The following is a 57,671-nucleotide window of genomic DNA, read 5'->3' on the forward strand; positions in this document are numbered from 1 at the left end:
CGGAACGAGCTCGTCGCTGAGCAGGGCCTCGCGCTCCACCAGCTCGCCCAGATCTACCACTACGACTTCAAGTTCTACGGGCTCGCGCTCGAGTACTACCAGCAGGCCCGCGCCACACTCAACCAGGTCCCCGTCTGGCCGTCGCTCCTCGAGCGCGTCGACGAGGACACGGCCAAGGCGCAGGCCGAGCTCCAGGAACTCGACATCGCCAAGATCCTCGGTCCCATCCCGATCAACAAGCTCCGCCAGGAGTACCTCACGAGCCTCGTCAACGGGTTCGTCGGGATCCCGGGCATCGACAACCGGAGCCAGCTCGGCGAGCGGATCGGGCTCACGCGTCAGGCCATCCACCGCAACATCAACTCGTAAGTCGCGACGCGGGGCGGTGAGCGTGGAGACCCACCCCCAGCGGTGCCGGGACTCCGTTCCCGTCGCCGCCCCCCCCGGTTTCCGGCGGTTGACCCCGCCTGCGCCCGCCTCGGTCGGTCCACCGAGGCGGGCGCTCTGTTTTCACGCGACGTTGGCGCAAGCTCCGGAAGCTGGGGGCGCCCGCCTCTAGGGCTCGGTTGGCGGGTTTCAAGGTGAATCGGTGCCATGGGACGCACATGTTCCGTCGTCCAGATGTGGGACGGCGCCGGATCGGGCCGTAGGCCGGAGCTGGGGTACAGCGGCGCGCCTTGCTCCCGTGATCGGGCCGCCGGTATCTTCGCCCCTCAGACGCCACCGACGCCTATTTAGAGTTCGTGCTACGCCCGCGCAGGCATTGCCTGCGCGTCCTCCGGCTCCCCCCGCCTCCGGCCGTACGCACGCACCCTATGTCGCGTCTTGCACTCGTCGTTCTCGTTCTCGCCGCCCTCGTCGGGACGGCCTCGGCCCAGCAGCCCGTCCGCTACGGTCAGACGGACCCGCAGCAACCGGTCGTCCGCGTGGTCGAGACGACGCCGAGCGCCACGACGATCGAGGTGTCCGTCGACTGGCGAACGTCGCTGACGGACGCGGTGGAGCGGAGCGGGGGAGAGGTCCAGAAGCTCGTGGCGATGGCCGTCGGCGGCCAACCGCTCGTGTCGCACGAGGTGGTGCTCGGGGCGGCCGTCCCGCCGGCGGTGTCGATCGTGTCGTTCGAGGGCGACGAGGTGGTGCTCCCCGGCGGCCTCGACCTCGAAGGCTTCGAGGGCCGAGCGGCGGAGGTGCTGTCGGTGGGCGAGCGGCGGCGGGAACTGGTCGGGAGCCTGACGTTCCGGCTTCTTCGCGTCGAGGGCGACCGGCTGATCCGGGCCCGCCGTGTCGTGGTCAGCGTGGCCCGCCCGCCGGTGGCCGCCCGGCTCGCGGCGGCCGGCGACGACAACCCGCACCTCGCCGTCGACCGGAGCGCGCTCGCCGACGGGCGTTGGGTGAAGGTGCCGATCCCCGAGAGCGGCGTTTACCGGATCGATCAGGCGTTCCTCCGCGACTCGCTGGGCGTCGAGGAAACCATCCCGCTCTCGTCCATCGCCGTCTACGGGACGGGCGGGCGGATCCTGCCGGCGGTCAACTCGACGCCGCGTCCGGCGGACCTCGTCCCGGTCCCGTCGTTCGTGTCGGGCGACGTGCTCCTGTTCTACGCCGAGGGGCCGCAGTGGTGGGACTGGGACCCGAGCGCGTTCGGCGGCGGGACCTGGGCCCACGACATCAGCCCGTTCTCGCGGGCCAGCTACTACTTCCTCCGCCTCGACGCCTCGTCGCCCGCCCGCGTCAGCGGCGGCGGGTTCCCCGGCTGGGCCGACGCGAGCCCCGTGGGCCGCATCGAAGACCGGCGGTTCGATGAGGTCGACCTCGCCAACATCGAGCGCGACGACAGCGGCTCCGGCCTCGACTGGTTCGGCCCGCTCCTCGACCAGGGCGGGAGCAGCCTGACCCGCCTCGACGTCACGCCGGCCGGGGCCGACGCGAACTCTCCGGTCTCGTACCGCGCCCGCGTCGCGGCCCGCGCGAGCCCGTCGATCACGCTCCAGATGCTCAAGAACGGGCAGGTGCTCGACTCGGCCCGCCCGGCCCTCGTCTCGCCGTCGTCGAACGGCAACCTCGCCAACGACGCGACGCTGACGGCCGAGACGACACTTGGGGGCGGACTCGCCGTGTCGTTCCGCGTCTCCGGCGGGCGCTCGGGTGCCGAGGCGTGGCTGGACTGGGTCGAGGCCGTGACGCTCCGTCCGGCCGTCGCCGGCTCCGACCGGTACCTCGCGTTCCCGACGCCGGGCGGGCAGACGGGCCGCTTCGAGTTCGCGATCACCGGCTTCTCGTCGGAGCCCCAGGTGTGGGACGTGACGGAGCCCGGTGCGATCCGCCGGCTTGGCGTCCAGGCCTCCGGGAACCAGTACCGCGTCCAGGTCGAGGTGTCCGACTCCCTCCGGCCGCGCGAGATCGTGGCGTTCGACCCGTCGGGCCCGTCGATCAAGACCCCGCTCGGCGTGGCCGAGGCGGGCCGGGACCGGCTGATGCCGGCCGCGCAGTTCGTCCCGAACCAGAACCTCCACGGCGTGGCCGGCTTCCCCAACTACGTCGTCGTGGTCCACCCCAACTTCCGGGCCGCCGCCGACCGGCTCGCGGCGCACCGCCAGGCCGACGGGCTGACGCCGCTCGTGGTGACGACGGACCAGGTGTTCAACGAGTTCGCGGGCGGGACCGGCGACATGCGCGCGGTCCGCGACTTCATGAAGTTCCTCTACGACCGCGCGCCGTCGGACCAGATGCCGCGGTACCTGCTCCTGTTCGGCGACGGCCACTTCAACTACCGTCGGATCGGGAACCAGGCCGCGAGCAACGACGAGCCACCGGGGCTGAGCTACGTCCCGCCGTTCGAGACCGACAACATGGTGAGCCGGACGGCCTCGTACACCACTGACGACTACTTCGGCCTCCTCGGCGACAACGAGGGCGAGTTCGAGTACTTCGACTCGACGACCCAGCGCGTCGACCTGGGCGTCGGGCGCCTCCCGGTCCGGACGGCCGCCGAGGCGGGGACGGTCGTCGACAAGATCATGCGCTACGAGAGCCCGGCGACGCGCGGCGAGTGGCGGACGCGGTTCACGTTCGTCGCCGACGACCAGTACCCGAACTCCTGGGACGACGACCTCCACGTGCTCAACGCCGACGAGACGGCGAAGTTGGCCGAGGCCGTCGATTCGAGCGTGACGCTCCGCAAGATCTACGGGCCGGCGTACCCGAGCGTGATCACGGCGCGCGGGCGCGTCCGCCCGCAGCTCACGGCCGACGTCCGCGAGTCGATCGAAGAGGGCACGCTCGTGTGGAACTACAGCGGCCACGGCGGCCCGAGCGGCCTCGGCGACGAGGACTACATGACGCCGGAGATCGTGGCCTCGCTCGACAACGCGGACCGGTTGCCCGTCTTCGTCACCGCGACGTGCTCGTTCGGCAAGTTCGACATCGCGCACGAGCAGAGCCTCGCCGAGCAGATCCTGCTCCGGTCCGGCGGCGGGGGCGTGGCGATGCTCACGACGGTCCGCCTCGTCTACACCTCGAGCAACCCCGACGCGGCGCTCAACTTCGGCCTCAACCTCGTGCTGACCGAGGAGATGCTCCGGCGCGACGCGGAGGGCCGGCCGTCGCGGCTCGGCGACGCGCTCTACCGGACGAAGAACACGGTCATTGGGGCGAGCAACAACAACCGGAAGTTCAACCTCCTCGGCGACCCGGCCATGCGGCTCGGGCTGCCGGAGCGTCCGATCACGGTGTCGGTGCCCGACCGGTTCGAGGCGTTCTCCGAGGCGACGATCACCGGCCAGGTCCTCGGCCTCGACGGCCAGCCCGACCCGGCGTACCGTGGCGAGGTCTCGGTCTCGGTCTACGACGCCGAGCGGATGGTGGAGCTCCCGCCCGACGCGTGCTGCAACACCGACGACGACGGCGACGGCCTCGGCGACTACACGTCGCGCGTCGACCAGATCTACTCCGGGCGCGCCTCGGTGACCGGCGGGACGTTCTCGACGACGTTCCTCGTGCCGCAGGACGTCTCTTATTCCGGCCTCCCTGCCCGCGTCGTCGTCTACGCCCTCGGCGAGGACGGCTCCGACGGGGACGGCCAGTCCACCGAGGCGATCGTGGCCACGACGGCCTCCGCTCGGCCCGACGACGGCGCCGGCCCCCAGATCTCGCTCTTCCTCAACGACTCAACGTTCGTCGACGGCGGCCCGACGGGGCCGCAGGGCGTGCTCGTGGCGCGACTCCAGGACGCGAGCGGCATCAACACCGTCGGCGCGGGCGTCGGGCACGAGCTCTTGGTGACGCTCGACGGAGACGCCCAGCGCGCGGTCGACGTCGGGCGCTTTTACCAGGGCGACCTCGACACGTACCGCTCGGGCACCGTCCGCGTCCCGCTCGCGTCGCTGAACGGGGGCGAGGCGCTGGCGCCCGGCGAACACACTGCGACCCTCACGGCGTTCGACGCCCTCAACAACGCGTCGACCGCGACGGTCCGCTTCGTGGTGGTGGACGAGGGGCTGATCGTGCGGAGCGTCCTCCCGTACCCCAACCCGACGGCCGGGCCGTCGCGGTTCTTCGTCGAGCACAACCAGCCCGTCGGGACGCCCGCCCGGCTCCAGCTCCGGATCTACACGCTCGCCGGGCGGCCCGTCCGCACCATCGACGGCACCGAGGCGTTGCCTGGGGGGTTCCTCTCCGACCGGACCGTCCAGATCCCCTGGGACGGCCTCGACGACGACGCCGACCGGCTCGGCTCCGGCGTCTACCTCGTCCGCCTCCGCGTCGAGACCGACGACCCCGCTGGCGGGACCCGCGTCGCCGAGCGCGTCGAACGACTGGCCGTCATCCGCTAGCTTCGCTCGGCGCGCCGCGCTGGGCCCCTCCCACAGACTTCCCTTCCCCCCGACCATGACTCGCACCCTCCTTCTCGCCGCCCTCGCGCTCGTCGCGTGGCCGGCCGCGGCCCAGCAAGCGCCCGAGGAGATCGTCCTCACGACGGCCGTCCCGTTCCTCCAGATCGAGCCCGACAGCCGGGCCTCCGGCATGGGCATGGCCGGCGTCGCCGTCGCCGACAACGCCTACGCGCCGTTCTGGAACCCGGCGGGCCTCGCCGGCCAGCAGGGCACGGAGGTCTCGTTTACGCACGCCCCGTGGCTCCCGGCCCTCGGCGCGAACCTCAGCTACGAGCACCTCTCGGCCAAGCACGGCCTCGGGAGCCTCGGGACCGTCGGCGGCCACCTCACCTACTTCGACCTCGGTACGCAGACGGCGACCGACGAGACCGGCTTCGAACTCGGCACGTTCTCGTCGTACGAGTTCGCGCTCGGCCTGAGCTACGGCTACCCGATCACCGAGAACCTGTCCGTCGGCACCGGCGCGCGGTTCATCTACTCGAACCTGACGGGCGGCACGCGGATCAACAACACGACGCCGACCTCGGCCGGGACGTCGTTCGGCGTCGACCTCGGCGTCAAGTACACCGGGCCGGAGCTCGGGCTGGGCAAGTCGTCGCGGCCGACGGTCGCGTTCAACCTCGCCAACATGGGCCCGGGCATCTCCTACGTCGAGTCGACCCCCGGCGACACGGTCCTCACGGGGCAGCCCGACGCGATCCCGACGACGCTCCGGTTCGGCGCGGCGCTCAACACCCAGCTCGACGACTTCAACCGGATCACGGTCGCCCTCGACCTCAACAAGATCATCGTCAACCGCGACGCGGCGACGGGCGAGTACGACCCGTTCTACGAGGCGCTTTTCACGTCGTGGGAGTCGCGGCTCGTCAAGACGAGCACGATCGCCGGCGAGACGTGCACGACGCTGGGTGAGGACGACGACCCGGACAACGACTGCCGCGAGGTCAGCGGGCTCCGCTCGCTCACGCTCGGGACCGGCCTCGAGTACTGGTACAACGACCTGTTCGCGATGCGCGCCGGCTACTTCTACGAGGACCCGGCCAACGGCAACCGCCAGTTCCTGACGTTCGGCACGGGCCTCCGGTACAGCCTCGTCGGCGTCGACATCTCGTACATCTACGCGCTCCAGGAGAACTCGCCGCTGGCCGACCAGCTCCGGTTCTCGCTCCTGCTCAACATCCCGCGCTAGCCGTCGCCGATCCGCCCGGGTGCCCCCGCCTCGACGCCGAGGTGGGGGCACTCGTCGTTTGTGCCCATGACCGAGATCCAGGCCGTCGGGACGTTCGCGGGGCTGCTGCTGGGGGCGGTCGCGGTGGGGGAGGGGCTCCGCGTGATCGGCTGGGGCGGCGAGGCGACGCGCCGGGTGGTCCACGTCCTCGTCGGCCTCGCGACGGCGGCGGCGCCGGTGTGGTTCGACCGGCCGCGTGGCATCGCGCTCTTGGCCGTGGTGTTCGTCGTGGCGAACGGGGTCGCCTTGGGGCGGGGGTGGCTCCCGGGCGTGCACTCGGTGTCGCGGAGGTCGTGGGGGACCGTCACTTTCCCGCTCGCGCTCCTCGTGGCGCTCGCGTTGTGCTGGACGCCGGGTGGCGAGCGCGTCGTCGTGCTCCAGGCCGCGTTCCTCGTCCTCGCGCTCGCCGATCCGGCCGCGGCCCTGATCGGCTCGCGGTCGCGCCGAGGCGGGCGGTACCGGGTGGGCGGCGGAGAGAAGTCGGTGGTGGGCTCGCTCGCGTTTGCCGTTATTGCATTCGTCACACTCGTCGGGGCACTCGCGTGGGAAGGAGGTCGGCCACTCGACCGGACCCTGATCGGCGGAGCGGCCGTGGTCGCTGGGCTGGCGACGGTCGCCGAGGCTCTCGGCACGCGGGGGTGGGACAACCTGTGGATCGTGCTGGCCGTCGTCGTCGGAGGGACGTGGTGGGTGGAGTCGCCTGACTCCGTCCGCCTCGGGCTCCTCGCGGTGGTGGGCGCGGCGGCGTTCGCGGGCGGGGCGGTCCGGGCGGGCGCGCTCGGCGTCTCGGGCGGGCTGGCCGCGTCGCTGTTCGCGTGGGGCCTCGTCGTGCTGGGCGGCGTGGCCTGGGCCGTCCCGGCGCTCGCCTTCTTCGTGCTGTCGAGCGGATGGTCGGCGGTGGGGCGGCGGCGGAAGGCGCCGGCCGAGGCGCTGGCGGAGAAGGGGAGCCGGCGGGACGCGGGGCAGGTGATGGCGAACGGAGGCGTCGCCCTCGGCCTGTTGGCGGCGAGCGTGTTCTCGGCCTCCGACGTGTTGCATCCGGCGTTCGTCGCGGCCTTCGCGGCGGCGGCGGCCGACACATGGGGGACGGAAGTGGGCACGCTCGTCGGCGGGCCGACGCGGCGGCTCGGGGTGGGCCACCCGGTGCCGCCCGGGACCTCCGGAGGGATGTCGGTGGCGGGCACGCTCGGTGCGGTCGCCGGGGCCGCCTCGGTGGTCGTCCCGGCGGTCTGGCTGTCGCCGTCGCTCGGCGTGGCCGCGGGAGGCGCGCTGATCGGAGTGGGCGTCGCCGGTTCCGTCCTCGACACGCTCCTCGGGGCGACCGTCCAGGCGCGCTACCGGCTCCCGGACGGGACGCTCACGGAGCGCACCGAGGCGGACGGGCGCGCGCTCCCGCGGGCGGCCGGCGTGCGTGGGGTCGGCAACGACGCCGTCAACTGGGCGTGCACGGCGTCGGGGGCGCTGAGCGGGGCGCTCGTGGGCCTCGGCCTCGGGTAGAGCCGTGTGCCCTGACACATGTGACGCACGGATGCCGGCCCGCGGCCGTTGGGGAGGCGTCGGGCGCCGGCCGTAGCTTGGCCGCTCCACTCTACACACGCGCATGGCCTGGTACCGGAAGCTCCACTGGCAGATCATTCTCGGCCTCTTGCTGGGCCTCGCCTTCGGCGTGCTGGCGGCCATCGGTGGGTGGGGCCCCTTCGTGTCGAACTGGATCGCGCCGTTCGGGACCATCTTTATCACGGCGCTCAAGCTGATCGCCGTCCCGCTCGTCCTCGCCAGCCTGATCACCGGCGTCGCCAGCCTCGCCGACCTCCGCAAGCTGTCGCGGATCGGCGGCAAGACGATCGGGATCTACGTCATGACGACGGCCATCGCCGTGACGGTCGGGGTGCTCCTGGCCGACCTCGTCCGGCCCGGGGACGCGTTCTCGCCGGAGCTCCGCGACGGCCTCGTGGAAGCGTTCGGCGAGGACGCCGGGGCCCGGACCGTCGACGCCGAGGCGATCGCGAACCGGGGCCCGCTCCAGTTCCTCGTCGACGCCGTCAGCGAGAACGCCTTCCAGTCGTTTTCCGACAACGGGAGCATGCTCCAGGTCGTCGTGATCGCCATCCTGTTCGGGATCGGGCTCGTGCAGGTGCCGAAGGAAAAGGCCGAGCCGGTCCTGGCCTTTTTCGAGGGCCTCAACGACGTCGTGATCCGGCTCGTCGACATCGTGATGCTGCTCGCGCCGATCGGCGTGTTCGCGCTCCTGGCCGACACGATCGTCGCGACGGCCGGCGACGACCCGACGCGGATCCTCGGCCTGCTCGACGGGCTCAGCCGGTACATGGCCGTCGTCCTGGCCGGTCTCGCGATCCACACCGTCGTGGTCTACCCGACGCTCCTGAAGCTGTTCACCCCGATGGGTCTGAAGGACTTTTTCCAGGGGATCGGGCCGGCGCAGCTCGTCGCGTTTTCGACGTCGTCGTCGGGCGCCACGCTGCCCGTCACGATGGAGCGGTGCGAGGAGAAGCTCGGCGTGAGCGAGGAGGTCTCGTCGTTCGTGCTCCCGCTGGGCGCGACGATCAACATGGACGGGACGGCGCTGTACCAGGCCGTCGCCACGTTGTTCATCGCGCAGGCGTTCGGGCTCGACCTCGGGCTCGGCGCGCAGCTCACGATCGTGCTCACGGCCGTGCTCGCCTCGATCGGGACGGCGGCGGTGCCGGGCGCCGGCATCATCATGCTCGTCATCATCCTCGAGGCCGTCGGCGTGCCGGCTGCCGGCATCGCCCTGATCCTCGGCGTCGACCGGATCCTCGACATGTGCCGGACGGTGACGAACGTGACGGGCGACGCGACGGTCGCGACGGTCGTCGCCGCCAGCGAGGGCCAACTCGGGCCCGTCAACCTCTCCGAAGACTCCGACCGCGTCGTGGTCGCCGCATGATCCGTCCCCTCCTCGTCCTCGCGTTCGCCGCCGCCTCGGTGTCGGCCCAGCCCACGCCCGGCGGCGGCGCCGACGCCCCCGCCCTCAGCCCGGCCGCCCAGCAGGCGCTCGGCCTGTCGGACGCGGGCGCCGCGCTCTACGCCCGCGCCTACGCCGACGCCCTCGCGTTCCGGCTCGACGACGCCCGCGCCGGCTTCCGCCGCCTCGGCGCGTCCGAGCCCGAGTCCGCCGCCGCCGCCTACGGGCTGGAGAGCGTCGCGCTCTGGGAGGCGCTCGTGACCGAGGAGGACGCGGTGTTCGACCGGTTCTACGCGCTCAACGACTCGCTGACGGCCCGGGCCGAGGCGCTCGGCGACGCGCCCGGCGCTCGCCTCGCGGTCGCCGCGGCCAAGCTCCACCGCGCGCTCGCGTTCGGCCGCCAGGAGCGGTACACGCGCGCCGGCAACTCCTTTCGCGAGGCCTGCGGCCAGTTCCGCGACCTCACCGAGGCCGACGCGCTCTACGGGCAGGGCGTCTGCGAGGTCGCGGCCGGGTCCGTCCCGCGGACGTATCGCTGGTTGGCCCGCCTCTTCGGGTTCACGGGGAGCGTGTCGGGCGGGCTCGACAAGCTCGATCGCGCCGCCCGCGCCGACGCGATGCTCGCCGTCGACGCGACGGTCGCCCTGGCCATCTCCGACGCCACGCTCAACGAGCGCCGCGCCGGCTCCGTCGACCGCCTCGTCGCCCTGGCCGACGCCTGGCCCGAGTCGCCGGTCCTCGCCTACCTCGCGGGGTATCACCTCCTCCTCGACCGCCGCGCCGACGAGGCCGAGGCGGTCCTCCGCCGGGCCGAGTCGTCGCTCCAGGGCGAGGGCGTGACGCCCGTCCCGTTCCTCGACGCCCACCTCGGGACGGCGCTGTTCCGTCAGCGCGAGTTCGAGGCCGCCGCGCCCATCCTCGAGCGCTACGCGCGGACGTTCCGGGGCCGCGCCCTCGTGGCGCAGTCGACGCTCTATGCCGGGATCGCGTACGAGATGACCGGCGACCGACGCCGGGCCGAGGCGCTGTACCGCCGCGTCCGCGCCGGGCGCGACTACGACGTGGACCTCTGGGCCGAGCGCGACGCCGAGAGCCGGCTGGACGCGCCGATGACGGACGCCCAGCGTGCGCTCGTGGTCGGCGGCGCGGCGTTCGACGCGGGCGACTACGAGGAGGCCGTCCGCGTCCTCCAGCCCATCGTCACCGACAGCAGCCTGCCCGAGGCGGACCGGGCCGAGGCCGCCTACCGTACGGGCCGCGCCCGCCAGGCCCAGGAGGACTGGGACGAGGCGCTCCGCCACTTCCGCCTCGCGGCCGACAGCCCCGGCGACCCGCTCGCCCGGTGGGGCCCGTGGTCGGTTTACCACATGGGCGAGGTCTTCGAGGCCACGGGCGACCTCGACGAGGCCGAGCGCCACTACGAGCGCGTGCTCGAGAACGAGACGGAGTTCGACTACAACAAGTCGCTCGAGCAGCGGACGCGCGCCGCCCTGGAGCGGATCGGGCGCTAGCCCGGCGACCCTCCCATCCCACCATGCCCCGACTCTTCGTCGCCGTCCTCGCCGCCGTCCTGGCCGTGCCCGCCTCGGTGGGGCAGGAGGCCCACTTCCAGACGGTCTGCACGCTGTACGATCATGACGGCGAGGCCGTCAGCGGCCCGCTTCAGGAGATCCAGTTGTCCGAGGCCGCGCTCGAGGGGGAGGCGACGCGGGTCGTGACCGAGAGCGCGACGGCGACGTTCGTCGTCGACTACTCGTCGAGCTTTACGGCGCAGGCGCGGGCGGCCTTCCAGCGCGCCGTCGACATCTGGGCCGACCACCTCACGTCGTCCGTCCCGATCCGCGTCAAGGCCGACTTCGCGCCGCTCGGGACGAACACGCTCGGGAGCGCCGGGCCGAACGTGACGGCCAACTTCCTGAATCGGCCGCGGGCCAACACGTGGTACCCGTTCGCGCTCGCCGACGCCCTGGCGGGGCGGGACCTCAGCCCCGACCCCGGCAACGATTTCTATTACGACATCGTCGCCCAGTTCAGCAGCACGAACAACAGCTTCTACTTCGGGCTCGACGGCAACCCGCCGTCCAATCAGTTTGACTTCGTGACGATCGTCCTCCACGAGCTCGGCCACGGCCTCGGTTTCGTCGGCTCCGGCAAGGTGGACAACGGGGCGGGTGCGGACGAGTGCACGGGGTCTGCCGGCCAGGGATGCTGGGGCTTCTTCGACGGCGAGTTCTTCCAGTTCCCGTTCATCTTCGACCGGTTCCTCGACGACACGAACGGCGTCTCGATGCTGAACCAGGCGACGTACGGGAACCCCTCCAACGCGCTCGGCAACCTGCTTCAGAGCCGGGAGCTGTTCATGGACTCGCCGGAAGTGGTCCGCCTGTACGGCGAGCCCGCCCCCGTCTGGGCGCCGACCCCGTTCAACGAGGGCTCGTCGTTCTCGCACTGGGACGAGGTCGTCGTAACGGGCACGTCGGCCGCGCTGATGACCCCGCAGGTCGCCCGAGGCGAGGCGTACCAGGACCCCGGCGACATCACCTGCGCGTTCATGAGCGACATTGGCTGGCCGCTCGGCTCGGGCTGCCAGTTCCTGACCGTCGCGGACGAGGCTGCCCCAGAGACGGCGTCGTTCCGCATCGAGTTGGCCGGTCCCAACCCGTTCCGCCAGTCGACCGCCGTTCGCGTCATTCGCCCCTCGGCGGGGCCGTTGCGCGTCGTCGTGCTGGACGCTCTCGGCCGCGAGGTCGCCCGCCTCGCCGACGGCGCCGAGGCGGGCGAGGTCACGGTCCCGTTCGTCCCGGCCGGGCTCGCCTCGGGCGTCTATCGGGTCGTCGCCGAGTCGGAGGGCCAGCGGGCCAGCCAGAGCGTGACGGTCGTCCGATGAGGCGGTTCGTTGCGGTCCTCGCCGCGGGCCTGTTCGTCGCGTCGGCGTCGGCGCAGGTGGAGGTGCTCCGGGCCACGGACCACTGCGTGCTGCCGGTCACGGCGTTCGAGGCCCCCGCGAGCGCCGCGCGGACCGCGTTCCCGTCGGCGCCCGACTGCGTCCCGGCGACGGAAGGCGCCGTGTTCGACGTGACCTACGACGGCTTCCCACCCGGCGCCGAGGCCGCGTTCCAGGCCGCCGTCGACACGTGGTCGTGCCGCGTCCGGTCCGACCAGCCCATCCGCGTCCTCGCCACGTGGGACCAACTGGCGCCGTCGACGCTCGGCTCCGCCGGCCCCTTCCTCTACCGCAACTTCGACGGCGCGCCGACGCGGGACGTCTGGTACGCCTCGGCCCTCGCCGACGCGCTCACCGGCCGGGACCTCGGCGCGGACCGGCCCGACATCGAAGCCTTCTTCAACAGCGACTTCGACGACTGGCACTTCGGGCCGGGGCCGCCGCCGCCCGGCGACTACGACCTCTACACGGTCGTGCTCCACGAACTCGCCCACGGCCTCGGCTTCATCGGGGCGATGACGGTCGAAGGGAGCGTCGGCCGGATCGGGGACGACCCGAGCGGCCCGTTCAGCTACGACCTCCACACGCAGACCGCGACGGGCGCGCCGCTCCTCGACTCGGACCGGTTCCCCGACGGCTCCGTCCGCCTTGGGGCCGCGCTGCAGGGGGAGGTGCGATTCGTCGGCCGCGCCACGGACCAGGTGGCCGGAACTTCGGTCCCGCTCTACAGCCCGCCCCAGTGGGTCCAGGGCGGATCGTACTCGCACCTCTCTGAGGACGTCTACCGCGTCAACACCGCGGACGGACTGATGACGCCGTTCATCGCTCGGGGCGAGACGATCGCGGAACCGGGCGACGTCGTGTGCGCGGTGATCGCGGACGTCGGCTGGTCGCTCGCGGGCGATTGCGCCGCGCGCGTCGGGTCCCTTCCGGCGTTCGACCCCACCCTCACGCTCGAACGGCTCGGGCCGAACCCGACGCCGGGCCGGACGACGATCCGCATCTCGAGCGAGGAGGCGGTATCGATCGAGGTCCGGCTCCTCGACGTGCTCGGCCGGCGTGTAGCCGAATACGGGACGTTCGTGCTGGTCGGCGGCACCGCACGCGATGTCGTGGTTGATGGGGCGCGGATGGGGGGCGGGGTGTATTTCCTTTCGGTCCGAGGGGGGCCCGAGCCGGCCCTCCTCCCGTTGACGGTCGTGCGCTGAGCAGACGCTGGCGGGGGCTCCGTCGGCCTCGGGGGAGCCGTCGGAAGGCGGACTCAAGAGCGCCGATTCCGCTCAGGGTGCTGGACGGAAGACGCCTGATCGGGTGCTACGTTGCGGTCGCTCGGCCGCCCCTTCACACCGCCGAGGACACGCCATGCAGACGACGGGGGACCCGGTGGCTCAGGCCTGTGCGGTCGTCGAGGCCTTCCTCCGCGCCGGGGCGGAGCCCGATCCCACCGCGTTGGAGGCGGCCCTGGACTACGTCGCCGACGACTTCTCGGGTGTCGGGACGGGGACGGGGGACCGCTACGACGGCCGCTCGGCACTGTCCGACGCGCTCCGTCGCGAGCGAGAGCGGAACCCCTCCACAGGCACCGCCGACATCACCTGGCTGCGAGGCCGCGCCTTCCACGCCGGAGCGGTGCTGCTCGAGGGGGTGGTGGGGTTCTCGATCGACGTCCGTGGCGCGACTCACGTGATCGAGCCGCGATGTACGGCGGTGGTCGAGCGGAGGGGGGAGCGGTGGCTCGTCACGCACTTCCACTTTTCCCTAGCGAACGGGGCGCAGGACGACGACGAGACCCTCCTGGACGCTCTTGGGAAGCGGAATCGCGAGCTCGAGGTGGAGGTCGCTCGGCGGACGGTCCAGCTCGGACAGGCGCTCGCCGACCTCCACTCCGCGCAGGCCCGTCTGGTGCACCAACAGACGATGGCCAGTCTCGGCGCGCTCACCGCCGGGATCGCCCACGAGATCAAGAACCCCCTCAACTTCATCAACAACTTCGCGGCCCTCTCGCGTGAGCTCGCGGGCGACCTCCGTCGGGCGCTGGCCGACGGGGACGTGGCCGAGGTGGACGCGCTCCTCGGGGACCTCGCGGCGAACGCGGAGAAGATCGAGGGGCACGGCGCCCGCGCCGACGCCATCGTCCGAGCGATGATGGACCACGGGCGTGGGGGATCCGGCGATCGCGCGCGGGCCGACCTCAACGCGATCGTTTCCGAGTACGCCCGGCTCGCGGATCAGGAAGGCCGACAGCGGTCGGGGCTGGCCTTTCCCGTCACGGTCCGCCTCGACCCGGCGGTGGGAGAGGTCGAGGTGGTCGCGTCCGACATCGGGCGAGTCGTCGTGGGGCTCGTGAGGAACGCGCTAGACGCCCTACGCGAGACGGCGCGCGCACCCACCGAGGCGGACGCCCCTGGAGTGACGGTCTCGACTCGGCGGACGGATCTCGGCGTCGAGATCGAAGTCGTCGACCGTGGGAGCGGGATGGAGCCCACCGTCCGTGCCCGTGCCTTTCAGCCCTTCTACACGACGAAGCCGCCGGGGGAAGGGACGGGGCTTGGGCTGTCGCTCGCGCACGACATCGTGGTCAAGGGCCACGGGGGTACGATTCACCTGGAGAGCGAGAGGGGGTGGGGTACCTCCGTCATCGTCTCGCTCCCCGGCTGAATGAGGGAATGGCGCGGCCCCACGCCGGTCCCCGCATGAAACCGGTTGGACGAGTGCGCTCCGCCGGCCGGCGACAGCGGCGGCACGTCGCGCGGAGGCGTGAGCTCGGACAAAGTCCCGATCCGCAGTCCGCCTCGAGCGGAGGTCGGGGGCGGGCGGGTCGTCGGGCCGTTCAGGAGCGCGGACGACGTACGCGAATTCCCGCGTCGTGGTGGTGGACACGAGTAGGGAGCCAGGAGTGAAAAGGGCGGCTGGGCAGACCAGGCGGCGTGTCCAAACCTACTTCCGTGCCATGCGCTCCATGTGTGACCCCTGTGCCAGGTAGCGGGACCTGTATCGACTTGCCGCGGGGACGACCTGTAGACCACCACATGGGCTTCGTCCGTGTCGGCCAGCCCAGCCCCCTCTGGGGAGCTAGAGGGTTCCCCACTTGTCAGACCATCACCTCTAGAGCGCGGCGATCCAGACGGGTCGCCCATCCTCGAACTGGGCTCTACGCCGTCTCGGCTTGCGTTCAGCCCTCACGAGCGGGTCGGGTGTGTGACGACTTCGCGGCCGGTCGGCCGTTGCGGACAGTTGGGCACCTGGCTTGGCCGACCGGTCTCGATCTCCCCCCCGACTGATGCACGCAGACGTCCCCTGGCCCCCGACCGCTTCGACTGCCGCCTCGGCTGCCGCCGCGATTACCGACGTGTACCCGGCCTCCGGCCGCCCCCCTGCGCCAGTCCCGCTCCTGTCCCCAGAGGGCATGGTGGGAGTCACGCCCGACGGCTTGGCGTTCCGAGTCGGCCTCGGTCCCGACGCGTTCCGGCTCGTACGGTGGTCGGCCGTCCGGCACGTCCTGCCTCCCGTGGGGGACGTGCTGACCGTCTACATCGCTCGCGTCGGGCCGGTCCACTTGCCGCGGCTTCTTGAGCCGGTCATCCGGCTCTACCGCGGAGCATCGTACGGCTGAGGCCGGATCGAAGGGGAACGTCCCTCACGAGTCACGTCGCCGGATCGCACCGGCGCGTCCATCGGCCGCCGGATATCCTGGCAGAAGGATCGGCGCGGTCTCTAGCGCGATCTCGGAGCCGGAGGGGTCGTCGAAGAGGTCAGCCGCGTGCCGAGTGAGACCCCGGTCATCGGGCCATCTCCCCGTGTGAATGACGACGCTCCACGCCATGGGCTGCGGTGTGTAGCGAGACCAGGGCGTCGAGCGGTCGGCCAGCCGCGAGGAGCGATCGGTATTCGTAGACAGCCTGCCTGACGGCCGCGGCTGCGCCTTTCCGACCCTCCAACTCGAGCGTGTCGGCGAACGCGAGCGCTCTTACGGAGAGAGGTGTGGAGGGGTCGGTGTCGAACATGGCCATGGGGGAACGTTAGCACCTATGAAGCCCTTATATCCAGTGTTTGTTAAAGAATGATGCGGCCCCGTGCTGGATGGGTTCAGGCTCCTGGTTTGCTAGGGCACGGGTGCTCCATCTCGTCGTGGACCCTCCCGTGGATCCCCCGCCCACGATCGGGCGAGGCGGGTTCCGCTTGCCCGGAGGCGCCACGTCCGATGCGCCGTGAACGTCGCAGCCAGCTCGAGGTCGGTCCTCGATCGCACGCTCGGCCTCGGTGGGCTGGCAGGGGGGAGACGTCGCCGAATGAGCGGCTCGGCGGTCAAGGGGCGTGGGGGGAGCGAATAGAACGCGATGGGGCCAACGATACCTGGAGGAACGCCGCCGACCTCAGCGCCAGGCGCGAGGGTCTCCTCTCCATCCGCGCCGTCCTCCAGCGGGCCGGTCTCAACGAGTCGTCACCCCAACGAGCGAGGGGCGTTCAACCGCCGCTGGCCACTGAGCGGTGTGGGCGAGCACGAGGATACGCCGCGGCGCCACCGGGACCGAGGGCGCTCGCTCCAGCTGTCGGCTTGCAACGCCGGGTTCGGGCGCTTCGTGGCGCCGGCCCTATCGGTACACGTCTCGCCGGTTCCCCACTTTGACCACCTCGACGACGAGCACGTCGTCGGCGACCGTGTAGACGATCCGGTATTCGCCCTGCCGGACCCGGTACGCGCCCCGGCCCGTGAGCTTGGTGCAACCGGGCGGACGCGGGTCGTCGGCGAGCGCGCCGATCCGGTCCACCACGCTCTGGCGGTCCTTCATGCGACCGATGGCTCGGATCTCCTTGGCCGCGCTCCGCTTCACCTCGATCCGGTACCGCCCCGGCATCAGATGGCGCCCTCCGCCTTGAGGTCTCGGACGAACGACTCGAACGAGACGGTCGGCTCGTCGGCCCGGTCGCGGAGCGCGGCGAGGTCGTCGGCGTCCTCAGCCAGGAGCACGCGGACGGCCTCGTTGACCACGTCGGAAACGGACCGGTCGGTCTCGGCCGCCTTGAGGCGGAGCGCCTTATGGAGGGCGGAGTCGAAGTAGACGGTCGCGCGCTTCGGGCTGGCAGCAGGCATGGTTGTGACTATGACGTTGTAGCGTCAAGACGTTCCAGCGTAGCACCGGGTTTCGAGAAGCGCGCGAATGATTGATTGGCCGCTTAGCCGCGACGGGCGGCGCTGGCGGCAAGAACGAGCGCAAGGATACGCCGACGCCCGAACGAGCTGAGAACGCTTGCGCCCGGCGTCGGCCTACAGCGGCTGGTTACGCCGCGCGATGAGACCAGCGCCACTTCAAGAGCGGCAACGAGAGAGCCGCACCGGCCAGTCCCGTCACCACGTCCCACAGGTCTGCGGTTTGCCGCGGCATCGCGAGATGGGCCACTTCGGCCAGAGACACGAGGGCACCGGCGAGAACGACCGACGCGACGGGCGGCGTCGCGGCGGCGAGCGCCTGCCACGCCGCGAGCGTCCCACCAGCGAAGAAGCTGGGGGCCACGCCGAGCGTCCAGTGTCCACGGATGCCCGCTTCGGACGCCCACGAACGGAGCGGCCCGACCGCCGCGATCCACAGTACGAACGCGGCGACGACGAACGCGAGCAGCCAGCGGTCGGGATGCCGAAGCCTCGCTACAACGTCGTCGAGCACAGCAGATCGGGAGCGCGGTGTAACGAGGGGCCGCTTAGCCGCCGGAGGCGATGGCACGGCGGGTGGACGAGCGAAAGTAGGCGCCTTCGCCCGGACGAGCCAGGAACGCTGAGGCCCCCGGTCGGCCTACAGCGGCGGGTTGGGCCGCCCGGGCTCAGCGCGGGTACACCATCTGGTTCCGCTCTGCATGGACCACGAACACCTCGTCTTCGAGTCGGCTCACCCACCGCTCCTCGCGCCCCTCCGGGACCCCGAAGACGACGAGGTCCTGACCCCGGTACACGTTGACGACGTCGAGCCCGCCTTGGGCCGCGATGAGCGCCCGGACGTGCTCCTCGTCCGCCGCACGCCGGACTACGACCTCGACCCCGTCCCCCCGCCACACCCGCGCCGTGTCGACGAGCGGGTCGGCGGACAGCGCGGCGAGGTAGTCCTCGGGGGCGCCGGAGCGGACGACGGTCTGGACGAGGTACACCGGGGGGAGCGCGACCTGCTCGACCTCGATGCTGTGCTCGCGGGCGTACGCCTCAAGAAAGGCCGGCTCGACGTATCGGACCGAGGCAACGACCTCTCCGGGGATGAACGGGTCGTCGGACTCGAAGGCGTCGCACCCAGCGAGGAGCGCCGGAGCGAGTAGGAGTGCGAGAGCGGGGACGGAGCGCACGGTGATCGGGCAGAGGTGAGCCGCAACGGTAGGTCGGACGACGAACCTTGTAAAGTGCCAAGCAGAGCGCCCAACGTGAGGCGGCCCAACAGCTGGCCGCTTAGCCGCCGGGGCTGGCGGCGCGGCGGGTGGACGAGCGAAGGTAGGCGCCGGCGCTCGGACGAGACGGGGACGCTGAAGCCCCCGGTCGGCCTACAGCGGCGGGTTCTGCCGCCCGCTTCCGTCGTGTCCTTCACTCGCTCCTGGACAGCTCGAACCGCTGGCGGTAGCAGACCCACCTCTCCTCGTGCTCCCCGTAGCGGACCACCACTTTCCCTCGGCTGAAGAGCTGCTCGCTGAGGAACGACTCTGGCCCGGTGGGAATGAGGGTGTACGTGACCACGATGTGCCGGAAAGAGGAATCCCCTCCTGGGATGACGGCTCGGGCATCGACTCGACCGCCCACCACGCGGTAGTTCCCTCGTGAGACGATCGGGCCGTAGTCGTCCCGGGATGTGAGCGAAGTCCGCATGTCCTCGACGGACCGCGCCACGAAGAAGTCTCCGTCGGTAGAGAAGGCCATCGCACGGCCGTTTAGGGTTCCCTCCCCGTCCGTAACGCGGGGGTCCGTCCGGCCGCATGACTCGTTCCCACCGACCGCGACGTAGACGCCAACGTTCGAGAACGGGAGGGCAGACGCCACGGAGGGTTCGGCGTGGAGCCGCCCGCTCGTACCCCGCCAAGCGCACCCGGCAGTGATAGCCGTCAGGAGGACAAAAACAGAGAGCGCGGGGCGGTTCAACGGACGGGACGCGAGGGACTCGCTCCAGCATAGGTCGGTGCGGGAGCGGCCCTCTGGTGCAACCGAACTACAGGCGCCGGGGCGGCAGAACGATTGGCGATTCAGCCGCCTGAGGCGGCGCGACGGTGATCCGAAGCTAGGAGCGGCGCCGACGCCAGCAACGGCCGAGAGCGCTGACGCCCCCGGTCGGCCTACAGCGGCGGGTTCTGCGTCCCCGTCATCGAGGCGGAGTCCGGTGCTCCTCGTCTGCGGCGTACTGGGAAACGCCGACCGCCACGAGACCGCCGTCTCTGAACCACAACGCAACTCGCGCGACCCGGGACGTGTCGTCCACCGCCAACTCCGATTCGTAAAGACCGTCGCTCCACCCTGCGCCAAGCGGCCAGTCCCGGCAGCGGTACGACTCCGGGAATGCGTTTCGAAACTCAGAGAGCGGGGTGCCTGCCCCGAACCGGCCCCGGTCGGTCAGGAGCACGTTGTCGCCCAACTCGAACTGCTTCGGGTAGGCGAGCGAGTCGCCGAGCGTGTTGAAGGTGACGGGGCCGCTCGGATGCCGCGGGTAAGCGATGACGCCGAGGTCGTCAGACCAGGGGAACTCACTGCGGACGGTGTCCGGCGTGCCGAGCGCGGAGCGGACAGCCTCCGGGGACGACCAGAACGGCAGCGCTCCGATCCGCCAGTCGTCGGTCTGCACGACGGAGTACCAATCGCCCCCGCTCTGAAACGCCTCCTCGCAAGCCGCTCGGCGGTCCGCATCGGACGTGGCGCAACCCGCCAGAAGCAGACAGATCAGAGCGGCGGTTTGCTTCAAGGCAGGGGACGCAGAACGAGTGGGCGTTCAGCGGCCGGCGGCCGCTGGCGGGGTGGACGAAGCTACGGGGGGGACGGCGTTGAATCGGTCGATGAAGCTGACGCCGCCGGTCCGCCTGCAACGCCGGGTTCTACTGCCAGCTACCCGCAAGCGCTGACGATGAGGCCGAGGCCGAAGAACCCCGCGATCAGAGCCATCATGCTCAACGAGTAGCGTCCCCAGTTGTCGTCGGCCCCGTATCTCCGAGTGCGGATTTGGCGAACCAAGTGGACCCCTCCCACTGACAGGAGTACGAGGCCGAGTGTGACTTTGAGAGCGACCTCCCAGGCCGGCATGGCAGTAGAACGAGTGGGCGTTCAGCGGCCGGCGGCCGCTGGCGGTGTGGCCGAAGCTACGCGGCCGATGGCGCCGCGACGGTCGAGGCGACTGATGCCGCCGGTCCGCCTGCAACGCCGGGTTCTGCCGCCATGGCTACGGGCCTGTCTCTCTTGACCGGTGCCGGATAAGCTTTACGGCGTCGTACGCTGCAAAGCCTGACCAAGCGACGGCTGTGTAAGTGAAGTAGAGACTTCCCGCGTACGCAGCAATCCCCCAGAGTCCAGCAACACTGACGGCGTGGACGGCCAAGTTCCACCAACTGTCCTCCTCGATTCGGAATCTGGACTTCGCTGTCGGCGGCTCAGTCATGTAGATGAGATCACGAGGCGGCAGAACAAATTGCGGCTCACCGGCGCGTCCGCGTCCGGTGCAGACGCGGGTTCTGTGGCCGAGGGCACCTACACCACCGGTAGCGGAGGGCCGAGCATCGTCATCCCGTGCGAGGCGAAGAGGGGGGCCATCATCTCCGGCGACGGAGCGCTCCCCATCTCTGCCAACCCCCCCAAGAACGACTCCATCTGCCCGGCGGGCTGGAAGGCGATGATGAGCCGACCTTCCCCCTCGCTTACGTGCGCCCAGACGTGCGGGACCTCTCGCGGAGCGAAGACCGAATCTCCAGGGCCGAGGTCGAACCGCTCCTCGCCGACGTCTACGCGGTACGCCCCCTCCAACACGTAGAACCACTCGTCCTGTGCGTGGTGGACGTGGCGCGGGGGCCCCCCCTTCGCCTCGTCAGTGTGCTCAATGACGTAGAGGTCGCCCGCGGTGTCCGAAGGCGGCACCTTCGCGTCGATCCGGAGGCCGCCGAAGACGTGGCGAGGGCGGCCCGTTCGGTCCTGACCGGCACGGACGAGGCTGCCGGCGCGTCTCCGCTGGACGAGCGGGATCCGAAGCCCGGGCGCGCACGACGCGAGGGGGGCGGCCACCAGTGCCGTGAGCAGGAAGGCTCGGCGTTCGATGAGACGCATAGGGAGTACCTCAGGAGTTTGAAGGCCGCAGAAGGGGGCCGCTTAGCCGCGACGGGCAGCGCTGCGGTAGGGACGAGCGACAGGATACGCTGACGCATGGACCAGCCGACCCCGCTCACGCCCGGCGTCGGCCCAGCGGCGGGTTCTGCGGCCGCGGCAAAGGCCTCAGCCCAGGCGCACACTGGCACCGGGCGCCGGGTCGCCCTTCCCCGCTCGGATCAGGGCCCGACCCACGGCCAGAAGTGCCGCCCCGAGGACCAGGAATCCGATATCCCAGGCGAGGCGGTTCGGGGAGTACTCATTCACGTGGTGCAGCCCCAAGATCTGGTGGTCGATGACCCCCTCGACCACGTTGAACAGCCCCCAGCCGGCGACCAGCCCCCCCACGAACGTTCGGCCCGACCAGGGGACGTCGGACCGACGCCCCGCCCCCCAGAGCATCGCGAGCCCCGCGACGGTCAGGAGCCACACGCCGGCGTGGAAGATCCCGTCCCACAGCATGTTCGTCTTCGCACTGGCGAGGCCGTCTACGGGGACCTGCGCCGAGAGCATGTTGTGCCACTGCGCGATCTGGTGCAGCACGATCCCGTCGATGAACCCTCCGAGCCCGGCCCCCATCACGAGCCCGGCGGCGATGAGGGGCCGGTAGTTCGTCCGGTCAGCCCTCAGGGTGGGGTCCATCGGCCGTCACCGGGGAGGGGGGGAGAGGTACACCGCCACGCCGATGGCAGCGATGACGAGGAGGGGGAGGAGCAGGAGCCCCACGTCCGGCAGGAACGCCTGCGTATAGACGGCCTCTCGGGCCTCCACGCGGCAGTGCGGACACGCCCCGGCGGCGGGGGCGCTTAGGAGTGCTACGAGGGCCAGGCCAACGACCCGTTTCATCGCGAGAGGCGTGCGGGGAGAGCGGCCGTTTGACCCTCGGCGCTCCCGTAGGTTCGGCGGCAGAACGATTTGCGATTCAGCCGCCGAGAGGTGAGGGCGCGGCGGCGGGACGAGGCTATGACAGGAGCGCCGTTCGGACGAGTCCGGAACGCGGACCCTCTCGGTCTGCAAGCGCGGGTTCTACCATACGGTGGGATATTCCGGTATGAGCGTGGCCTACAGCGAACCGGCCCCTACAGCCCGACGGAACGTGAGGTCATAGGCCCACGTGCCCCTCTCGTCTTCGCGCTCGCCCTCACAGCGGAGTCGGTCGCTCCCACGGACTCGCTCGTCCTCGCAACTGAGCAGGCCCGTCAGCGGGGGGCGGTACACAGAGTCGGCGTAGAGCGGGTAAACCCAGCGGAAGCCCGCTGCCGGTACAGGCGCGGCCTCTCCCGGAAGTGATTCAGGGCGACTGTCGAGCCAACACCTGACCCCCTCGCAGTAGAGGAACGGGTCATGAACTGACGCACTTCCCGCGAGCGCCTCGATCTCGGACCGCTCCGGTCCCGACGGCACGCATCCAGCGGCGCTCGCGGCGAGCAGTATCAGCGCGATAGAACGCAAGGGCGAGTGCGGTAGAACGAGTGGCCGCTTAGCCGCGACGGGTGGCGCTGGCGGCAGGAACGCTCGACAGGATACGCCGACGCTCTGACGAGCCAAGAACGCTCGCGCCCGGCGTAGGCCTACAGCGGCGAGTTCTGCCGCCCCGCCCCCGACGGCCTGTAGGTCAGCGCCGTGACGCCCGTGTCGAACGACCGAGCCTCGACGAGGTCGAGCGACGCCCGCTCGCTCTCGAACAGCCGCTTCCCCTGCCCCAGCACGACGGGGTACACGAGGAGCCGGTACTCGTCGACCAGGCCCGCCCGGACGAGCGAGCGGACGAGCGTCGCGCTCCCGAACACGAGGAGGTCCCCGCCCGCCCCACCCTTCAGCGACCGGACGGCGGCCTTGGGGTCGTCCCCCAGGTGGCGGCCGTTCCAGCCCCTCCGGTCCACCTCGCCCGGACCGAGCGTCGTCGTAGCGACGTGCTTCGGGAGCGCGTTGATCCGCTCCGCGTACCCGTCCTCGCTCGTCCTCGACGCCCACGCCTCGGCGAAAGCCTCGAACGTGACTCGGCCGAGGACGAGGGCGTCGGCGGCGAACAGCTCGTCCCGCTTGTAGGCGGCGAGCTCGTCCGACCAGTAGGGCATCGTCCACATCGGGTCCTCCATGACCCCGTCGAGCGAGAGGTACTCGGAGACGACGAGACGGCGGGGGCCGTTGTCCATTGACGAGAAGGGGGGTGAGAAGGGGCCAGAGATTAGAGAGGCCCTACGACATCGGAACGTCGCAGGGCTACGTACTCAGGCGGCAGAACAGTTTGCGGCTCACCCGCGAAACGCGGTAGGCCTCTCGAATGAGGCAAGTTCAGTGACAGCGCTGGGACGAGGCGAGACGGTCGAGCGTTTCGTCGGCGTGCAGCCTCGAGTCATGCCGCACCTCCCGGGCTCACTCCTTCCGAGCAGCACGTTCGACGTCCGCCAGCAGCTCGTCCAGCGCCGCGCGGTCGAAGAGCCGCCCCCGCGTCACCACCGCCTCGATCCGCTGCGCGTTCGCGATGTCCTCCAGGGGGTCCGCCGACAACAGCACGAGGTCGGCCACCTTGCCCACGTCCACCGTGCCCTGGGTGTCCACGGCGTCGAGGTAGCGCGCCGGCTCGAGGGTCGCCGTGCGGAGCGCCTCGGCCTCCGTCAGCCCGATCGCCACGAGCACTACCAACTCGTCGTGGAGACCGAAGCCCGCGAAGACGCCCGTGGACCCGGCGTCGGACCCGGCCAGCAGCGGGACCCCGGCCCGGTGCTGCGCCAGGGTGACCGCGCGCTCGAAGCGCGCGACCTCCGACGCGCGGGGGTCGTCCTGCAAGGAATCGAACTCGTCCTCGTCGTCGACCCAATACTCCCGCTCCTCCCGGGGCAGGTACCGCAGCCGGGGATCGTTCCGCCAGTCGAACCCGATCTCACCCGGCAACCTCTCGCCGGCAAACAGGGTCGGGGTGATCCACGTCCCGTTCCTCACCAGCGTCTCGTAGACCCCGGCGCACTTGGCCGCGTCGTGGCTCTCGATCATCTCCAGCCAGACGGGCATGATCTCCGGCTCGTCCGACTCCAGCTCCGCGCGGAGGCGGCGGCGGACCTCGTCCTCCCGCGCCGAGCACTCCTCGGCCACGTTCCCCCAGGCGGCGTGCTCGATGCTCCGCTGGCCGAGCTCGGAGGCCTCGGAGGCCCGGACCCCCTCCGGGACGTGCCCGGCGAACGGGAGCCCGATCCGGTTCGCCTCGTCGGCGAAGGCGAGGTAGGCGTCGCGGGGGATGAAGTTGTAGACCTTGGCGAGGTCCACGCCCCGCGCCTTGAGGAGGCGGGCGTGCTCGCGGGCGTGCTCGGGGGTGCCCGGCTGGAACGGGGTGGACCCCTCGTCACCCGGGCCGTCGAGTTGGGCGCTTCCCGCGACGACACGCGGGCCGACGAGCGTCCCGGCTTCGATCTCCTCCCGCCAGGCCTTGAACTCGTAGACCGACGGGAGCGGGTCGGCGAACACTTCCCAAATGCAGTCCGGCTGCTCCGACCCGAAGCAGTCCGACGACATGTTCCGGATCCCCGTGACCCCGTTGGCGACGAAGAGCGGGAAGAAGACGTCGCGGGTGATGGGGATCGACGAGGTGTGGGCGTGCATGTCCCAGAGGCCGGGGATGAGGAACCGCCCCCGCCCGTCGACGACCGTGGCACCCGGGGGGACCTCCACCTCGCCCGACGGGCCGACGCTCGTGATGCGGTCGCCCGAGACGACGACGGTCCTGCCCGGTTTGGCCACGCCCTCCTCCACGTCGATGACTGTGACGTCGGTGAAGGCGATCGGCTGGGCCGTGGCAGCGCCCGCCGCAAGCAGGAGGGCGGCGAGGAGTGGCGCGGTCTGTCTCATGGTGGGCCTCAATCAGGCGGGACCAAGAGACAGAATAGGGATGTGCGGCAGAACAGATGGCGGCTCACCCGCGAAGGGGCAACGGCCGCTGGCGGTAGTTCGGAGCGGAGGATACGCCGGGGGCCAGACAACGCGAGGACGCTAGATCCCTTCGTCGGCGTGCAGCCGCGGGTTAGAGGGTCTGAGCACAACGGAGGCCATAGGCCTGCCTTGCATCGGTGAGTCATGGCCCGGCGCTAAGTCGGAGGGGCCGAGTCGCAAGAGAGGCGACGAGCGTCGGTGCATGTAGCAAGGTCAGGGGAGGCGGCGGAACGCGAGACCCGTGACGCGGGTGGTGGTGAGCCGGAAGCCAACGGCCCTTCCCCCCGCGTCCCGCTCAAAGGCCAAGCGGCTCGTCAGCGTCATGTCATCGAACGGATCTGCCAGCACGAGCACGTCCCGGTCGTCCGGCGCGAGTGGGCGGGCCGGGAAGGAGCGGCGGTAGAGCGAGAGCGTTTCGCCCTCGGCCCGGATCGTCCAGTCGGCGTCGAGCTCGTCGGATCGGTAGGTGCCGACGAACGCGGTGAGGTCGGCGGCAGTCGGCGTCCACGGCGCCTCCGTCCACCGGCGGAACGTGCCGCGCCAGCCGGGCCGGGAGACGACGAGTGAGTCCCCGCCGAACGCGAACGTGAGCGGGCCCTCGAGGAAGGTGCCCCCGCCCACCGGGACGGTCTCGTAGACGTCGCCGCCGTAGCGGTAGGCCAGCGTCCCGCCCTCCACGAAGAACGTCAGTCGCTCGTCGCCCCCTTCGCGCCACTCGCCCGCCCACCGGGCCAGCTCCGCGTCGGGGACCTCGACCCGGACCGCCTCCGGCGCAGGGGCCTCGGGCGGGAAGGCGCCAGCGAGGTAGAGGTCGGCGAGGCGGTACGCGAGCGCCGAGGCACCGGGGCCATCCTCGTGGTTGCAGAGCACGGCGGTCGCCCAGCGCTGCGCGGGGAAGCGGAGGAAGAAGTAGTCGCCGCCCCCGCCGCCGGTGTGAGACACGCCGCGGAGCCCCCGGTAGTCGCCGTGCTCCAGCCCGAAAGCGTAGGCCGTCGAGTCGCCCCCGCTCAGGCGGAAGCGGCGGTGCATGAGTGCGTCCATGCGCGCCCCGCCGCTCCGGCCGTCGGCGAGGTGGCCGTCCCACCGGGCGAGGTCCCCGACCGTCGTCACGACGTTGCTGGCGCCCGTCGCGTAGGCGAACGCCCACACGAAGTTCCGCCGGAAGCCCTCGTCCGTCCGCGTGTAGTGCTCGGCGCGGCCGGGTACGACGGCCAGCGGGTCCCGGCGCACGAGGGTGTGTGCCATGCCGAGCGGCGCGAACACCTCGTCGCGCATGAAGTCCGCGAAGGGGCGGCCGTCCACGCGCTCGACGAGGAGGGCGAGGAGGGCGTAGTTCGTGTTGCCGTACTGGTGCTGCTGGCCGGGCGCGAAGCCGAGCGATCGCTGCCGACCGACTATGTCCCAGAACTGGTCGCGACTGAGCGGGTGGTCGCGGTTCCACCCGGAGAGCATGAGCAGCACTTCGTAGGCGCGGAGCCCGCTCGTATGGTGGACGAGGTGGCGGACGGTGACCCTCCCGCCCAGGTCGGGCACCTCGGGGATGTAGTGACGGATATCGTCGTCGAGCGAGATCTGCCCGCGTCGTTCGAGGAGCGCGATGGCGTAGGCGGTGAACTGCTTCGAGAGCGAGGCGACGTTGAACCGCGTGGCAGGCGTGATAGGGACGCCGTGCTCGAGGTCCGCCAGCCCGTAACCGCGCGCCAGCACGACCTCGCCCGCGCGCTAGACGCCCACGGCGCAGCCCGGCCCGTCGGGGCGGTCGACCGGACCGAAGACCGAGTCCACCGCCGCCGCATGCGGGTCCGGCTGTCCGGCCGCCGTGCGGCCGCCCAAAAGCGCGAGCAGCAGGAGCGCGGTGCGGTACATCAAGGCGGAGGGGTCGTGAGGGGCGCCCTCCGGCCAGGCGATACTTCTCACTCAGGTTCGGTTAGCCATCTAACAGATGGCGGCTCACAAGGGTAGCGACCGCTGGCGGTGGTTCGGAGCAGAGGATACGCCTCTGGCACCATAGGCCAGACAACGCGAAAACGCTAGAGCCCTTCGTCGGCGTGCAGACGCGGGTTATACGGCGCTGGCACTCGGGACCATGACGGAACGTGCCCCGAAAAACGGAGCCGCTAATTCCTCGTTGCCTCCGAGTCGCGCACGCGAGCGGGCCTCGGCCGGGTCGAGCGCATGGTAGAGCGACTTCCAGGCCGTGTCGGGGTCGAGGATGATCGTGGCGTCTGGGTCAGCGGAGCCGCCTTCGAGTACGTCCCAGGTGCTGTCGCCCCGCACGAGACACCACGCCCCGCCGCCCAGTCCCTCGACCTCGACGACGAGGCACGTCCCCGGTTCGGCCTCGACTGCGGCGTAGGTGCGGGGGAGCACGCGGACCGAAAGGTCCAGGAGCGGGAGGAGCCACCGCCGCTCGAAAAGTCCCGGCGCGCCCACGGCGTCGCGGATCTGCATTTGGTGGTGCCACCACTCGGTGTACTCCCGCCCGACGTGCATCCAGTTCTCAGATTCGTCCCCACCGGCCCACGCGACAGAGAAAAGGGACGGCTCATGCGGGGGCAGCGCGGCATACGTCGCCGCCGCCTCGGGGCCGACGAGGGAGAGCAGGTCAGTCAGCACCCGGGGGCTGAGCCGTTGCGAAGCTGTGGTCCACTCTGCGTTGAGCCGGTCGAGGAAGCGGACGAGGTCGTCGTAGCCGCCGATGGGTTGATCGGGTGGGGCGAGGTGGTCGTCGCGGAATACGGAGAGCGCGCGGAGTTGCCCGTCGAGCAGGTGCGCCGCGACATCACGGACGCGCCAGGACCCAGCGACCGTGGGACGCTCCCAATCGTCATCCGCGAGACCACGGAGCAGCCGGATTAGCTCCACATGAAGCGGAGCTAGCAGATCCGAGGCGTAGGTGGGGGCGATCGGCTGCATCAGAGGGGCGTAGTTCCCTAGAAATGGTGCGCCGTATAACGGATGGCCGTTCAGCGGCCTAGGGCAGAGAGCACGAAGGTAGATCGGAGCGCTGGAAGCGGCAGTGCTACGGACGGCTGAGAACGCTGGCGCCCTCGGTCCGCCTGCGGCGGGCGGGTTCTACGGTACCCCTCCCACGAGCGGTGTCACGCCCCGCCCCCGAAAACTCCCTCGTGTCCGCCGGCCACTCAGCCCGTGCACGCGAACGCGTGGACCCCGCTCGACGCGCTGAGGTAGAGGACCCCGTCGGCCGACGCCGCCTGACCGGGGATCGCCTCGTCATCGGCGAGGAGCGGCCCGAGATGCCGGCCCGTCCCGAGGTCGAACAGCGCGCCCCGCTGATCGTCGGCGTAGAGGAGCCCCCCGCACGCGAGCTGAGTGAAGAACCCGCCCGGACGCTCCACGGCCCAAGCGCGACGGCCCGTCGCCGCGTCGACGGCGAACACGCCGCCCAGCGTGTCCGTGTAGTAAACCCGCCCGCCTGCGACGACCGGCGCGGCGTTGATCGAGAACGAGCCCGGCGTGTACGGGGCTCGCCACGCGACGGCCCGCGCTCTCCGGCTCACGGCGACGACCTCCTGGCCGCCGGAGTCCGTATAGAGGACGAGGTCGCCGGAGAACGCCAGCGCGCTCCCCTCCCGGTCCGTCTCCGGCCCTCCGTCGACGACCCGCCACCGCTCGGTCCCAGTGGCCGGGTCGAGTGCGGCGACGGCGGCGGCCGAGTAGATCGCGGGGGGGGCGTACTCGCCCGAGAACGAGACGAAGAGGTCGTCGCCGTCGGGGGCGAGCGTGGCCGCCGCCATGCGGATTCCCTTCCAACCTGGCCCCTCGAACGTGCGCTCCCAGACCAACTCGCCCGTCCGAGCGTCGACGGCCACGACCCGGCCGGTTCCGTCGGCGGCGCCGGCGACGCCGCCGTAGACGCGGGCCGCATCGGCGTCGGCGTCAACGAGTTGGAACGAGTCCTCGGCCCGGCCGGTCCCGTGGCGCCAGAGGACGCGGCCAGTCCGGGCATCGAGGGCGTAGAGGTAGTCGCCGGGGCAGTAGACCACGTCGCCGGCAGGGACGACCGTGCACGGCCCGACGACGGTCTGGCGCCAGGCCTCGGCCCCGTCCCGACGGTCGTAGGCGACGAGGGCTCGGCCGTCGCCGACCCGCTCGCGGATGGCGTAGAACCGGTCGGCGTCGACGGCCCCCTTCCGGATGGTCGAGAACGCGATGCCGACGGGCTGCCCGGCCGTCCAGAGCGTCTCGAGCGTCGGGCTAACCTGGTCGATGTCTGCCGTCTCTGCCGTCGAGCAGGCCGCGAGAGCGAGGCCAGCGAGGGTGAGGGCGAGGGCGACGTGGACGTTCAACGGGTAGGGGGCTGAGACCACGACGTAGTTCACATGGCTGAGACTGGAAGTCAAGCCGGCTTGTGGTTCCAATCTGGTGTGCCGTAGAACAGTTGACCGCTCAGCCGCTCCAAACTGAGGGCTGGCGGGTAGACGAGCGACAGAATACACGATGCTTGGACGAGCCGAGTACGCTGACGTCTGGGGTCGGCCTGCAGCGGTGAGATACTTCCAAGAAGCAGGGCGGTGCCCTATACTTCTCCCAACCCCAGTGGCCGGACCGTCAAGCCCGCACGCTGAACGGGCGCCGTCTTCGGCGTCGTCCATGTGGGAATGGGAAGGCGGTCCTGGCGCCCGCGACGTGTATCTGAGACGCCCCGCCTCGGTGGGGCAGCGGACGGACCGGCGACGGTCCCCGTCCACTCGATGAGGGGTCTGGCCGCCGCCGGGGCCTTCGGGGCCGACGAGCGGACGGCACCCACCGATACGAGTCGGCCGCCACAGCGAGGGGAGCAGGACGCCGCCCGGCGAGTGCCGGTGCCGGGGGCAGGGCCTCACCCGGAGCCCCCGTCTCGTCGTGCACTGGCGCCATGCTCGACTCACTCAACTTCTTTGAGGGGTTATGCGGCCATTGGATACACTATCATGCCGATGCTGAGGTGCGCAGTGCTTTCTGACGGAATGACTTTCTTAAAATCCACAGCGCTGCTGACGCCGTTTATAAATAGCTGCGTCATTTCGCTGTCAGGGTTGATGGACGCCGTGTGGTCGGGCCAGTAGGTGGCTCTCAGTAGCAGGTGCTTAAGCGCGAGTCCTATAACGTATGATCGCTTTTGATGCCGATCATTCTTCTGCACCACAGTCTCCTCAGGACCAAGGACCATCAGGTTCTGACTCTGGGCAAGCTCTCTCCCGGCTACGATTGATTTGGACAACCCTACCTCCACCAGGACGCCGCGGGGAGGATTGCTACTATTGTACAAATTGCGATAGTGAACCTTGGTAACTATTTTGCGATAGTTAGTTCCGGCATTTATCATAAGGATTGTTTTGAATGCCCATCCAGCCACAATGCGAGACTGCTCGTTGCTCCACGGCGCTGCATTCACCCCCTCATCGGCAGCGTTCTTCAGCAGTGGCATCGCTCGAGATTCGAGCCTGCTCATCCACCCGTTGTTGCACGACTGGCACACTTGCCCAAATACAAACGAATTATCAGATTGGGTCCGCTCGTCGAGTAGCTTTAGCCCCGTCATAGGGGATCCAAAGTGGCGGCCTACGATGACCTTGCTGTCGCTCGTGTCATCAAACTCATGAATCCACTTCGGCCAGATGTGCTCCTTCGCCCTGTCGCCTGTCTCAAAGCAAAATATGCATTTGACGCGGGCCATAAAGCGATTGGCTGGCTCGGAGGCCGCATAACAGTTGGCGATTCAGCCGCCGCACACAGCACGATGACCAGACGGAGCGGAGGATACGCCGACGTGCGGGTGAGGCAAGAACGCTGACGTGTGCGGTCGGCCTGCAAGCGCTGGTTAGCTGCCCGTGCTCGGGTCCGAGTCCTCGAACCACACGTTCCGCAGGCGCCGGGTGTACACCTCTGGCTCGTCATCGAACAGATACTCGCGGCCCTCGTCCACCAGCACCCCCGTCTCGAGGAGCGAATCGACGACATCGTCGGTCATGTCCGTGTATGTCGCCAACTCGTCCCGCGACCCCGAGGGGAACGGCCAGTCGTCGTACGTGTCGCTGACGAACGCGACGGCGTCGCCTGCGTGGTCTTGGAGGTAGCGCGTCGTGATCGCTGCGGCGACCGGGTTGCCGGCTAACTCGTTCCGGGTCCCGGCGCCGATATGGGCGAACGAGACGACCTCGCGTTTCGAGTGGTTGACAAGTCGGTAGAAGGCGCCCATCGGGTTGGCACGGAGGGCAGCTAACAGGGGGCCACTCAGCCGCGTGGGGCAAGCAGCACGATGTGTGGGCGAAGCTAGGGAAGCGCGGGCGGTCGGACGAGCCGGCAACACTCACGCCCCACGTCGGCCTGCAGGGGCGGGTTCTGCTGCCAGCCGCTTCGTGAAGTGGAGCACCAAGTCGTCGTCCACGACTACGCGCTCGCCCGGCACCACGATCCGGTCTGAGTACGCCACGCCACACCCGTCGGGGACGTACCCGAGTCGGACGTAGAGCCGCTGCGCCGACCCGTAGTCCGAACCGAGGCCGACGCCGATCCCGACGACGGCGCTCCGCTCGCGGGCCGCGTCCTCCGCCGCTCGGACGAGCGCTGCCCCGAGTCCACGTTCGCGGAACGGCGGGAGCACGTTGAGGTCCTGGATCTCCGGCACCTCCGCTTCCCGGAAGGGCGGGTAGTCGGGGTGCCAGTTGAGCGTGACGTAGCCGGCGAACTCGCGCTCGACCTCGGCAACGAAGACGCGGCGGCGGTCCGCTCGCTGCTCGTCGAGGTAGCGTTCGTACTGCTCCGCCGGCTTCGACCAACCGATCCCTGCGAAGGCGGCCTCGATCACGGGCGGGTCCGAGTCCTGGAGCGGTCGGATGGCGGTCTGGGACGGGTTCGTCTCCATGACGAGCGCCAGCGTTCACCTGGCAGCAGAACGATTGGGCGTTCAGCGGCCGGCGGCCGCTGGTGGTGTGACGAAGCTACGCGGCTGGCGGCGCCGCGACGGTCGATGGAACTGACGCCGCCGGTCCGCCTGCAACGCCGGGTTCTGCGGCGCGGCCCTCACCCGAACGAGAACACGAGGACGGCCTCCCCGCCTCCGTTCTTAGCGCACCACCGGTCCACGGCCTCCATTGCCCCGACCGTCGCCGCGAACCCCGGCGGCACGCGGGGCCGTCCGTCCTCGGCCCGGCCCGCCAGCGCGGGGTGCGACTCGTACGTCTCGGCCACCTCCCGGACCTCGGCCGTCGTCAGCCACGAGTGGGCGAGGTCGTCCTCGGCCCCCGGCCCGTCGCGGAGGTCCCATCGGGTCCCGAAGGGGACGTCGTCGGGGAGGCCCCGGGGCTCGAAGAGCGTGACGGGCCCCCGGACGCCGGCCATGAGCCCGTAGAGCCCGTAGTTCCGGGGGACGTCCGGCCCCGGCCCGAGGTCCTCCATCTCGCGTCCGGGCCGACGGATGCAGATGTGGGAGCTGAAGTCGTAACCCATGAGGATCGAGCACGAGCGCCGTAGAACGATTTGCGATTCAGCCGCCGCGAGCGGCACGGCGACGAGACGAAGCTATGGCGGCGCCACCGCCCGGACGAAGCAGGACGCTGGAGCGAGCGGTCGGCCTGCAAGCGCGGGTTCTGCGGCTCTCGCGATTCAGCCGCCGATCAGGGTCGAGGTCCCGACCACACCCAATGCCACCGGCGCGGCCACGAAGGTCAGCGGGATCATGGAGTCAGTGGAGTTGAGGTCCACCAAGGCCGCGGCCCCTACCAGCGCAACGCCGACGACGGTACCGACTACCGCCCCGATCTTCGCGCCCCTCCTGGAACTCGCCCACCGCGACCGGCTCTCGGAGGTGTCCGCGACGACTTCGGTCGCCAGAGGCATCGAGGCGTGGGGCTGGCCGACGACTCGGAACGCGCCGCCCTCGCCACGAGCGAGGTACACGCCGACGGGCTCAGACTCGTGTAGCGTGACCTGCGCCGGAGCGGGCGTCGTGACGAGTGCCGCCACCAAGAGGAGTAGGAGTCGCGCGTAATCCACGGTCATTGATGCTTTGTTCGATGAGGTGCCGTTCGGTAGCTAGGTCCGCCCGATAGAGAGCCCGGATAGCACGGGCTCTGGACCAGGTCTACGGATCTTAACGGTCAGACCGTGGCCTCGCATAGTCCGTGTGCACTACAGTCATAGCCGTAGAACAGATGGCCGCTTAGCCGCCGGGGCTGGCGGCACTGCGGGTGGACGAGGCAAAGTAGACGCTGATGTTCGGACGAGTCGGGAACGCTGGCGCCCCCGGTCGGCCTACAGCGGCGTGTTCTACGGCGGCGGTGGTCAGAGCGACTCGTACTCTCTACGTTCGAGCGCGTCGCCGCCGGCCTCCGTCGCAGTGAACCAGTAGATCGGGACAGGGAGTCCAGACCGTTCCAGTGGCGGCTTCCAGATTGCGGGGTCATCGAGCAAGCGGAGTGCAACTTCGAGCGATAGCGTCTCTTCGGTCGGTCCTTCCTGCCGACTCCCGTGAAGCTGGACGTGCCCGGCATCAAGGAGGAAACGCATGGCTCTTTCCGCCGCCCGGACTTTCGCCTCGTGGTCTGCCTCCGGGTACTGAGTGTTGAGTCCCCAGATGACTTCGTAGAGGCCGGTGTAATCCTCGACCCCGTAGCTGACCGCGAGCGACTTGGCGATGTAAATGTCGATCATCGACTACAGTGCAGCCGCCGTAGAACAGGGGGCCGCTCAGCCGCACAGAGCTGAGGGCACGGGGGCGGGCGGGACCGCAGAATACGCCGACGGATGTACAGCGCGAGAACGCTGGCGCTTTGTGTCGGCCTGCAGCGGCGGGATCCTTCCAATCAGGAGACCATCCTTCGGATCCCACTCGCCGCCGCCGCCATGACCTCCTTCACCGGCCTCGACCTCCACAAGCGCTCCGTCACCGCGACCACGCTCGACGCCGAAGGCGTCGTCGTCGCGACGGCCAAGATGCCGTGCCGGCCCGACGCCCTCCGGGCCTACTTCGCCCAGCAGCCCGGGCACCACGCGGCGACCGTCGAGTGCACGACGGGCTGGTACTGGGTCCGCGACGCGCTCGCCGACCGGGCCGACGGCGGCCCCGAGGTCGACCTCACGCTCGCCCACGCCAAGGGCGTCAAGGCCATCGCCGCCGCGAAGGTCAAGACGGACGCCGCAGATGCGAGGACGCTGGCCCATCTTCTCCGGACCGACCTCCTGCCCGAGGCCCACATGATCTCCGACGAGATGCGCCCGCTCCGCGACGTGCTCCGGACCCGGCTTCGCCTGGTCGAGCGCCGGGTGGCCGCCCAGAACTCGGTCGCCCGGCTCCTCGAGAAGCACAACGTCCGCGACGTGGCCGACCTCGACGCCTTCGGGAGGCTCCAGGCCGAGACCCACATCGAACAAGCGGAGCTCCTGCACCAGCAGATCAAGCGGCTCGAGAAGCACCTCCGCATCCACCTCGTCCCCGATGCCGATGTCCAACGCCTGTTCCGCATCCCGGGCATCGGCCAGGCCGTCGCCTTCTCGATCCGCCTCGAGGTCGACGACGTCTCGCGCTTCGAGACCGACCGCCAGTTCTTCAGCTACTGCCGCCTCGTCCCGGGCGCCGACAACTCGGGCGACCGGGTCCGCCACAAGCGGTCCCGCGACGGGAACAGGTACCTCAAGCTCGCCTTCAGCCACGCCGCCGTCCGGGCGATCCAGTACTACCCGGAGGTCCGCGACTGGTACAAGACGAAGCGGCGGCGGAAGCCGGAGGCGGTCGCCCGGGCGCTCGTGGCCAAGGAGATCGCCCGGGTCGTCTACCATGTCCTCCGCAAGCAGGAAGACTTCAACGGCCGGTTCAAGGGACGCCCCCTGAGCCGGCTGAAGAAGGAGCAATGGCCGCTCCTCGCAAGCCCGGCCGGTATAACTGGCGACGGCGAGCCCCAAGCTCGACCGCCCTCGGCGGGAATGGGAAGCGAGTAGCGGGCCGCCTCGGGGGCTCTCGCCCCGACGGCCCAAGCCGCCGACAGAGATCTGGGACGCCGAGCCCCGACGCTCGGCCGTCGTCGTGACCGACGGCGAGAGCCCGAATGGGGGTGTGGCCCGCCAGCGCTTCGAGAAGCGACTGACGAGGACCCTCTCGATCTGACGACGCGGTGCCAAGGCTCCGAGAACCGAGCGCTCCTCAGACCGAGGGGCGCCGGGCGAGACTGGCCCTACCGCGCCGGAACCGCCCTACTTGACAAAGACCTGATTATGGGGGTTCTACCGCGCCCCGCCTACGACTCGTCTTGACACTGTTTACCTAGCCGCTGCTCAATGCGGATCTGCTCCTTGAACAGGAGAAGCATCGCAATGCCAGTCAGGAGGGCGCCCAAAAGTCCAGAAAAAACCGACCATGGTGGGGGAGAATAAATCAGTATGCCTTCAGAGAAGTGACATGATGGCCCACCGAGACCAATGGCCATCATAAGCGGTCCGGATGTCGCCAGCGCTGGGATAAAGGATCGGACCGTGAATGACATGTGGGCGAGTAGCGCGGTAGAACTAATACTTCACTGGAGGGGTCGCCACGATATGGGACGGATCCGCCCGTATCCCGGCGTCGACACATGATAGCGTCCTCCGAGTGTCGTATCCACGCGCCGACGCCGCATAAAGGGCGGGACCGGGGGTTATGCGTGGGGGGCCCCGCGGGTCTAGCGCGGCGGTTGCTCCCCTCGCCCGCGCCCCGTGTCCGCCCTCCTCGACGCCGTCCGCGCCGCCGCCCGGACCCGCCACCTCAGTTACCGGACCGAGCAGGCCTACGTCCGGTGGGCCGAGCGGTTCGTCCGGTTCCACGCCCGCCGGGCCGGCCGGTTCGTCCACCCCCGAGACCTCCGCGAGCCGGCCGTCGAGGCGTTCCTCAACCACCTCGCGAACGACCGCGACGTCGCCGCCTCGACCCAGACCCAGGCCCTCTCCGCCCTCCTCTTCCTCTACGACGCCGCCCTCGGAGACCCGCTCGACACGATGGCCGGGCTCACCCGGGTCCGGAAGCCGGCCCGGATCCCGACCGTCCTCACGCGTGCCGAGGTGGCCGCCCTCCTCTGCGGGTTCCGCGGGGTCCACCGGATCGTCGGCGGGCTCCTCTACGGGGCCGGCCTCCGCGTCTCGGGCGCCCTCCGGCTCCGGGTCAAGGACGTCGACCTCGACCGGCGCCAGCTCACGGTCCACAGGGGGAAGGGGGAGCGCGCGGGTCCGCGCGCGAAGGACCGCGTGGCCCTCCTGCCGGAGAGGCTCGTCGGGCCGCTCCGGGCCCACCTCGACGAGGTCGCCGACCTCCACCGGCGCGACCTCGCCGACGGCCACGGCGACGTCCCGCTTCCCCACGCGTACGTCCGGAAGCACCCCGGGGCGGCCCGCGCGCTCGGGTGGCAGTTCGCGTTCCCGTCGGCCCGGGTCTCGGCCGACCCCCGGACCGGGCTCCTCCACCGCCACCACCTCTCGCCGTCGGCAGTCCAGACGGCCGTCCGGAAGGCGGCCCGGGCGGCCGGGATCGCGAAGCGGGCGACGCCCCACACGCTCCGGCACTCGTTCGCGACGCACCTCTTGGAGGACGGGGTCGACGTCCGGACGGTCCAGCACCTCCTCGGCCACGCGAAGCTGGCGACGACGCAGGTGTACCTCCACGTGGCCCAGCACACGGGGATCCGGGTCCGGAGCCCGCTCGACCGGCTCGATGTCTGAGCCGGCGGCCGGGCCGCACGGCATGTGCCGTGTCAGCCGTGGCCTCATGGCCCCCTGGGCGGTCACACCCGGTAGGATCGTTCTGCCTGGGGTGCGAAACCCGATGGGGCTCGGGGCTCCGGACCCACGGCGGGGCTCTCCCCGGCGAACCCGCCCTCGGTGTAGCCGTCGGCCGGGCTACGGAACTTGGAAGCGACGCCCGAGGCGGAGACGGCGAGCGAGTGGCCCTGTGGGGGCGGCGGCCGTCCCCACGCCGGCGACGCCAGGCCCAGCGAATCACCCAGCTCCGGGCCAGCGGTCGAGACCCCCTTTCCAGTCATGAGGGCGAAAGTCGCCGGAGAGGCCCGTAGGGAGGCCAGTACCCCCGCACCACCGTGCCGAGGGGAGGGAGGCGCCACACAGGGGGCGCTCATCCTGGATGAGCCGTGGATGACCAGGCATCCCGGAACGAAGACGTTCCATACTCGGGGCGCAAGTGGGTCCGACGATGACCCAGAGGCACGGGAGGTACTCGGGCGTTACGCTCGGGTCGCCCTCCCCGTAGTGCGCCAGTACTACTCGGCCCCAGCCCCTACCGGACATGGTGACTGACGTCCTTCCCCCTCGCGTCGCCCCTCCGCCTCGGGACGTTGTCGACCCGTGGGCCGAGGCGGCAGGTAAGCCGTCGCCCCTGTCGGCGGACCCCGGCCGGATCGGGGCCCTCGCCGACGCCTTCGACGGCGAGGGCCAAGCGGCACTCGCTGACGCCGCCCGTCGCGCGGCCGTCGGCCTTCGCGGCGGGCATGGGGCCCCACCTCGGGGCGGACGCTAGGCCGCTCGCCCCTTCCGCCCGTCCCCGATCGAACCAGCGTACCAGCCGGGCCATGACGTGAGCGGCAGCGCGCCCGCACCGGACCCCCCTCCCCATGGGACAACAGCAGCTCCTCCTCCTCGTCCTCGGCGTCGTCCTCGTCGGGCTCGCCGTCGTCCTCGGCCTCCAGGCCTTCGGGGAGAACCAACGGAAGTCCGAGGTCGACACCTACACGACGATGGGCGTCCAGATGGCCGGCGAGATCATCGCCTACCATATGAAGCCGGCGGCCACGGGCGGGGCCGGCCAGGACCCGGCCCGCCTGGGCGAGCTGACCATCGCCGACCTCGGGTACCGGGGGGACGTCGAGGACACGTGGGCCGGGTACGACCGGTCGGGGACCGTGGCCAACGGGGTCGTCCGCTACGTGGCCGCCAGCGAGACCCACCCGTTTCTCCACATCCACCCGTACCCGATCGCGGGCGGGCAGACGCGGGTCGAAGTCCACGTGTTTGGGCCGTCCGAGGACTGCGTCGTCGCGCGGAACGACGTACGCGGGGTCTCTCCGACGTGGTCCGACGGGAAGGGGAACGGGGAGGCGCCAGACAACCCGGACCCGGCCGTCTGCTCCTGGTAGGTGGTCGGGCCCCAGGTGCGCGTCGAGGAGACGGATACGCGTCGGCGGAGCAGAGGAGACAGCGGCGCCCAGGGAGGTCCGGCCTTCTCTTTGGAGACGGGCGCGCCCACCTCTTCTCCGACCGTGTCATCCCCGACAAACCCGAGCCGGGCATGAGGTTCAGCCGGATGACCTTCGTCGTCGTGCTCTTCGTGACGGCCCTCGTCCTCGGGCCCCTCGCTCGACGCCTCGTCCTGGCTCCTCGCCCCGTCCCGTCGCGCCCCCGCTCCCAGCGGAGCCCGGCGCGCCCGCCCGGTTGTCCGCCTCGCCCCACCGGGCGGCTAGCGCGGCGGCGAGTACGGAGACGAGGCCGAGGGCGAGGTGGAGCACGGGGCGTGGTGGGATTCGTGCACGGCCGCGGCAGTCCCGCCCCGTAGGCCCCTAAGATAGCGGTACGTGTTGGGCAGAGAGATGACCGGTTCGTGCGGTTACGACGTTGGCCCACCCACTTCGTCCGACGGTCCTCCGGCTTCTGTCGTACGCGGACCCCTAAACGCGCCCGCCCAGATCGCCTCCCAGGACCTCAGACGGCCGCACCGGGCTTGTCGTCACCGCGATGCACTCCGCGCACGTCACGGCGCCGAACCCCTCCGCTCGCTCGACCGCGTCGCCGGCCTCCATGACTACGACCTCGCAGAGCGTCACCGTGAGGGAGGCCATCGCGTGCCACGGCGACCACCCAGGAGCGCCGCCGTCGGCGCCCACGGACCGCCAGCGGAGCGAGTGGGGGAGGTACGTCATGGGCTCGGGGGCGGGCACGGCTTCCCGAACCTCTCAGGCCCCCTTGGGCTCCGCCCGGAAGCCAATCTTGGAGGACCCCGCAGGCCGGGGAACGCTCTCGTTCCGTCGGCCGACGCCGAACGGTGGGCGCACGCAGCGGCGGACGTCCCGGTGTGTGAAATGCGAGGGCCTCCCTTGACGTCGCCGTTGGAGGCGGTAGCGTAGCGCACGGACGGCACGGAACCGCGGGCTCGTGGTGGGGTCCGCGGACGGCCCGGCGGCGCCTCGGACTGGGGGCGCCGCCAGCCACATTCACCGCCACGTCCACCTTGGTGCCGCGGTGGGGCCGCGAACGCGAGCGGCCGGCCAGAGCCGGCGGCGGGGCAGGCAGCCGGCGCGTTCTCGACGAGCACGAGCACGCCCCTCTCGCCACCCGGGCGATACCCACGGTTTTCGGAATGAGACTGTGACGGGTCCTCAGGGTGTCGGGCCCGGACAGACGACGGGGCCCCGCGCCTCGCCGGGCTGGCAACCTCGCCGGGGCCGACCCGTTCGGAGACGACCGGCCCGTTCCCACCACCGTCCCCCCGATGAGCCCGGCCCCCCTCGCAGACGACCGCTCGCCTGGTCCGGCGGCGTCCCGCCCCGAGCGCGCTCCCCGAGAGGAGCGACTCCTCCCCCCGCCGTTCGTCCGCGCCCCCCGTCCCCGCTCTGGCGACGGGGGCGGAGGGGCGGACGACGGCGGCCCGCTGTGGCTCCGGCTTGTCGTCGGGGCCGACCTCGCCGGCCGGCCCGAACTCCGCTCGCTCGGCGCGGGGGCCCGGCTGAGCCTCGGGTGGTGGCGGCTCGGCCTCACGCCGACGGCGCGCAGGCGGCGCCAACGGTTCCGAGAGGCCGTCGTCGACGGGCGCGGGTCGAGGTTTGCCGTCGAGTACGCCCGGAGGGTCGGCTGAGCCCCGGGCGCTCCGGTCGGCCCCGTGAGGCCCGTAGGAGAGGGAGGGGATCGGGTAGGGGCGGGCCCTGCCGCTCGACCACCCCGCGTTGCCGTCGATCGCCGGGCGGGGCGGTCGCTGAACCCGTGGGGTGACGTCCCCGGGGAGGACGCTAAGTGGCCGTAGGGATTCCGCTGATGTAAATCGTTGTTCGTAATAGCGTTATTTGGCGATGCCCTCATTCGGCCTCGATGCCCACATTCCGCTCTCGGCCCGGCTCCGCCGGTTCGCCGACGACCTCGACGCCGACGGGCAGACGACCGAGGCGGCCCGGGTCCGCGAGGCCCTCGCGGAGTACCGGGCACGGTTGGACGGGGCTGATCCGATGGGGGCCCTCCTCGCGGTGACGGCCCTCGGGCCCGGAGCCGTCGGGCGCCCCGGCGTTGGGCCGGTGGGCGTCGGGGTTCAGCCGGTCGGGGTGTGAAAGCTTCGGCGGCCCCTGACGGCGCGGTGGGCGGCCGGACCCAACGCCCGGACGGCATGGAGCCGCGGGCTCGTGCCGTCATCGAGCCTGCCCGGCCGTGTCGTCACTCGGGTCGCCCGCCGCCGGCCCTCCGGTCCACTCTTCCGACCCCGTAGAGGGGGCGGGTCAGGACCCCGATCGGGTCGCCGGACCCAAGGGGCGCCTGGCACTCGCGGACGCCTCGAACGACATGTACGAGCGTATCGATCGAAAACACGTGGACCCTTGCGTCCCGGAAACGGAAAGCCCCCGTCCCGTTGTGGGACAGGGGCTTTCGCAGATCCGGTGGTACACCCTGCAGGACGGCCCCCGAACCCGGACGTCTCCTACGGTGGCGGTTGCCGACTTAGCCAGCGACCGGGTTGCGGCGCGGCTCGTCGAGGTACGACCGACTCTCGAGCGGTACCTCGGCACAGCATGACAGTCGTGCCTGGTTAGAACTCCTTTAAGACAGCAGACTGTGAGCGATGCGATGTCCGGTCATCCAGCGGCGGATTACGTGTCGAGGAAGGGGGTGGAGGCCCGGTCCTCCAGCCGCTCGGGGTCCAGCTTCGGGTATGTGGCGTCCGGAGTCCCGTGTCGTAGTCCTCGCGGAGCCGGCGGCTCACGTGGGACTCGTAGTCGCCGGTGACGGTGACGCAGCCGCGGTCGAGGAGGGGGTGGACGTCGGCGCGGAAGAGGCCGTTCTCAAGGGTGTAGCCAAACGGAACGTGCCCTGGCCGACGGGGGCGGACCGCTGCGGCGTCCCGTAGCGTTCGCCAGTGTCCGTCGGGAAGAGCGGGGCTAGGGTGCCCGGTTGGCGGACGGTGCCGACCGCGTCGCCGACAGAGCATCCTCCCTATAACCTCGAGCACGGCGCCGGCCCCGTCCGTCTCCATCGCGAGCACCAGGTAGGGCTCGTTCTGACAGAGCGCGGCGGGGGCCTCGAACCGGAACCGTGGATCCGACACCGGGGCGATTCGGGCCGGCACCATCGGCCCGACCGTGAGCGTGGGGCCGCCGTCATGGGCTACTCAGAGTCGGCGGACACCCATTCCGACGCGGCCCCGCCGACGCCCCGGCCCAGGGTCGCGTCGGGCGCGCCGTTACGTTCGCGGCGTCCTCCTCCGCCCATCCCGCGAGTCAGAACTCGACGGTTGGCTCCGGCTGATAGACCACGCCCAGGAACTCCCCAAGCCTCCCGAGCCCCTCGTTGACCCACGCCACCCCATCGGGGTTGACCTGGGGCAGCATCGACCCCTCGACGACAAGCAGCGCGGCCAAGCCGATCCAGTACGCCGAGTGGACATGTCGCCGCGTGAGCGCGTCGTAGACGATGCCGAGGCCGATGAACAGGCTGCAGCCCAGCGTCCCCATGGGGAGCCAGAGCGGGTGGAAGCCGCTGAGGTACAGGATCAGCCGGGCGAACCCCGCGCCGAGGCCGATGGCGCTCGCGACCACCATCAGCCGCATGTGGGCCGCGAACCGCGCCGTCAGCGCCATCCGGAGGGCCGCGGCGTAGAACGCCACGAACAGGACCAGATTCGACAGGATGTGGGGGCCGTACTGGAGCCAGACCTCGGGCCCACCGGTCCGCAGCGCCTCCTCCACGCGGACGCTCAGCACGAGCAGGCCCGTCAGCGCCATCACGGCGACGAGGACGACGCTGCTCCGCCCGAGGGCACGGTGCAGCGCGCCCCGCCCGGTCCCGATCAGGACCGCCTGGAGCGGGAACAGCAGGTACCACAGGAAGAACGACCAGCCGTGGAGGTGCAGCGGCGCCCCGGCGGGGGGGTAGGTGCCGCCGAGGATCGGGCCGAAGTAGGTGAACGAGAACCCGGCGAAGCCGGTGCCGCTGATGAGCACGGCGAGGGCCGGGAAGAACCACCGGTCTCCGGCGGTGCGGGCGCCGGGCGCGTCGAGGGCGAGCGCCGAGGGGTCGGTCATCGGATCGTCCGGGAGGTGGGGAGGTCACTCCGACGCCGGCGCAGCGCCGGGGGGCAGGACGCTCACGGGCGCGTCCCACACGATGCGCCAGGCGCCGTCGGCCTCGAGGCGCCAGAGGACCACGTAGTTGCCCTCGTCGGCGAAGGCCGGGAACGGGGCCCCCGGGCCGGCCTCGAAGTGCATCGTGTAGGCCCCGCGCTCGACGGCGATGGAGTCCGCCACGACGACGTCCTGAGCGTCGAGATCGAACTGCCACGTCCCCCACTGGACGGCCTGCGACCAGAACGCGTGGTACGCCTCGCGGCCGACGAGGGGCGCGGCGTTGGGAGGCATCTGCCAGGTGTCGGCGGCGAAGACGGCTGCGGCCGAGTCGATCTGCCCGGCGGCGTACCAGCGCTCGAGGCGGTCGTTGGTCTGGTGGATGACGGTGCGGACGTCCGCGGGGGTCGCTGGGGCGGGGCCGGGGGAGGCCGTGTCACAGGAGGCGAGGCCGAGGCCCAGGGCGGCGGCCAGGAACCAGTGGAGAGTCGGAGCACGCATGGCGGGAAGGGGAATGGACGAGGCCCGCGAGAGAGGCGGGTATCCATCCCTGCGCAGGACCGAGCCGGTAGGGGCAATGGGGCTGGGGACGGGAGGCAGACCGTCGGGCGACGCCCCGTTTTGCCGTAGCCTTCCCGAGCCCCGCCCGCCGGTGCGCCGCACGTCGATGACGGACGCCCCCCTCCTGCCCACCCGGATTGCCGCGGTGCTCGACGGCGCCGCCGACGACACGCCTGCGGACGCACTAGACCGGCTGGTGCCCCTCGTCTACGACCAGCTCCGCGCGATGGCGCACCGCCAGCTCCTCCGCGAGCACGGCGACCGCAGCCTCCAGACGACGGCGCTCGTCCACGAGGCCTACCTCCGCGTCGCGGGCCACTCGGCCGTGACGCAGCGGGGGCGGGGCTACTTCTTCGCCGCTGCCGCCCGCGCCATGCGCCAGGTGCTCGTGGACCACGCCCGCCGACGTGCTACGGCCAAGCGCGGCGGCGACGCCGTCCGCGTCACCCTCGGCGACGAGCCCGCGGGCGTCGACGCCTTCGCGGCCGACGTGCTCGACCTCGACGACGCGCTCGACCGGCTCGCCGCGCGGGCGCCCCGCCACGCCCGCGTCGTTGAGTGTCGCTTTTTCGGCGGCCTCAGCGTCGAGGAGACCGCCGCCGCCCTCGACATCTCACCCCGCACCGTGAAGGCCGACTGGGGGCTCGCGCGGGCGTGGCTCTTCGACGCGCTCCACGGCCCGAGCGGCCCCTAGGCCATGGCCCCCGCCCCTCCCGACCGGTGGGCGCAGGTCGAGGCCCTCTTCGCCGCCGCCGCCGCCCTCCCCCCGGACGAGCGGCCGGCGTTCCTCGACGCGCAGGCCCCCGACCCGTCCGTCCGCGCCGACCTCGAGCGTCTGCTGGCCGCCCACGACGGCGCCGGGGACTTTCTCGACACCCTCGACGCCCCCCGCGCCGCCGCCTTGCTGGCGCCCGAGGAGGCGCCGGGCGCGGCCATCGGCCCGTACCGGATCGTCCGCCCCCTCGGGCGCGGCGGGATGGGGGTCGTGTACCTCGCCCACGACCCGCGTCTCGACCGCCGCGTGGCTCTCAAGCTCCTCCCGCCCCACGCGCGCGCCGAGGCCGCCGCCCGGCGCCGCCTGGTCGACGAGGCCCGGGCGGCGTCGGCGCTGGACCACCCCCACATCGCGACCATCTTCGAGATCGGGGAGGCCGCGGAGCCGGGGGCGCCGCCGGGCGAGGCGGGCCGACTGTTCATCGCGATGGCCTTCTACGACGGCGAGACGCTCCAGCGCCGCATCGCGCGGGGCCCGCTGCCCCTCGCCGAGGCCGTGGCCCTCGCCGGCCAGATCGCGGACGGGCTGGGTGCCGCGCACCGCCGCGGCATCGTCCACCGCGACGTCAAGCCCGCGAACGTGATCGTCACCGCGGAGGGGATGGCGAAGATCCTGGACTTCGGCGTGGCCCTGGGGCGCAGCGCCGACCCCGAGCGGCCCGGCCTCCGCGTCGGGACGGTTGCCTACATGAGCCCCGAGCAGGCGCGCGGAGAGCCCGTCGATGCTCGCTCCGACCTCTGGAGCCTCGGGGTGGTGCTGTTCGAGATGCTCACGGGCACGCGCCCCTTCGGGGGGGAGGACGAGGCGGCGGTCCTCGGCGTCCTCCACGACGCCGCGCCGCCCGACGTCGTATCGCTCCGGCCCGAGGTGCCCCCGGCGCTGGCGGGCGTGGTGGCCCGTTGCCTGGCCCGCGATCCCCGGGACCGGTACCCCCGCGCCGAGGACCTCCTCGCCGACCTCCGCGCCGTCGCCCGTGCCCTCGAGGCCGCCGCGCGCGACGAGGGGCGCGAGGGGCTCCTCGTGCTCCCCTTCCTCGACCTCAGCCCCGACCCCGACGACGCGTACGTCAGCGACGGGCTGACGGAGGGGGTCATCGCCGACCTCTCGCACCTCGGCGCCCTCCGCGTACTCCCGCGGACCTCGGCGATGCGGCTGAAGGGGACCGACCGGGACGTCCGCACGATCGCCGCCGACCTCGGCGTCCGCTACGTGCTGGAGGGGAGCGTCCGCAAGGTCGGGGCGTCGCTCCGCATCGCCGCGCGGCTGCTCGACGCGCCCGCCGAGGCGACCGTCTGGGCCCGCACGCTCGACGGCGCCCTCGACGACGTCCTGTCGCTGCAGGAGGAGGTGGCCCGGTCGGTCGCCGAGGCGCTCCGGATCCGCCTCACCCCGGGCGAGGCCCGCGCCCTCGCCGACCGCCCCATCCCCGACGCCCGCGCCTACGAGTCGTACCTGCGGGCGCGCTACGAGGTGTGGCGGTTCTCGCGCGAGGGCCTCGAGCGCGCGACGCGCTACATCGAGGCGGCCCTCGCCCTCGTCGGCGACAACGAGCTCCTCTACAGCACGCTCGGCCACATCAAGTTCATGGGGGTCGACGCCGGCGTCGACCTGGACCCGGGCGCCCTCGCCCGCCTCGACGCCCTCGCCGACCGGGTGTTCGCGCTGGACCCCGAGTCCGCGCGCGGCGACCTGCTGCGGGCGTTCTCGGCGTTCCACCGCGGGGACCTGGGCGCCGCCATCGAGGCCGGCGAGCGGGGCCTGGCGTCCGCCCCCGACGACCCGGACCTGCTCCTGCTCCTGGGCTACGTCTACGCCCACGCCGGCCGCAACGCCGACGCGCGGGCGCTCTTCGAGCGGGCCCGCGCGGTGGACCCGCTGACGCCGCTCGCGCAGGCGGTCCCCGGCTTCGTCGCCGTGCTCGAGGGCCGCTTCGCCGACGCCGTCGCGTGCTACCGCCGCGCCCACGAGATGGAGCCCGAGAGCCCGTTCATGCAGGTGTTCCACGGCTGGGCCCTCGCCTACGACCGGCGCCCCGGCGAGGCCATCCCGGTCCTCCACGCGGCGGCCGACCGCTTCCCCGAGACGGCCTTCGCCTCTTTCGCGCGCGCCCTCGCCCACGCGGTCGCCGGCGACGCCGCCGCGGCCCTCGACGCCATCACGCCCGCGTTCGAGGCCGCTGCCCGGGGGAGCGAGATGTTCACCCGCGAGCTCGCCCACTGCTACGCGCTCGCCGGCCAGCCCGTGAAGGCCCTCGACGCTCTCGAGCGGACGGTCGCGCTGGGCATGTGGAACGTCCCCTTCCTCGCCCGCCACGACTGGTTCCTCGACGGCCTCCGCGACACGCCCCGGTTCGCGGCCCTGCTGGACCGGGCCCGCGCCGCCAGCGCCCCCCTCGGCGGACGTGCGGAGGGGGGCTGAGCCGTCGCTGGCGGCCGGGGCGGCGGGCGCTCGTCGCCCCCGTGGACGTCGCCCGACTCGGGCGGGGGAGGCGGAGCCTCAGGAACGCGAGGCCGTCGTCGGCGAGCTCGGCCCTGACCGCCGCGCGGGGCCGGCCGCGACGTCGGTCAGGGCAACAGGTTGGGCGGCCGCGCTGGCGGCGAGCGCTGTGAGCAGGACGAGGGGCGCTCTCATGGGCGGAGGTGCTGGCCGAGGAAGCCCATCACGCGGCCCCAGAACTCGGGCGAGCGCTGCAGGATGTGGTTCCACCCCGGCATCGGGACGAAGGTGACGTCGGCGCCCGCGGCCTCGAGGGCGGCCGCGAGCCCGGCGCCCTCGGCGAACGGGACGTCGTCGTCGGCCGTCCCGTGGGCGACGAACACGGCGCCCTTGACCCGGTCGGCGAGGGCCCGGTTCGAGCCGGCGGCGTAGACCTCGGGGCAGTCGGCGGGGAGGCAGCCTTGGTACGGCTCGGCCCAGACCCGCATCCCCGTCGCGTCGAGGACCGGGGCTACCAGGACGGCCGCGCGGTACACGTCGGGCGCCTCGGCGAGCGCGCGGAATCCCACGAACCCGCCCATGCTGTGGCCCATGAGGGCCACGCGCTCGGGGTCGAGGACCGGGAACCGGGCGAGGACCTGCTCGACGGCCGCCCGGTGGTCGGCCACTTCGACCTGCCCCAGCCGCCCGTACGACACGTCGACGAACGCGCGGTCGCGCCCGGCCGAGCCGCGCCCGTCGACGAACAGGACGGCGATCCCGGCCTGGGCGACCCGGTACGCCTCCCACAGCCACGGCGTCTGGGGCGTCCGCGGGACGTACTGCGTGTTCGGCCCACCGTAGACGAATTCGACGAGCGGGACGCTCCGCTCGCCCTCGGCGTCGGGGGGGAGGACGAGGAGGCCGTCGAGCGGGGTCTCGCCGTCGGCGGCGGTCAGGACGAGCCGCTCCTGGCGGCGCGGGACGTCACTGGCGAAGCTCCAGTCGGCGGCCCACTCGGTCGCGAGGACGTCGCCGTCGGGCGTCACGCGGTCGACCTGGAGGAGGTCGGGGAGGCCGGCGCGGACGACGAGGAGGGCGCCGCCGTCGGCCGGGCGCACCTCCTCGATCACGGGCCCGTCGACGACCCGGCGCACGTCGCCGTCGAGGCCGACGCGGTAGAGCGCGTGGTCCCACGGCCGCTCGGCCGACGCCGAGGCGACGGCGTAGAGCGCCCCGGCCTCGCGGTCGACGTGGGCGACGCGCTGGACCGGGCCCGGCAGCGCGCCGTCGGTCAGCGGCCGGATGAGCGTGCCGTCGGCGTCGTACAGGGAGAGGTGGCGGGCGCCGGTCCGCTCGCTCGCCCACACGAACTGGGCGCGCCCGTCGAAGAAGACGGCCGGCCGGAGGTGGTCGAGGCGGTCGCCGTAGCCGTGGATCATCTCGATCCCCATCACACGCCGGTCACCGTCCTCGCGGAGCAGCGTCCGCGCCTCGCCGGTCCGGACGTCGACCTCGCGGAGGGCGACCCACTGCAGGAACCGGCCCGCCTCGATCCAGCGGAGCCGCGCCCCGTCGTCGCTCCACCCGACGGGGTGGACGAACACGGCGTCGCGCCCGTGGGGCACGGCGGCCGGTTCGCCCGTCGCCCGCTCGACGACCCAGAGCCGGTGCTCCGGTTGGGGCTCGCCGACCCGAGCGTACGGCACCCACCGGGCCGTGTCGCCCTCGGCGTCGAGGAGCGGGAGGCGCGGGACGGCCGCGTCGTCGACCCGGCGGACGGCGATCCGGGCGGCGTCGGGGCTCCACTCGGCGTCGGCCACGCTCCACCGCGGCCCGTCGCCGGCCGGGACCGTGAGGGCAGACGTGTCCGAGCCGGCCTCGCGGACGTAAAAATCGCCGTCGGCGGTCCCCGCCAGCCAGGCGCCGTCGGGCGAGGCGGCCTCGAAAACCGGCCGGTCGTGCGCGAACAGGCCGGGCTCGACGGGCCGCGGCTCCGGGCCAACAGGGCGGAACTCGGGGAGGTCGGGCCACAGCATCATCACGCGGGGGATGAGCGGCGGCCCGTCGGCCGGCTGGGCGGACGCGGCGACGGCGAGGAGAGCGGTGAGGGCGGCGAGGATCGGCTTCATGAGGCAGGGTCTACATCGCATGGTGGCGGGCGATCGTCTCGTCGCTGAGGCGGAGGAAGCGGGCGGCGTTGTGGTAGAGGATGTCGCGTTTCTGCTCGTCACTCAAGAAGGGCGCGTCCTCGACGATGTCGATGGACTCCTCCAGCAGCCCGGGCCAGATGACGTGGTCGGACCCGAACATCACGCGCCGCGCGAGCCCGGCGTCGACGAACTGCCGGAGCTGCTCGTAGAAGTAGGCCCGCGCGTAGAACCACTGGATCCCCCCGAGGTCAACGTAGAGCTGGGGGTAGGCCCCCATCATCGCGATCATCTCGTCGACGAGCGGCGACCCGTAGTGCATCACCGAGATGCGCAGCGTCGGGTGGCGGTGGAGCACGTCCTCCAGCAGGTACGGGCTCGAGAGGCTCGGCCGGTAGCCCGGGTAGAGGACGGTCGCCAGGAACGGCCCCTCGCCGAGGTGGATCGCCACGGGGAGGTCGTGCTCGGCCATGAACGCCCAGTAGGGGTCCATCTGCGGGTCGTTGGGCGCGACGCCGACGTACTGGTTCGAGACCTCGCCGAGCACCTCAAACGGCCCGTCGACGAACAGGGCGCGGAGCGAGTCGGGCGCGTAGGCGTCCCGCCCGAACTGGAGCTGGGCGCTCGGGATGAACCGGTCGGGCGCTGCCTCGTGCCACCAGAGGACGTCGCGCGGCGGTCCGCTCAGGACCCCGATGATGTTGCGGCGCTCCATGACCTCGAGCGTCCCCTCCAGCACCTCCCGGTCTGTTCTCGCGTTCGACCAGAAGGGGGCGGGGCAGGGCGGGTCGGTCACGAAGGCGCCGAACGCGTCGAGCCACGACTGGTCCGGCGCGCGCTCCGGGGCCCACGCCAGCATCGGGACGCACATCGCGACGGGCGGCGGGCCGACCTCGTCCGCGGGCAGGGCGTGGAGGTGCATGTCGAGGACCGGCCGCCGGTCCGGCGCGGGCTGGGCCGCGGCCGCGGCGCTCACGATGAGCGCGTAGAGGTGGAGGCGCATCGGGGAGCAGGCTGAGCTCTCAGAACCTAGGAGGGGGGGGCCGGACGCCGGCCCGGTTCGCCCACGTGTCGGCGGAGTCCTACAGCGCCCATCGACCCGCGCGGTCCGGGTCCTCGGGCGAAGTCGGGCGGGCTGAGGACGAAGCTCCACGTGGACCGCGACGGGAAAGGCCTCTCGCTGGCGGTCCACCTCACGGCCGGGCAGCGCAGCGAGTCGGCCCAGCTCGAGGCCGTCTGCGATCTCGTGGAGGTCCCGGGTCGTCCGCAGCGTCTGCTTGCCGACCGGGGCTACGGCGCGAAGCGGACCCGCGCCTGGCTCCGCAAGCTGCGGATCCCCGCCGTGATCCCAGAGCGGGCGCTCGCCGCGGGCAAGAAGCGGCGGCACCGGGGGCGCCCCGGTGCTCAACAAGGCCCTGTACGCGCGTCGGAACGCGGTCGAGCGCTTGATCGGGTGGCTCAAGGAGCACCGGGGCCTGGCGACGCGGTTTGACGAAACAGCCGCGTCGTTCTTGGCGATGGTCAAGCTCTCCTGCATCCGGCTGCTTCTGCGGGCCGCGTTTCCGTACCCGCCTAGGTCACTTGGGGCGGGGCGCACGGGCGGTGGGGTCAGCGGGAGCGGGCGTAGGTCCGGGCGCCGGCCCACGCGAAGGCCCCACCGGCCAGCGGCCCCAGCGCGCCGACGCCGGGCATCCACGGCGTCGACTGGCGGCCCCTCTCGAGGACTGAACAGGACGGCCTCGATGGGTCGTAGTAGACCTCGACGGCCGCGCCGGCGGGGTACCGGCCGGCCGCCTCACGGGCTCGATCCCAGCCCCGGTCGCCCCGCTTGGCCGACCGCTCGCCGAACCGGACCCGGTCCGACGTGAACGGCACGCCGCTGTCCTCGTAGGCGTAGCGGACGGCCGGGACGTGCTCGTATTGGCGCGGCCCGAACACCCGCCCGCGCGAGACGTCACTGCCGTCGACGGCGACGCGCGTTTGGACCCGTGACTCCACGACGTGGCCTTTGATCGAGGGCCAGCCGTCCGATGCGCCGCCGGACCTGGCGAGGCCGGCCGCGGCCAACAGGCCGGCGGCCCCGACCGCGAGCACGAACGCGCCGACACCGACGAGCGTGAGGGCCGACTGGGCGGGGGGCGCGGACGCCACGGTTACGGCCGGCCGCCGCCGGAGGGTGAGACGAGCGTGTTGTGGGCCGAGGCGATCTGCCACCGGCGGCATGCACGCGTGAGCACGAGGGTCATCGTCGAGGCGAGGCGGCCCCCAAGCGCGCCCGACGGCGCCTCCAGCGTCGACGTGACGCGGGCCACCACGGCGTTGCGGCCGATGGCGCGGGCGTCGGCGACGGCCATCGACACCAGGTTCCCTCGGTAGATCGAGTCGAAGATGCCCTGGTGGCCCCGGGCGATTTCGGCGCGCCCCCGGTAATGGCCCCCGCGGATGTCGACGAAGTCGGCGGTGGCCGCGAACGGGGCGGCGAAGGCCTGGCAATCGGGCGCGTTCCAGCCCGCCTCCATGGAACGGACGGCGCGCTTGGTGACGGTGGTGGGATCGGGGGCCGTCATGGGGACGAAGCTGGGCCGGGTAGGCGACTGCGCGAGCGCCAGCCCGGGCAGCACGGAGCAGAGGAGGAGCGGGGACAGGAGGTGGGGCAATCGTTCAGCAGGGGGCCACGGGCTAGGCCCCATCGGCGCGCGGGGCAGCTCACACCTGGGGGCGCCGGGCCCGGGGGCGACCGGCGAGCGCCGTCACCCGCCCGCCACGACGGCGGCGCCTGTCCCGAGGACGAGCCCCTCGAGGGTCTCCCGGCAGCACGTCTCGCCGCCGCACCGCCCGATCACGGGCTCCCCCCGCGCGTCCCGCTCGAACCGGCACGCGTCGCCGTCCTTGCTCAGGCACCCACACGAGATAGTGACGAGGATCGCGTTTCCGAGTGCGTCCGTGACCACGCGCGGAATCGTCTCGGAAGCGACGGCTACAGTCTCGCCTACGTCCTCGGAGACGAGGACGCCGGCCCGCCGTGGCAGCACGTAGAACGCGAAGCCGGCCCGGGGCCGGGCCCGGCGTCCCTCGACCACGACGGCCGCACGGAGGGTGGGGAGATCGGCGAGGGCCGCCACGGCGTCGGCCGACAGCCGGACAACCTGCCTCTCCCAGCGGGGCAGTTCGGCGGACGGCTGGGCGGCGGCGAGCGCGGGGAGGAGGGCGGCGAGGAGTGCGAGGCGGTTCATGAATCGAGGAGGCCGGTGACGAGGTCGAGGCGGACCGGCCGAGTCCCCGCCCACACGAGCGTGGGGCGGTCGGCCTCGCCGAGGGAGCGGCACGCCCGGAGCGGCTCGCGGCCGTCGCCGGGGGCCAGGAGCACGCCGTGGGTACCAGGGCGCGCGTACAAGGCAAACCCTGGCCGGGGCCGCGCGCGCCGCACATCGACGCGGATCGCACCGCGGAGCCCAGGGTGCTGGCGGATGGCACGGGCACTGGCCGGCGTCACGGCGACGGCCTGGCCGGTCCGGACAGAGTACACCACCACCGAGTCGGGGGCGGGGCAGGGGTCGGCAGGACCGACCGCGGCCAGTACGATGGCGAGGGCGAAGGCGGACACAGGCAAGGGCGGGTCACCTCCACACGCCCCCTCCTGCGGCCGGCGGGATCACGGGGACCCGGAGGGGGGCTCCCGCGCGTCGTGGCGATAGGATGATCCCCACCCCTGGGTCCGAGGCGTATCGAGTTGTCCCGCCTCGACCGCTCTCGACCATGCGCCATCTCCTCGCGATCCTAGTCCCCCTGATGTGGGCCGCCCCCTCGACCCTCGCCCAACCCACACCGAGGCCCGACCTCCCCCCCGAGGTCCGCGCCAGGGTGACGGCTACGTGCGGAGCGGACCGGGCTTGTGCCGACTCGCTCGTCTCGGCGATCCGAGACCGGGCCCGACGGGCGCCGAGCGCGAGCGAGACGCCCCCGCCGGTGCCCCAACGAGTCCGAGACCGGATCCGCCGTCGGTGCGGCCGTGACCGAGCGTGCGCCGACTCCCTGATGGCCATCGCGCGCGAGCGGGCCGCTGCGCAGCGGGCGCCCCGCCGCGAGCGCGTGGCGAACCTGCCGCCCCGGGACGGGGGCATCACCACGGGCGGCCGCAGGGGCATAGGCGGTCAGATCGGCGACCGCGCGGCGCGTCGGGCCGACCGTGAGGGGGAGGCCCACCCGGCGCCGGACCTAGCCGTCCCCCGCCACCCGCCCCAGGACATGGCCGACAGGTGCATAGACCGGGGGACCGTCCTGTTCGACGGGGCGTGCCGGGACCTCGCGTTCTTCGACGGCCTCATGCCGGGGGGTACGAGGCGGTGGCGTTCTCCGCTGCCGAGACCTACGCCGAACCGGCGTTGACGGTCGTATAGGCCAAGAGCCCCTCGTCTTTCGCCGAGTTCATCGTCGTAGACGACGGCGCGGAGCCGGTCGCCCTCGAGTCCGAGCCCCGCCGCCCCGGGCGCGACGGCGGCGTCGTGCGGGGCGGGCAGGAGGCGCCGGCCCAGTGGGGGCGCGCGTGGACGGTGAGGGGCCTCGCCCCCGAGCCGAGCCCGTTCGGCGACCGGCTGGGGCCGTACCCGATCGTCGCTGCTCTCCTGGCCGAGCAGGGGATGGACGAGGGGGTCCCCGTGTTGCGGGAGCAACTCCACCAACAGGACGACGAGGGGCGGCTCGTCGTCGCGTACGGGAAGACGACGCACCGGCCGCTGTCGACGACCGGGATCGTGACGGAGTGCCACGCCAGGGGCTTCCGGCCTGCGGACTGGCCCCACGACGGCCCATGCTTCACGTCCTCGTGGATCGCGTCCTCCGAGGTGCCGGACCACCTCCCCCTTGAGGACGAGGAGGGACAAGCGATGGGGGTGGCGGAGGCCATCCTAGGGGCGGAGGCCGCCTCTCCGATCGGGGGGCTTCTCGGACCCACCAACTACGCGGGTGAGTGCACGTCCATCCAAGACAGCAGCGTGCTCGAGGGCTCCCTCGGCAACACGATCTGCACCGGAGCCTGGGTCGCGGGAGGGTTGGCCGGGATGTCAGCCAACGTGATGTCTAGCATAGCGACGGGGGCACTAGGGTTGGAGGTCTTCCCCGGGCTCGGGGGGTCCACGGTCGGAGACTTCCTGCCCGGCCACACCTGGATGATCGGGACCGGCGCCGAGATGAGGTACGAGGCGTGCAACGCGGCCCTGAACGAGACCTCGATCACGTTGAGCAAGTGCGCGCTGAGCGTGGCGGACCCCTTCAGCGGCGTCGGAGACACCATGTGCCAGACGGGCGACATTGCCATCCGCTTCATCGCAGACAACGTCGACCAGTGCGACGGCGGCTCCGCTAGATGCGAGGCGACGGGCAAGCAGACGTGCGCGATGGAGGGGAACTGCAGCACGTGCGAGGTCGACGTGAACAGCAGCCAGCCCGCCTCGTGCCAGTGCCTCTAGCCGGGCAGCGCGGGCCTACCCGTCCTCCAATGCCCGGTGGAGCCAGGCCTTCGCCAGTCGCCAGTCCCGCTTGACCGTCGCCGTCCCGACCCCGAGGGCCCCAGCCGTCTCCTCCACCGTGAGCCCCCCGAAGAACCGGCACTCGACCACTCGAGCGGCCCGGTCGTCCACCCGGGCCAGCTTCGCCAGCGCGTCGTCGAGGGCGAGCACGTCGACCCCCTCCGCCGCCCCGACCGGCCCGATCTGGCTAAGCCGGAGCGGGGGGACGCCGCCGCCCCGCTTGTCGCGGCTCCGGTCCCGGGCGTAGTTCACGAGCACCCGCCGCATCGCGATCGACGCGAGCGCCAGCATGTGCCCCCGGTTCCGGAACCCCCGGTCGCCCTGGGGCGCGAGCCGGAGGTACGCCTCGTGGACGAGCGCCGTCGTGCACAGCGTGTGGTCGTGGCGCTCGCGGCCGAGGTACCCGTGGGCGATCCGGCGGAGCTCGTCGTACACCCGGGGGAGCAGGGCGTCGAGGTCGCGGCCGAGCCCGTCGGAGAGCTCGACCGAGGGGAGGGGGTCAGAGGCGGGCACGGGCGCGGCGGGCGTGGTCGAGGAGGACGGGGTCGGCGAGGCCCCACCGGGCGTACGGGCCGAGCGAGGCGGCGAGGTGGGCGCCCGCCTCGTCCGGCCGGCCGAGCCCCGCCAGCGCCGCGCCGAGGGCGACGCGGGCCTGCGCCACGCGCGGGTGGCCCTCGGCGAGGTCGGCCTCGAACGCTTCGAGCGCCCCGAGCGCGAGGTCGTGGGCCTCGGCCGGCCGCCCGGCCGCGAGGAGCGCCGTCGCCAGCCGGAGCTCGGCGTCGGCCAGCCGGACCGGGCTCCACTGCCCGGCCGCCACGGCTGCCCGCTCGACGGCGACGGCCCGCCGGAGCCGGCGGACCCCCTCGGCGGTCCGGCCGACCTCGACGAGGACGAGCCCGATCTGGTCGTCGATCCCGGCCGCGAACACGCGGCTCGTGTCGACCCCGGCCATCAGCGCCCGGGCCTCCTCGAGGAGCGGGAGCGCCTCGCGGGGGCGGCCCTGGAGCTGGAGCGCCCGGCCCACGTTGCGGAGCGCGCTCGCGGCGTCGTGGTGGCGGCCCGCCCCGGCCGCCCGCCACCGCGCGAGCGCCGCGCGGAACGCCCGCTCGGCCGAGCCGTGGTCGCCACCGAGCGCGAGCGCGATCCCGAGCTGGTCGTAGGCCCGCGCCACGGGGACCGTCGAGTCGCCGTAGACGGCCCGGGCGTCGGCCACGAGCGCCCGGAACCGGCCGGCCGCCTCGGCGTGGCGGTCGAGCTGGAGGAGCGCGCCGGCCTCCCGGGCCCGGAGCCCGTGGACGAGCGCGTGGCCAGGCGGCGTCTCGCCGAGCGCGGCCCGGGCCGCCCGCCACGCCGCGAGCGCCCCGCCCCGGTCGCCCACGAACATCCGGCGGTCGCCGAGCGCCCGGAGCACGTACGCCCGGGCCCCGGCCGACGGCCCGGCCACAGCGAGGGCCCGCCGGAAGTGCCTGAACGCCTCGGCCGTGTCGGCCACGACGCCGCCGAGGTCGGCGAGGGCCCGGGCGCGGTCGCCGGGCCGGCCGCCGGCCCCACCATAGAGCGCGGCCGCCGCGCGGAGCCGGCGCTCGGCGGCCCCGTTGTCGCCGAGGTCGCGCTCGAGCCGGCCGAGGTCGGCGAGGACCGCCGCGGCGTCGGGCCCCCCGAGCGGCCCGAGCGTCTCGAGCGCGTCGCGGAAGAGGGGCCGGGCCCGGTCGTACCGGCTCCGCGCGGCGTGGACCCGCCCGAGCGCGTGGGCCAGCCGCGCGTGGACGACGGGCTGGTCGCGGAGGCCCGGCAGGATCTGGGCCTCGCCCTGGGCCAGGAGGTCCGCCACGCGGAGCGTGTCGCCGCCCGGCGTGTCCCGGACGTCGCCGGCCTCGAACAGCCGGACAAGCAGGCCCGTCACCTCCTCGGCCGCGTCGCGCTCGCGGGCCGCCCGCGCGGCCTCTTCGCCGAGCCGGGCCGCCAGCGCCGCCATCGCCACCCCGAACGCGAGCACGACCACGGCCAGCCCCGCCGCCCCCGCCACGGCCCACCGGTGCCGCCGCACGAACGTCCGGGCCCGGTACCCGACCGAGTCGGGCCGGGCCGCCACGGGGAGCCGGCCCCGCCACCGCGCGAGGTCGTCGGCGAGGGCGGCCGCGCTCGCGTAGCGCCGGGCGGGGTCCCGGTGGGACGCCCGCCCCACGATGAGGTCGAGGTCCCCCTCGACCCGCCGCGCGAGCGCCGCGTCGCCCCTGGCCCGGAGCGCCGCCGACGGCGGCGGCGGCGCCCCCTCGGCCACGGTCCGGACGAGGGCCGCGGGGTCGGCCCCCTCGAACGGCCGCCGGCCCGCGACGAGCTCGTAGAGCAGGACGCCGAGGGCGTACACGTCGGTCGCCGTCGTGACCGGCCGGCCGGCCACCTGCTCGGGGCTCGCGTACGCCAGCGTCATCGGGGCCGGCCCCCCCGTCGTCAGCCCGCCCCCGCCGCCGAGCCGCTTGGCCACGCCGAAGTCGAGGAGCTTCACGGCGCCCCGGGCCGAGACGAGGACGTTGGCCGGGGTCAGGTCCCGGTGGATCACGAGGGCCTGGTGCGCGTGCTGGACCGCCGCGCAGACGTCGGCGAACAGGGCCAGCCGCGCGTCGAGCCCGAGCCCGTGGGCGCCGCAGTACTCGGTGATCGGGAGCCCGCCCTCGACGTACTCCATCGCGAAGTACAGCCGCCCGTCGGCCGTCGCGCCCCCGTCGACGAGCCGGGCGATGTGGGGGTGGTCGAGCCGGGCCAGGATCTCGCGCTCGCCCTCGAACCGGCGGAGCCGCCGCTCGACGTCGCCGCGGCGGCGGGCAACCTTCAGCGCCACCGCCTGGCGGAACGCGCCGTCGGCCCGCTCGGCGAGGTACACCCGCCCCATCCCCCCGACGCCGACCTCACGGACCACGCGGTACGGCCCGACCCGGTCGCCCCGGGCGAGGGCGTGGCCGTCCGGCCCGCCCGGCCCGCCGTCGCCGAGCGTCACGCGCGCGGCCGGGGCCTCCAAGAAGTCGGGCTCGGCGTCGTACGACGCCAGGAGCGCCTCGACCTCGGCCCGGACCGCCGGCTCGTGCGGGCACGCCGCCGCCAGGAGCGCCGCCCGGTCCTCGGGCGTGAGGTCGACGGCGGCGTCGAACAGGTGGTGGAGCCGGTCCCAGTCGGTCGGTGGCACGGCGGTGCGCCGGTGTCGGTGAGCCCATCATAGCGTTGGCCCCGTCTCCGTGCACGCGGGATCATGCGCCCGGCCCTGACGGCCCGTGATCCCGCGCCCAGCCCGACGGGGCGGGAGGGGAGGACCCACCCCTCGACGCCATGCGCCGCCTCGCCCTCGCCCTCCTCCTCTGCGCCCTCGCCGCGCCCCCCGCCCACGCCCAGCTCGGCCGCCTCATCGAGCGGGCCCGCGAGGCCGTCGAACGCCCTGCCGAGCGGGCGCCCGAGCCCCCGGATCCGCCGGCGACCCCGGCCCTGCCCGACGGGCCCAGCGAGGCCGCGCCCGAGCCCCCGCGCGACTGCCCCCCGGGCCAGCCGCTCCCGGGCGCCGACATGGCGCGGCTCCTGGGGGAGGTCTGGCTGTACCCGCTCGTGGGCCAGATCGCCGTCCAACGCGCGCAGTTCGTGCTCTTCCCGTGCGCCTCGGGCGACGTCCAGGGCCGGATCGCGCTCCGCGACGCGAGCGGGGCCCTCCGCGAGGAGTGGCCCATCACGG

51 protein-coding genes (2 of these 51 only partly in view) are annotated in these 57,671 nt (G+C 72.1%); 18 read left to right on the top strand and 33 right to left on the bottom strand.

The window, feature by feature from the left end; genetic code table 11:
- The 9 genes from BSZ37_RS12450 to BSZ37_RS12490 all read left to right on the top strand — a co-directional run.
- A protein-coding gene (locus BSZ37_RS12450) for a hypothetical protein (RefSeq protein WP_143537648.1) crosses the window boundary here: on the top strand, positions 1–369 show its final stretch. Its footprint begins 636 nt before the window's first position; only the last 369 of its 1,005 coding nucleotides appear in the window; the start codon falls outside the window, past its left edge; it ends in the stop codon at positions 367–369.
- A 446-nt stretch (positions 370–815) separates the two neighbouring features.
- Positions 816–4,832 carry a type IX secretion system sortase PorU gene (porU, locus tag BSZ37_RS12455; protein ID WP_095510857.1) on the top strand — a complete coding sequence of 1,339 codons (4,017 nt, stop codon included), beginning with the start codon at positions 816–818 and terminating at the stop codon, positions 4,830–4,832.
- A gap of 55 nt (positions 4,833–4,887) precedes the next feature.
- Positions 4,888–6,081 carry a type IX secretion system outer membrane channel protein PorV gene (porV, locus tag BSZ37_RS12460; RefSeq protein ID WP_095510858.1) on the top strand — a complete coding sequence of 398 codons (1,194 nt, stop codon included), beginning with the start codon at positions 4,888–4,890 and terminating at the stop codon, positions 6,079–6,081.
- A 66-nt stretch (positions 6,082–6,147) separates the two neighbouring features.
- On the top strand, positions 6,148–7,617 hold the full coding sequence (locus BSZ37_RS12465; protein ID WP_095510859.1) for a DUF92 domain-containing protein: 1,470 nt from the start codon (positions 6,148–6,150) through the stop codon (positions 7,615–7,617).
- Between the two features lie 103 nt (positions 7,618–7,720).
- Positions 7,721–9,049: a dicarboxylate/amino acid:cation symporter gene (locus BSZ37_RS12470; protein WP_095510860.1), complete on the top strand. Its 1,329-nt coding sequence runs from the start codon at positions 7,721–7,723 to the stop codon at positions 9,047–9,049.
- Entirely contained in the window at positions 9,046–10,578 is a 1,533-nt protein-coding gene (locus BSZ37_RS12475; protein ID WP_095510861.1) for a tetratricopeptide repeat protein, read from the top strand. Before BSZ37_RS12470 ends, BSZ37_RS12475 begins: the two co-directional genes overlap by 4 nt.
- Positions 10,579–10,601: 23 nt before the next feature.
- A complete protein-coding gene (locus tag BSZ37_RS12480) occupies positions 10,602–11,954 on the top strand; it encodes a hypothetical protein (protein WP_095510862.1) in 1,353 nt (450 codons plus the stop codon).
- On the top strand, positions 11,951–13,219 hold the full coding sequence (locus BSZ37_RS12485) for a hypothetical protein (protein WP_095510863.1): 1,269 nt from the start codon (positions 11,951–11,953) through the stop codon (positions 13,217–13,219). The genes BSZ37_RS12480 and BSZ37_RS12485 overlap by 4 nt, the downstream gene beginning before the upstream one ends.
- A 154-nt stretch (positions 13,220–13,373) precedes the next feature.
- Positions 13,374–14,669, top strand: coding sequence for a sensor histidine kinase (locus tag BSZ37_RS12490; protein ID WP_095510864.1), 1,296 nt, complete (start codon positions 13,374–13,376; stop codon positions 14,667–14,669).
- A 1,121-nt stretch (positions 14,670–15,790) separates the two neighbouring features.
- Here the strand turns inward: BSZ37_RS12490 and BSZ37_RS12500 are convergent.
- From BSZ37_RS12500 to BSZ37_RS12605, 22 genes are all read right to left on the bottom strand, one after another.
- Positions 15,791–16,015 carry a hypothetical protein gene (locus BSZ37_RS12500; protein ID WP_143537650.1) on the bottom strand — a complete coding sequence of 75 codons (225 nt, stop codon included), beginning with the start codon at positions 16,013–16,015 and terminating at the stop codon, positions 15,791–15,793.
- Between the two features lie 588 nt (positions 16,016–16,603).
- A complete protein-coding gene (locus BSZ37_RS12505; RefSeq protein WP_095510867.1) occupies positions 16,604–16,867 on the bottom strand; it encodes a type II toxin-antitoxin system RelE family toxin in 264 nt (87 codons plus the stop codon).
- Positions 16,867–17,103 carry a ribbon-helix-helix domain-containing protein gene (locus BSZ37_RS12510; RefSeq protein WP_095510868.1) on the bottom strand — a complete coding sequence of 79 codons (237 nt, stop codon included), beginning with the start codon at positions 17,101–17,103 and terminating at the stop codon, positions 16,867–16,869. The genes BSZ37_RS12505 and BSZ37_RS12510 overlap by 1 nt, the downstream gene beginning before the upstream one ends.
- A 187-nt stretch (positions 17,104–17,290) precedes the next feature.
- Positions 17,291–17,674, bottom strand: coding sequence for a hypothetical protein (locus BSZ37_RS12515; protein ID WP_095510869.1), 384 nt, complete (start codon positions 17,672–17,674; stop codon positions 17,291–17,293).
- A gap of 154 nt (positions 17,675–17,828) precedes the next feature.
- Positions 17,829–18,338, bottom strand: coding sequence for a hypothetical protein (locus BSZ37_RS12520; RefSeq protein WP_095510870.1), 510 nt, complete (start codon positions 18,336–18,338; stop codon positions 17,829–17,831).
- Between the two features lie 232 nt (positions 18,339–18,570).
- Complete coding sequence (locus BSZ37_RS12525) at positions 18,571–19,020, bottom strand: hypothetical protein (RefSeq protein WP_143537521.1); 450 nt, start codon at positions 19,018–19,020, stop codon at positions 18,571–18,573.
- A 316-nt stretch (positions 19,021–19,336) separates the two neighbouring features.
- On the bottom strand, positions 19,337–19,813 hold the full coding sequence (locus BSZ37_RS12530; protein WP_143537651.1) for a hypothetical protein: 477 nt from the start codon (positions 19,811–19,813) through the stop codon (positions 19,337–19,339).
- 893 nt (positions 19,814–20,706) lie between these two features.
- On the bottom strand, positions 20,707–21,276 hold the full coding sequence (locus tag BSZ37_RS12540) for a cupin domain-containing protein (protein ID WP_095510873.1): 570 nt from the start codon (positions 21,274–21,276) through the stop codon (positions 20,707–20,709).
- Between the two features lie 165 nt (positions 21,277–21,441).
- Positions 21,442–21,957: a DUF2243 domain-containing protein gene (locus BSZ37_RS12545; RefSeq protein ID WP_095510874.1), complete on the bottom strand. Its 516-nt coding sequence runs from the start codon at positions 21,955–21,957 to the stop codon at positions 21,442–21,444.
- A gap of 6 nt (positions 21,958–21,963) precedes the next feature.
- Positions 21,964–22,086, bottom strand: coding sequence for a hypothetical protein (locus BSZ37_RS22655; protein WP_281253029.1), 123 nt, complete (start codon positions 22,084–22,086; stop codon positions 21,964–21,966).
- An 800-nt stretch (positions 22,087–22,886) separates the two neighbouring features.
- Positions 22,887–23,471, bottom strand: a complete 585-nt coding sequence (locus tag BSZ37_RS12555; protein WP_095510876.1) for a dihydrofolate reductase family protein — start codon at positions 23,469–23,471, stop codon at positions 22,887–22,889.
- 220 nt (positions 23,472–23,691) lie between these two features.
- The gene (locus BSZ37_RS12560; RefSeq protein WP_095510877.1) at positions 23,692–25,158 is read right to left on the bottom strand and encodes an amidohydrolase family protein; all 1,467 of its coding nucleotides are present in this window, start codon (positions 25,156–25,158) and stop codon (positions 23,692–23,694) included.
- A gap of 294 nt (positions 25,159–25,452) precedes the next feature.
- Positions 25,453–26,946 (bottom strand): serine hydrolase domain-containing protein, encoded by a 1,494-nt coding sequence (locus BSZ37_RS12565; protein WP_095510878.1) that lies wholly within the window; start codon positions 26,944–26,946, stop codon positions 25,453–25,455.
- A gap of 15 nt (positions 26,947–26,961) precedes the next feature.
- On the bottom strand, positions 26,962–27,105 hold the full coding sequence (locus tag BSZ37_RS22050; RefSeq protein WP_179299614.1) for a hypothetical protein: 144 nt from the start codon (positions 27,103–27,105) through the stop codon (positions 26,962–26,964).
- Between the two features lie 195 nt (positions 27,106–27,300).
- Entirely contained in the window at positions 27,301–28,155 is an 855-nt protein-coding gene (locus tag BSZ37_RS12575) for a maleylpyruvate isomerase N-terminal domain-containing protein (protein WP_095510880.1), read from the bottom strand.
- 227 nt (positions 28,156–28,382) lie between these two features.
- Positions 28,383–29,603 carry a PQQ-like beta-propeller repeat protein gene (locus BSZ37_RS12580; RefSeq protein WP_179299615.1) on the bottom strand — a complete coding sequence of 407 codons (1,221 nt, stop codon included), beginning with the start codon at positions 29,601–29,603 and terminating at the stop codon, positions 28,383–28,385.
- 545 nt (positions 29,604–30,148) lie between these two features.
- Positions 30,149–30,919 carry a hypothetical protein gene (locus BSZ37_RS21555; protein WP_143537652.1) on the bottom strand — a complete coding sequence of 257 codons (771 nt, stop codon included), beginning with the start codon at positions 30,917–30,919 and terminating at the stop codon, positions 30,149–30,151.
- 144 nt (positions 30,920–31,063) lie between these two features.
- On the bottom strand, positions 31,064–31,441 hold the full coding sequence (locus BSZ37_RS12585; protein ID WP_095510882.1) for a hypothetical protein: 378 nt from the start codon (positions 31,439–31,441) through the stop codon (positions 31,064–31,066).
- A gap of 111 nt (positions 31,442–31,552) precedes the next feature.
- Entirely contained in the window at positions 31,553–32,107 is a 555-nt protein-coding gene (locus BSZ37_RS12590) for a GNAT family N-acetyltransferase (protein ID WP_095510883.1), read from the bottom strand.
- A 158-nt stretch (positions 32,108–32,265) separates the two neighbouring features.
- Positions 32,266–32,691, bottom strand: coding sequence for a hypothetical protein (locus BSZ37_RS12595; RefSeq protein ID WP_095510884.1), 426 nt, complete (start codon positions 32,689–32,691; stop codon positions 32,266–32,268).
- 156 nt (positions 32,692–32,847) lie between these two features.
- Positions 32,848–33,243 (bottom strand): hypothetical protein, encoded by a 396-nt coding sequence (locus BSZ37_RS12600; protein WP_095510885.1) that lies wholly within the window; start codon positions 33,241–33,243, stop codon positions 32,848–32,850.
- 282 nt (positions 33,244–33,525) lie between these two features.
- A complete protein-coding gene (locus tag BSZ37_RS12605) occupies positions 33,526–33,894 on the bottom strand; it encodes a hypothetical protein (RefSeq protein ID WP_095510886.1) in 369 nt (122 codons plus the stop codon).
- Positions 33,895–34,086: 192 nt separating this feature from the next.
- Between BSZ37_RS12605 and BSZ37_RS12610 the strand changes: the two genes are divergently transcribed.
- From BSZ37_RS12610 to BSZ37_RS12625, 3 genes are all read left to right on the top strand, one after another.
- The gene (locus tag BSZ37_RS12610; RefSeq protein WP_179299617.1) at positions 34,087–35,178 is read left to right on the top strand and encodes an IS110 family RNA-guided transposase; all 1,092 of its coding nucleotides are present in this window, start codon (positions 34,087–34,089) and stop codon (positions 35,176–35,178) included.
- Between the two features lie 750 nt (positions 35,179–35,928).
- Positions 35,929–36,924, top strand: a complete 996-nt coding sequence (locus BSZ37_RS12615) for an integron integrase (RefSeq protein ID WP_095510888.1) — start codon at positions 35,929–35,931, stop codon at positions 36,922–36,924.
- 905 nt (positions 36,925–37,829) lie between these two features.
- Positions 37,830–38,351, top strand: a complete 522-nt coding sequence (locus BSZ37_RS12625) for a hypothetical protein (protein ID WP_095510890.1) — start codon at positions 37,830–37,832, stop codon at positions 38,349–38,351.
- A 528-nt stretch (positions 38,352–38,879) separates the two neighbouring features.
- On the opposite strand, the gene BSZ37_RS12630 is transcribed toward BSZ37_RS12625, so the two are convergent.
- Positions 38,880–39,131 (bottom strand): hypothetical protein, encoded by a 252-nt coding sequence (locus BSZ37_RS12630; RefSeq protein WP_095510891.1) that lies wholly within the window; start codon positions 39,129–39,131, stop codon positions 38,880–38,882.
- Positions 39,132–40,274: 1,143 nt separating this feature from the next.
- Here BSZ37_RS12630 and BSZ37_RS12640 point away from each other — a divergent pair.
- Positions 40,275–40,526 carry a hypothetical protein gene (locus tag BSZ37_RS12640; RefSeq protein ID WP_095510893.1) on the top strand — a complete coding sequence of 84 codons (252 nt, stop codon included), beginning with the start codon at positions 40,275–40,277 and terminating at the stop codon, positions 40,524–40,526.
- A gap of 1,161 nt (positions 40,527–41,687) precedes the next feature.
- Here the strand turns inward: BSZ37_RS12640 and BSZ37_RS12645 are convergent.
- Together BSZ37_RS12645 and BSZ37_RS12650 are read right to left on the bottom strand one after the other, a co-directional pair.
- On the bottom strand, positions 41,688–42,491 hold the full coding sequence (locus BSZ37_RS12645) for a hypothetical protein (RefSeq protein ID WP_095510894.1): 804 nt from the start codon (positions 42,489–42,491) through the stop codon (positions 41,688–41,690).
- A 24-nt stretch (positions 42,492–42,515) separates the two neighbouring features.
- Positions 42,516–43,031: a YybH family protein gene (locus BSZ37_RS12650; RefSeq protein ID WP_095510895.1), complete on the bottom strand. Its 516-nt coding sequence runs from the start codon at positions 43,029–43,031 to the stop codon at positions 42,516–42,518.
- A 151-nt stretch (positions 43,032–43,182) separates the two neighbouring features.
- Here BSZ37_RS12650 and BSZ37_RS12655 point away from each other — a divergent pair, with 151 nt between their 5' ends.
- Together BSZ37_RS12655 and BSZ37_RS12660 are read left to right on the top strand one after the other, a co-directional pair.
- Positions 43,183–43,785, top strand: coding sequence for an ECF-type sigma factor (locus BSZ37_RS12655; protein WP_218830496.1), 603 nt, complete (start codon positions 43,183–43,185; stop codon positions 43,783–43,785).
- Between the two features lie 3 nt (positions 43,786–43,788).
- Entirely contained in the window at positions 43,789–46,284 is a 2,496-nt protein-coding gene (locus BSZ37_RS12660; protein ID WP_095510896.1) for a serine/threonine-protein kinase, read from the top strand.
- 209 nt (positions 46,285–46,493) lie between these two features.
- On the opposite strand, the gene BSZ37_RS12665 is transcribed toward BSZ37_RS12660, so the two are convergent.
- Together BSZ37_RS12665 and BSZ37_RS12670 are read right to left on the bottom strand one after the other, a co-directional pair.
- Entirely contained in the window at positions 46,494–48,413 is a 1,920-nt protein-coding gene (locus BSZ37_RS12665; protein ID WP_179299618.1) for a S9 family peptidase, read from the bottom strand.
- A gap of 10 nt (positions 48,414–48,423) precedes the next feature.
- Positions 48,424–49,434 carry an amidohydrolase family protein gene (locus BSZ37_RS12670; RefSeq protein ID WP_095510898.1) on the bottom strand — a complete coding sequence of 337 codons (1,011 nt, stop codon included), beginning with the start codon at positions 49,432–49,434 and terminating at the stop codon, positions 48,424–48,426.
- Between the two features lie 132 nt (positions 49,435–49,566).
- Here BSZ37_RS12670 and BSZ37_RS22855 point away from each other — a divergent pair, with 132 nt between their 5' ends.
- Complete coding sequence (locus tag BSZ37_RS22855) at positions 49,567–49,923, top strand: transposase (RefSeq protein ID WP_425442617.1); 357 nt, start codon at positions 49,567–49,569, stop codon at positions 49,921–49,923.
- Between the two features lie 116 nt (positions 49,924–50,039).
- Here the strand turns inward: BSZ37_RS22855 and BSZ37_RS12685 are convergent, their stop codons facing one another.
- The 4 genes from BSZ37_RS12685 to BSZ37_RS22055 form a co-directional block, all read right to left on the bottom strand.
- Positions 50,040–50,582, bottom strand: a complete 543-nt coding sequence (locus BSZ37_RS12685) for a DUF3592 domain-containing protein (protein WP_179299620.1) — start codon at positions 50,580–50,582, stop codon at positions 50,040–50,042.
- Between the two features lie 2 nt (positions 50,583–50,584).
- A complete protein-coding gene (locus BSZ37_RS12690; protein ID WP_179299621.1) occupies positions 50,585–51,088 on the bottom strand; it encodes an SgcJ/EcaC family oxidoreductase in 504 nt (167 codons plus the stop codon).
- 93 nt (positions 51,089–51,181) lie between these two features.
- A complete protein-coding gene (locus BSZ37_RS12695; RefSeq protein ID WP_095510902.1) occupies positions 51,182–51,664 on the bottom strand; it encodes a hypothetical protein in 483 nt (160 codons plus the stop codon).
- Positions 51,661–51,798, bottom strand: coding sequence for a hypothetical protein (locus BSZ37_RS22055; RefSeq protein ID WP_179299622.1), 138 nt, complete (start codon positions 51,796–51,798; stop codon positions 51,661–51,663). Before BSZ37_RS22055 ends, BSZ37_RS12695 begins: the two co-directional genes overlap by 4 nt.
- A 1,183-nt stretch (positions 51,799–52,981) precedes the next feature.
- On the opposite strand from BSZ37_RS22055, the gene BSZ37_RS12710 reads away from it, so the two are divergent.
- Positions 52,982–53,896: a hypothetical protein gene (locus BSZ37_RS12710; protein ID WP_143537653.1), complete on the top strand. Its 915-nt coding sequence runs from the start codon at positions 52,982–52,984 to the stop codon at positions 53,894–53,896.
- 15 nt (positions 53,897–53,911) lie between these two features.
- Here the strand turns inward: BSZ37_RS12710 and BSZ37_RS12715 are convergent, their stop codons facing one another.
- Positions 53,912–54,469, bottom strand: a complete 558-nt coding sequence (locus tag BSZ37_RS12715) for an ECF-type sigma factor (protein ID WP_095510906.1) — start codon at positions 54,467–54,469, stop codon at positions 53,912–53,914.
- A complete protein-coding gene (locus BSZ37_RS12720) occupies positions 54,456–57,137 on the bottom strand; it encodes a serine/threonine-protein kinase (RefSeq protein WP_095510907.1) in 2,682 nt (893 codons plus the stop codon). Before BSZ37_RS12720 ends, BSZ37_RS12715 begins: the two co-directional genes overlap by 14 nt.
- Positions 57,138–57,277: 140 nt before the next feature.
- On the opposite strand from BSZ37_RS12720, the gene BSZ37_RS12725 reads away from it, so the two are divergent.
- Positions 57,278–57,671, top strand: partial view of a hypothetical protein gene (locus tag BSZ37_RS12725; RefSeq protein WP_095510908.1) — the 5' end (the start) only. It continues 710 nt past the right edge of the window; the window shows 394 of its 1,104 coding nt (coding positions 1–394); the start codon lies at positions 57,278–57,280; the stop codon falls past the right edge of the window.

The organism is Rubrivirga marina (assembly GCF_002283365.1).
Lineage (GTDB): Bacteria > Bacteroidota > Rhodothermia > Rhodothermales > Rubricoccaceae > Rubrivirga > Rubrivirga marina.

Coding starts and splice junctions, on each gene's coding strand:
- porU (WP_095510857.1), top strand. CDS start 816: ATGTCGCGTCTTGCACTCGTCGTTCTCGTTCTCGCCGCCCTCGTCGGG.
- BSZ37_RS21555 (WP_143537652.1), bottom strand. CDS start 30,919: ATGGCCCGCGTCAAATGCATATTTTGCTTTGAGACAGGCGACAGGGCG.
- BSZ37_RS12605 (WP_095510886.1), bottom strand. CDS start 33,894: ATGATCGACATTTACATCGCCAAGTCGCTCGCGGTCAGCTACGGGGTC.
- BSZ37_RS12630 (WP_095510891.1), bottom strand. CDS start 39,131: ATGACGTACCTCCCCCACTCGCTCCGCTGGCGGTCCGTGGGCGCCGAC.
- BSZ37_RS12660 (WP_095510896.1), top strand. CDS start 43,789: ATGGCCCCCGCCCCTCCCGACCGGTGGGCGCAGGTCGAGGCCCTCTTC.
- BSZ37_RS12575 (WP_095510880.1), bottom strand. CDS start 28,155: ATGCAGCCGATCGCCCCCACCTACGCCTCGGATCTGCTAGCTCCGCTT.
- BSZ37_RS12465 (WP_095510859.1), top strand. CDS start 6,148: ATGACCGAGATCCAGGCCGTCGGGACGTTCGCGGGGCTGCTGCTGGGG.
- BSZ37_RS12695 (WP_095510902.1), bottom strand. CDS start 51,664: ATGAACCGCCTCGCACTCCTCGCCGCCCTCCTCCCCGCGCTCGCCGCC.
- porV (WP_095510858.1), top strand. CDS start 4,888: ATGACTCGCACCCTCCTTCTCGCCGCCCTCGCGCTCGTCGCGTGGCCG.
- BSZ37_RS12500 (WP_143537650.1), bottom strand. CDS start 16,015: ATGTTCGACACCGACCCCTCCACACCTCTCTCCGTAAGAGCGCTCGCG.
- BSZ37_RS12585 (WP_095510882.1), bottom strand. CDS start 31,441: ATGGGCGCCTTCTACCGACTTGTCAACCACTCGAAACGCGAGGTCGTC.
- BSZ37_RS12590 (WP_095510883.1), bottom strand. CDS start 32,107: ATGGAGACGAACCCGTCCCAGACCGCCATCCGACCGCTCCAGGACTCG.
- BSZ37_RS12540 (WP_095510873.1), bottom strand. CDS start 21,276: ATGCGTCTCATCGAACGCCGAGCCTTCCTGCTCACGGCACTGGTGGCC.
- BSZ37_RS12470 (WP_095510860.1), top strand. CDS start 7,721: ATGGCCTGGTACCGGAAGCTCCACTGGCAGATCATTCTCGGCCTCTTG.
- BSZ37_RS12645 (WP_095510894.1), bottom strand. CDS start 42,491: ATGACCGACCCCTCGGCGCTCGCCCTCGACGCGCCCGGCGCCCGCACC.
- BSZ37_RS12475 (WP_095510861.1), top strand. CDS start 9,046: ATGATCCGTCCCCTCCTCGTCCTCGCGTTCGCCGCCGCCTCGGTGTCG.
- BSZ37_RS12480 (WP_095510862.1), top strand. CDS start 10,602: ATGCCCCGACTCTTCGTCGCCGTCCTCGCCGCCGTCCTGGCCGTGCCC.
- BSZ37_RS12640 (WP_095510893.1), top strand. CDS start 40,275: ATGCCCTCATTCGGCCTCGATGCCCACATTCCGCTCTCGGCCCGGCTC.
- BSZ37_RS12670 (WP_095510898.1), bottom strand. CDS start 49,434: ATGCGCCTCCACCTCTACGCGCTCATCGTGAGCGCCGCGGCCGCGGCC.
- BSZ37_RS12545 (WP_095510874.1), bottom strand. CDS start 21,957: ATGGACCCCACCCTGAGGGCTGACCGGACGAACTACCGGCCCCTCATC.
- BSZ37_RS12595 (WP_095510884.1), bottom strand. CDS start 32,691: ATGGGTTACGACTTCAGCTCCCACATCTGCATCCGTCGGCCCGGACGC.
- BSZ37_RS12490 (WP_095510864.1), top strand. CDS start 13,374: ATGCAGACGACGGGGGACCCGGTGGCTCAGGCCTGTGCGGTCGTCGAG.
- BSZ37_RS12600 (WP_095510885.1), bottom strand. CDS start 33,243: ATGACCGTGGATTACGCGCGACTCCTACTCCTCTTGGTGGCGGCACTC.
- BSZ37_RS12650 (WP_095510895.1), bottom strand. CDS start 43,031: ATGCGTGCTCCGACTCTCCACTGGTTCCTGGCCGCCGCCCTGGGCCTC.
- BSZ37_RS12610 (WP_179299617.1), top strand. CDS start 34,087: ATGACCTCCTTCACCGGCCTCGACCTCCACAAGCGCTCCGTCACCGCG.
- BSZ37_RS12510 (WP_095510868.1), bottom strand. CDS start 17,103: ATGCCTGCTGCCAGCCCGAAGCGCGCGACCGTCTACTTCGACTCCGCC.
- BSZ37_RS12560 (WP_095510877.1), bottom strand. CDS start 25,158: ATGAGACAGACCGCGCCACTCCTCGCCGCCCTCCTGCTTGCGGCGGGC.
- BSZ37_RS12625 (WP_095510890.1), top strand. CDS start 37,830: ATGGGACAACAGCAGCTCCTCCTCCTCGTCCTCGGCGTCGTCCTCGTC.
- BSZ37_RS12485 (WP_095510863.1), top strand. CDS start 11,951: ATGAGGCGGTTCGTTGCGGTCCTCGCCGCGGGCCTGTTCGTCGCGTCG.
- BSZ37_RS22050 (WP_179299614.1), bottom strand. CDS start 27,105: ATGTACCGCACCGCGCTCCTGCTGCTCGCGCTTTTGGGCGGCCGCACG.
- BSZ37_RS12505 (WP_095510867.1), bottom strand. CDS start 16,867: ATGCCGGGGCGGTACCGGATCGAGGTGAAGCGGAGCGCGGCCAAGGAG.
- BSZ37_RS12665 (WP_179299618.1), bottom strand. CDS start 48,413: ATGAAGCCGATCCTCGCCGCCCTCACCGCTCTCCTCGCCGTCGCCGCG.
- BSZ37_RS12555 (WP_095510876.1), bottom strand. CDS start 23,471: ATGGACAACGGCCCCCGCCGTCTCGTCGTCTCCGAGTACCTCTCGCTC.